42 protein-coding genes are annotated in these 44,361 nt (G+C 37.5%); 16 read left to right on the top strand and 26 right to left on the bottom strand.

The features are described from left to right. Positions 1 to 161: helix-turn-helix domain-containing protein (locus tag I2F23_RS08655; RefSeq protein ID WP_213014676.1), on the bottom strand; the 161-nt coding region annotated here is incomplete at its 3' end. Positions 162 to 346: 185 nt separating this feature from the next. Between I2F23_RS08655 and I2F23_RS08650 the strand changes: the two genes are divergently transcribed. Next, positions 347 to 871, top strand: coding sequence for a DUF6714 family protein (locus tag I2F23_RS08650; RefSeq protein ID WP_195772195.1), 525 nt, complete (start codon positions 347 to 349; stop codon positions 869 to 871). A gap of 49 nt (positions 872 to 920) precedes the next feature. Next, a complete protein-coding gene (locus I2F23_RS08645; protein ID WP_195772194.1) occupies positions 921 to 1,529 on the top strand; it encodes a hypothetical protein in 609 nt (202 codons plus the stop codon). Between the two features lie 458 nt (positions 1,530 to 1,987). On the opposite strand, the gene I2F23_RS08640 is transcribed toward I2F23_RS08645, so the two are convergent. Continuing rightward, positions 1,988 to 2,677 carry an exonuclease domain-containing protein gene (locus tag I2F23_RS08640; RefSeq protein ID WP_195772200.1) on the bottom strand — a complete coding sequence of 230 codons (690 nt, stop codon included), beginning with the start codon at positions 2,675 to 2,677 and terminating at the stop codon, positions 1,988 to 1,990. A gap of 281 nt (positions 2,678 to 2,958) precedes the next feature. Here I2F23_RS08640 and glyA point away from each other — a divergent pair, with 281 nt between their 5' ends. Next, positions 2,959 to 4,212 carry a serine hydroxymethyltransferase gene (gene glyA, locus I2F23_RS08635; RefSeq protein WP_195772193.1) on the top strand — a complete coding sequence of 418 codons (1,254 nt, stop codon included), beginning with the start codon at positions 2,959 to 2,961 and terminating at the stop codon, positions 4,210 to 4,212. A gap of 53 nt (positions 4,213 to 4,265) precedes the next feature. Here the strand turns inward: glyA and I2F23_RS08630 are convergent, their stop codons facing one another. Continuing rightward, positions 4,266 to 4,625 carry a hypothetical protein gene (locus I2F23_RS08630; RefSeq protein ID WP_195772192.1) on the bottom strand — a complete coding sequence of 120 codons (360 nt, stop codon included), beginning with the start codon at positions 4,623 to 4,625 and terminating at the stop codon, positions 4,266 to 4,268. Positions 4,626 to 4,884: 259 nt separating this feature from the next. Between I2F23_RS08630 and mnmG the strand changes: the two genes are divergently transcribed. Further along, entirely contained in the window at positions 4,885 to 6,765 is a 1,881-nt protein-coding gene (gene mnmG, locus I2F23_RS08625) for a tRNA uridine-5-carboxymethylaminomethyl(34) synthesis enzyme MnmG (protein ID WP_195772191.1), read from the top strand. A gap of 34 nt (positions 6,766 to 6,799) precedes the next feature. Here mnmG and I2F23_RS08620 read toward each other — a convergent pair whose 3' ends face one another. From I2F23_RS08620 to ppsA, 12 genes are all read right to left on the bottom strand, one after another. Next, entirely contained in the window at positions 6,800 to 7,795 is a 996-nt protein-coding gene (locus tag I2F23_RS08620; protein WP_211140221.1) for a helix-turn-helix transcriptional regulator, read from the bottom strand. 125 nt (positions 7,796 to 7,920) lie between these two features. Continuing rightward, positions 7,921 to 9,369, bottom strand: coding sequence for a replicative DNA helicase (gene dnaB, locus I2F23_RS08615; protein WP_195772190.1), 1,449 nt, complete (start codon positions 9,367 to 9,369; stop codon positions 7,921 to 7,923). A 143-nt stretch (positions 9,370 to 9,512) separates the two neighbouring features. Beyond that, positions 9,513 to 9,959, bottom strand: coding sequence for a 50S ribosomal protein L9 (gene rplI, locus I2F23_RS08610; RefSeq protein WP_195772189.1), 447 nt, complete (start codon positions 9,957 to 9,959; stop codon positions 9,513 to 9,515). An 8-nt stretch (positions 9,960 to 9,967) separates the two neighbouring features. Further along, entirely contained in the window at positions 9,968 to 10,195 is a 228-nt protein-coding gene (gene rpsR, locus I2F23_RS08605; RefSeq protein WP_023271761.1) for a 30S ribosomal protein S18, read from the bottom strand. Positions 10,196 to 10,206: 11 nt separating this feature from the next. Further along, positions 10,207 to 10,596, bottom strand: coding sequence for a 30S ribosomal protein S6 (gene rpsF / locus I2F23_RS08600; RefSeq protein ID WP_195772188.1), 390 nt, complete (start codon positions 10,594 to 10,596; stop codon positions 10,207 to 10,209). A 176-nt stretch (positions 10,597 to 10,772) separates the two neighbouring features. After that, positions 10,773 to 11,660, bottom strand: coding sequence for a heme o synthase (gene cyoE, locus I2F23_RS08595; protein ID WP_195772187.1), 888 nt, complete (start codon positions 11,658 to 11,660; stop codon positions 10,773 to 10,775). Positions 11,661 to 11,670: 10 nt separating this feature from the next. Beyond that, the gene (cyoD, locus tag I2F23_RS08590) at positions 11,671 to 11,997 is read right to left on the bottom strand and encodes a cytochrome o ubiquinol oxidase subunit IV (protein WP_195772186.1); all 327 of its coding nucleotides are present in this window, start codon (positions 11,995 to 11,997) and stop codon (positions 11,671 to 11,673) included. Further along, entirely contained in the window at positions 11,994 to 12,617 is a 624-nt protein-coding gene (gene cyoC, locus I2F23_RS08585; protein WP_195772185.1) for a cytochrome o ubiquinol oxidase subunit III, read from the bottom strand. The genes cyoD and cyoC overlap by 4 nt, the downstream gene beginning before the upstream one ends. A gap of 4 nt (positions 12,618 to 12,621) precedes the next feature. Then, positions 12,622 to 14,613 carry a cytochrome o ubiquinol oxidase subunit I gene (gene cyoB, locus I2F23_RS08580; RefSeq protein ID WP_195772184.1) on the bottom strand — a complete coding sequence of 664 codons (1,992 nt, stop codon included), beginning with the start codon at positions 14,611 to 14,613 and terminating at the stop codon, positions 12,622 to 12,624. 3 nt (positions 14,614 to 14,616) lie between these two features. Further along, positions 14,617 to 15,663, bottom strand: a complete 1,047-nt coding sequence (gene cyoA / locus I2F23_RS08575) for a ubiquinol oxidase subunit II (RefSeq protein WP_195772183.1) — start codon at positions 15,661 to 15,663, stop codon at positions 14,617 to 14,619. A gap of 294 nt (positions 15,664 to 15,957) precedes the next feature. Then, the gene (locus I2F23_RS08570; RefSeq protein ID WP_195772182.1) at positions 15,958 to 16,677 is read right to left on the bottom strand and encodes an RDD family protein; all 720 of its coding nucleotides are present in this window, start codon (positions 16,675 to 16,677) and stop codon (positions 15,958 to 15,960) included. A gap of 70 nt (positions 16,678 to 16,747) precedes the next feature. Then, the gene (ppsA, locus tag I2F23_RS08565; protein ID WP_195772181.1) at positions 16,748 to 19,120 is read right to left on the bottom strand and encodes a phosphoenolpyruvate synthase; all 2,373 of its coding nucleotides are present in this window, start codon (positions 19,118 to 19,120) and stop codon (positions 16,748 to 16,750) included. 157 nt (positions 19,121 to 19,277) lie between these two features. On the opposite strand from ppsA, the gene ppsR reads away from it, so the two are divergent. Then, positions 19,278 to 20,114 (top strand): posphoenolpyruvate synthetase regulatory kinase/phosphorylase PpsR, encoded by an 837-nt coding sequence (gene ppsR / locus I2F23_RS08560; protein ID WP_195772180.1) that lies wholly within the window; start codon positions 19,278 to 19,280, stop codon positions 20,112 to 20,114. On the opposite strand, the gene folE2 is transcribed toward ppsR, so the two are convergent. After that, positions 20,111 to 20,986: a GTP cyclohydrolase FolE2 gene (folE2, locus tag I2F23_RS08555; RefSeq protein ID WP_195772179.1), complete on the bottom strand. Its 876-nt coding sequence runs from the start codon at positions 20,984 to 20,986 to the stop codon at positions 20,111 to 20,113. The two genes, ppsR and folE2, sit on opposite strands and share 4 nt — an antisense overlap. Before the next feature lie 61 nt (positions 20,987 to 21,047). Continuing rightward, positions 21,048 to 21,797, bottom strand: coding sequence for a D-Ala-D-Ala carboxypeptidase family metallohydrolase (locus I2F23_RS08550; RefSeq protein ID WP_195772178.1), 750 nt, complete (start codon positions 21,795 to 21,797; stop codon positions 21,048 to 21,050). Positions 21,798 to 22,059: 262 nt separating this feature from the next. Here I2F23_RS08550 and I2F23_RS08545 point away from each other — a divergent pair, with 262 nt between their 5' ends. The 5 genes from I2F23_RS08545 (at position 22,060) to I2F23_RS08525 (ending at position 28,081) form a co-directional block, all read left to right on the top strand. Then, positions 22,060 to 23,265, top strand: a complete 1,206-nt coding sequence (locus I2F23_RS08545; protein WP_195772177.1) for an MFS transporter — start codon at positions 22,060 to 22,062, stop codon at positions 23,263 to 23,265. A 157-nt stretch (positions 23,266 to 23,422) separates the two neighbouring features. Continuing rightward, positions 23,423 to 24,511: a peptide chain release factor 1 gene (prfA, locus tag I2F23_RS08540; protein ID WP_195772176.1), complete on the top strand. Its 1,089-nt coding sequence runs from the start codon at positions 23,423 to 23,425 to the stop codon at positions 24,509 to 24,511. A gap of 3 nt (positions 24,512 to 24,514) precedes the next feature. Next, the gene (gene prmC / locus I2F23_RS08535) at positions 24,515 to 25,333 is read left to right on the top strand and encodes a peptide chain release factor N(5)-glutamine methyltransferase (RefSeq protein WP_195772175.1); all 819 of its coding nucleotides are present in this window, start codon (positions 24,515 to 24,517) and stop codon (positions 25,331 to 25,333) included. A gap of 360 nt (positions 25,334 to 25,693) precedes the next feature. After that, a complete protein-coding gene (locus I2F23_RS08530) occupies positions 25,694 to 27,016 on the top strand; it encodes an NCS2 family permease (protein ID WP_195772174.1) in 1,323 nt (440 codons plus the stop codon). A gap of 66 nt (positions 27,017 to 27,082) precedes the next feature. Beyond that, complete coding sequence (locus I2F23_RS08525; RefSeq protein ID WP_195772173.1) at positions 27,083 to 28,081, top strand: adenosine deaminase; 999 nt, start codon at positions 27,083 to 27,085, stop codon at positions 28,079 to 28,081. 40 nt (positions 28,082 to 28,121) lie between these two features. On the opposite strand, the gene I2F23_RS08520 is transcribed toward I2F23_RS08525, so the two are convergent. After that, on the bottom strand, positions 28,122 to 28,682 hold the full coding sequence (locus I2F23_RS08520; protein WP_195772172.1) for a cytochrome b: 561 nt from the start codon (positions 28,680 to 28,682) through the stop codon (positions 28,122 to 28,124). A gap of 214 nt (positions 28,683 to 28,896) precedes the next feature. On the opposite strand from I2F23_RS08520, the gene I2F23_RS08515 reads away from it, so the two are divergent. Both I2F23_RS08515 and rnhB read left to right on the top strand, forming a co-directional pair. Then, positions 28,897 to 29,292, top strand: a complete 396-nt coding sequence (locus tag I2F23_RS08515; RefSeq protein WP_195772171.1) for a hypothetical protein — start codon at positions 28,897 to 28,899, stop codon at positions 29,290 to 29,292. Further along, positions 29,292 to 29,861 (top strand): ribonuclease HII, encoded by a 570-nt coding sequence (rnhB, locus tag I2F23_RS08510; RefSeq protein WP_195772198.1) that lies wholly within the window; start codon positions 29,292 to 29,294, stop codon positions 29,859 to 29,861. The genes I2F23_RS08515 and rnhB overlap by 1 nt, the downstream gene beginning before the upstream one ends. Before the next feature lie 59 nt (positions 29,862 to 29,920). Here rnhB and csrA read toward each other — a convergent pair whose 3' ends face one another. From csrA to alaS, 3 genes are all read right to left on the bottom strand, one after another. Further along, on the bottom strand, positions 29,921 to 30,172 hold the full coding sequence (csrA, locus tag I2F23_RS08505) for a carbon storage regulator CsrA (protein WP_195772170.1): 252 nt from the start codon (positions 30,170 to 30,172) through the stop codon (positions 29,921 to 29,923). A gap of 238 nt (positions 30,173 to 30,410) precedes the next feature. Then, the gene (locus I2F23_RS08500) at positions 30,411 to 31,691 is read right to left on the bottom strand and encodes an aspartate kinase (protein ID WP_195772169.1); all 1,281 of its coding nucleotides are present in this window, start codon (positions 31,689 to 31,691) and stop codon (positions 30,411 to 30,413) included. Between the two features lie 63 nt (positions 31,692 to 31,754). After that, entirely contained in the window at positions 31,755 to 34,385 is a 2,631-nt protein-coding gene (gene alaS / locus I2F23_RS08495; protein WP_195772197.1) for an alanine--tRNA ligase, read from the bottom strand. Positions 34,386 to 34,636: 251 nt separating this feature from the next. On the opposite strand from alaS, the gene I2F23_RS08490 reads away from it, so the two are divergent. Continuing rightward, positions 34,637 to 35,665, top strand: coding sequence for a type I glyceraldehyde-3-phosphate dehydrogenase (locus I2F23_RS08490; RefSeq protein ID WP_195772168.1), 1,029 nt, complete (start codon positions 34,637 to 34,639; stop codon positions 35,663 to 35,665). 32 nt (positions 35,666 to 35,697) lie between these two features. Here I2F23_RS08490 and I2F23_RS08485 read toward each other — a convergent pair whose 3' ends face one another. Then, the gene (locus I2F23_RS08485) at positions 35,698 to 36,000 is read right to left on the bottom strand and encodes an AzlD family protein (RefSeq protein WP_195772167.1); all 303 of its coding nucleotides are present in this window, start codon (positions 35,998 to 36,000) and stop codon (positions 35,698 to 35,700) included. Then, on the bottom strand, positions 35,997 to 36,740 hold the full coding sequence (locus I2F23_RS08480) for an AzlC family ABC transporter permease (protein ID WP_195772166.1): 744 nt from the start codon (positions 36,738 to 36,740) through the stop codon (positions 35,997 to 35,999). The genes I2F23_RS08485 and I2F23_RS08480 overlap by 4 nt, the downstream gene beginning before the upstream one ends. Before the next feature lie 152 nt (positions 36,741 to 36,892). Here I2F23_RS08480 and I2F23_RS08475 point away from each other — a divergent pair, with 152 nt between their 5' ends. From I2F23_RS08475 to I2F23_RS08465, 3 genes are all read left to right on the top strand, one after another. After that, positions 36,893 to 37,345: an Lrp/AsnC family transcriptional regulator gene (locus I2F23_RS08475; RefSeq protein ID WP_195772165.1), complete on the top strand. Its 453-nt coding sequence runs from the start codon at positions 36,893 to 36,895 to the stop codon at positions 37,343 to 37,345. Between the two features lie 128 nt (positions 37,346 to 37,473). Beyond that, on the top strand, positions 37,474 to 38,655 hold the full coding sequence (locus I2F23_RS08470; protein ID WP_195772164.1) for an ATP phosphoribosyltransferase regulatory subunit: 1,182 nt from the start codon (positions 37,474 to 37,476) through the stop codon (positions 38,653 to 38,655). 37 nt (positions 38,656 to 38,692) lie between these two features. Further along, on the top strand, positions 38,693 to 40,012 hold the full coding sequence (locus I2F23_RS08465) for an adenylosuccinate synthase (protein ID WP_195772163.1): 1,320 nt from the start codon (positions 38,693 to 38,695) through the stop codon (positions 40,010 to 40,012). 58 nt (positions 40,013 to 40,070) lie between these two features. On the opposite strand, the gene I2F23_RS08460 is transcribed toward I2F23_RS08465, so the two are convergent. From I2F23_RS08460 to I2F23_RS08450, 3 genes are all read right to left on the bottom strand, one after another. Continuing rightward, the gene (locus tag I2F23_RS08460; protein ID WP_195772196.1) at positions 40,071 to 40,784 is read right to left on the bottom strand and encodes an MgtC/SapB family protein; all 714 of its coding nucleotides are present in this window, start codon (positions 40,782 to 40,784) and stop codon (positions 40,071 to 40,073) included. 6 nt (positions 40,785 to 40,790) lie between these two features. Continuing rightward, entirely contained in the window at positions 40,791 to 43,547 is a 2,757-nt protein-coding gene (gene mgtA, locus I2F23_RS08455; RefSeq protein WP_195772162.1) for a magnesium-translocating P-type ATPase, read from the bottom strand. A gap of 90 nt (positions 43,548 to 43,637) precedes the next feature. Then, positions 43,638 to 44,297 (bottom strand): hypothetical protein, encoded by a 660-nt coding sequence (locus tag I2F23_RS08450; protein ID WP_195772161.1) that lies wholly within the window; start codon positions 44,295 to 44,297, stop codon positions 43,638 to 43,640. Between the last annotated feature and the right edge of the window lie 64 nt (positions 44,298 to 44,361).

Here is a 44,361-nt window from a genome sequence, read left to right as displayed (position 1 = left end):
TTAAAAGGTTTGCGTGGGCGAGTTCTTTTAACCTCAATTCGTTTTTTCCAGCTCAAAATTGTATTTTTATCAATTTCAAATTGTGTCGATACCGCTCGTATGGAATATCCTTCCTCAAGCTTCGCTATCACTTTTCGTCTAAAATGTTCTGAATAACTCATTTTTAAATTGTCTTATATTTTTGATTGTTTGACTATAAAACGGCTACAGAGGTAAAAGCTATTAAAATAACTGATAGCGTTGTAAAGGCTACTAAGGTTAGTCTTTTTTAATGTAAGAAAACTCTTATTGATCGCCACCAGCTGCAAATTATATAGAACGACTTAAAGAGGATAGAGCAAATAATATGGATTTTAAATTAAAATGTATTCAAGACATATTCCCTTTAAAAGAGTTGGGTAATCATCGTTCATTGCTGGAATGTGATTTTTATGATACTCACTATATATATTTTGATGATATAGATGATGAGTATTTGTCTGCAATAAACCTTTCTGCTGAAGATTTAATTTTAGCATATAATATGGATTACCCTGATTTTTATAAAAAATTTGGTATTGCAGCCAGTATTTCACGTAGTAGACCAAGTGAAAATATAAAAACATGGATAGATGTAAGTTATAAGTATTTATATTATTTTGGTGAATCATGTAGCTATTTAGATTCAGAAGGTTTTAAGTTTTTTCTTCCTTCTGCAATCTATTATGTTTTACTCGAACCAGAAAAAAATAATAGTTTTATAGACTACTTTGTTTACAGACTAGAGTTTCGATGGGATATTGACAGTCATATTTTTAATAGTGACCAAAAAAGATTAATTAGATTATTTATAAGTGAATATATTAAGAGAGATTTCTTGTGGATTGTTTAACCCTACATTTAGTATTGATCTAGTTAACTAGGGTTTATGGATTTTAATAATGAACAAAGAAGACTTACTGGTACAGATCAGTCAAGAGTTTAAAAATGTTACTTTAGGTGATGCTTATACGCTTGTCGAAGAGGATTATTATGATACAGCTCATTGCCATTTTGATGAAGCATGTCCTTTATATTTCATGTCCCAAGAAGAGTGGGATAAAGAAGAAATTGAAGGAATGACAAGACATAGTTGGTGGCTACCTGAAGAAATTGAAGAAGCGATTAAAGCTATTAAAGAAAAAAGGAAAATATCTAATAGATTCCCCAATCCATTAGACATACCCTACAAGTACTTAGAAGCATATGGAATGGGTTTTTTCTTTTTAAAACCTCAGGCGTATTTATTTTATACACCATCTATGATGATTCATATACTATGTAACTCTGAAGGTGTATACCACGGACTTGGTTTTGGTCGGTGGTTAGGTGTGTTGCAATTTGGAAAAGAAGATGAGCTTAATTCTTTATTGAGTCATTTTAGTAAAAAACAGTTCAATCTATTAATTAACTTCTTAGAGCATTTAATAAACTTAGATACTATTGATGAGTTTGATAAAGAGGATACTCAAATAGTTCTGAATAAAATTCAGCCATTCAAATCTAAATAATCCTTTTTAAGAACCAAAACCTTACTTGTGTCATGGATTTGACCGAGTAGGGCTTCTCTTTGTAGTAAAGACCACCTTCGGGTGGTTTTTTATGAGTAAAAATTATGAGAGATAATTTATATTCAAGTCTGACTTAGATGGTAACTCAAATATCCAAATCTGTAACACGCAGTCTAATCTGTTTATGAGCAACATGTTACAGTCGAATTATTAATGGGCTGTGTGAAAAGGTGCAATTTTAGCGATTAAAGCACTCTTTGATGATTATAGGGGGCAGAATCTACCCGTACTGTTGAGTCAAAACACAGATACGAGTTATACACCAAATGGTAAATGTTAACTCTATTTGAACAGCAGTTTTAAAATCAAATCAGAGAATGCATCGACACGTGCTTTTTATAAGCCAACCATTCAAATGATGAAGGCTTTGACGCTCCATAATAATATTTACTTGATCATTAAACATGCGTATTTTTTAAGGCTTGTTTTAAGTAAGGGTCAAGTTCAGATTGCTTAAGTAACCATTGTACGTAATCCTGCGGTAAGTCTTTAATAGCTGTACCTTTATGTTTACCAAAGTTTAGTATTTTAGGTATACGTGCTTCTTCAGAGGCAAAGTAGAGTTCTTCAATATTTTTTACACCAGTATGAGCAATAATATGCATCAAAATATTTGCTGTTAAAATAATATCGGCATCTGCTCTATGTGCACCTTTTAATAATTCTCTTGCTTTTTGACTACCATGACTAATTTGATAAATTAATGCAGAGATATTATGCGCTTCAGCATGTGGCCAAACTGCACGAGCAAGTGCAAGTGTACAAATTGGTTTAATTTGACTGACATCTACACCACAATGCGCGATAGTTTTTATATCGTAGTCTATGTTGTGACCAATAATATAGACTGTTTCTTTAGGGAGTTGGAAGTCTGTATAAAAAGGCTGTCCCTCTAAATCAGCTTCTAAAATATGATGCACTGCCATAGAAGCATAAGAAATGGCTTCACCGACTTGATAGCATTGATCAAAAATTTGATCCTTATGTAAAGTAAGCTTACCCTCATTTAATTCAATAGGTGCATAAGCAATTTCAATAGGTAAGCCGTTTAGGGTGTGGGTTTCGGTATCTAAAATAATACTTTGCATATCATTGAATATTCTAAGTGTATCGGTCGTAAATGCTAACATTTTATAGAAACGTTAAACAGTAACATTTCTATGGGAGATCGAAAATCTTTTGAAAAATAATTACTTTGTTAAAATCAAGCAGGACTTAAAAAAGTGAGTTCTAAATATAAAATATTGTAGATTTTAATAATTTTATTGCATGTTGATGAAAGTTCATGCCAAAAACCACAAAACTTCGTGTTAGAATGTGTTTCGATTTTAGCACGGCTTAAAAGCCCTAATTTATAGGACCCTCGCTAATGTTTGACAACATCTCTATTTCTGCATTTGACCCAGAATTAGCAAAAGCAATTTCTTCTGAAGATGCTCGTCAAGAAGCTCATATTGAACTTATTGCATCTGAAAACTACTGTTCTCCAGCTGTCATGGAAGCACAAGGCAGTAAATTAACAAATAAATATGCGGAAGGTTATCCAGGAAAGCGTTACTACGGTGGCTGTGAGTACGTAGATGTCATTGAACAACTAGCGATTGATCGTGCAAAAGAACTTTTTGGCGCAGACTATGCAAATGTTCAGCCTCATGCTGGTTCACAAGCAAACTCTGCTGTTTACTTAGCACTTTTAAATCCAGGCGATACAGTATTGGGTATGAGTCTGGCTCATGGTGGTCACTTGACACATGGTGCTAAGGTAAGCTTTTCGGGTAAAACATATAATGCTGTACAATATGGTTTAAACCCAGAAACAGGTGAAATTGATTACGAAGAAGTAGAACGTCTTGCGCTAGAACACAAGCCTCGTATGATTGTTGCTGGTTTTTCTGCATATAGCCGTATTGTCGATTGGCAACGTTTCCGTGATATCGCTGATAAAGTAGGTGCTTACTTATTTGTCGATATGGCACATGTTGCAGGTCTAGTTGCTGCTGGTGTTTATCCTAACCCAGTACAAATTGCAGATGTGACAACAACAACGACTCATAAAACACTTCGTGGTCCACGTTCTGGTCTAATTCTTGCAAAAGCAAATGAAGAAATTGAGAAGAAGCTTCAATCTGCTGTATTCCCAGGTAATCAAGGCGGACCGCTTGTTCATGCAATTGCAGGGAAGGCTGTTTGTTTTAAAGAAGCAATGACACCTGAATATAAAGCGTATCAGCAACAAGTTGTAAAAAATGCCCAAGTAATGGGTAATGTGCTTGTTGAACGTGGTTATGATGTTGTATCTGGTGGTACAGACAATCATTTATTATTGGTATCTTTGATTAAACAAGATTTAACAGGAAAAGAAGCAGATGCTTGGTTAGGCGCAGCTCATATTACTGTAAATAAAAACTCTGTTCCAAATGATCCTCGTTCTCCATTTGTCACTTCAGGTATTCGTATTGGAACACCTGCAGTAACGACACGTGGTTTTGGTGAGTCAGAAGTTCGTGAACTTGCACATTGGATTGCTGATATCTTAGATAGCAAAGGTGATGAAAGTGTTATTGCCGCGGTAAAAGATAAAGTCTCAGAAGTTTGTGCAAAATTCCCTGTATATACAAAATAAAATCTTTGTAATATAAAAAAACGGTCTGCTAAGACCGTTTTTTTATGTCATTTTTATGGATGTTGTGGTGTTGGTGGTGTAAAAGCAAGTGCGCATTTACCTACAAATGTTTTACCTGCAATATTTACACTCTTAGATGAAGGTTCACTGCTACATACACTAGATAACTCAGGTTCATTACCCTTTAAGGCTTTAGTTGGTTTTGTTGGAATAAACTGTGTTTGGCAAGTACCATTCCAAAGCGCACCATTTGCGGCGAATGATACTGGAGCTCCTGCTGTTTTACCCTTACATACTTGAGAAAATTTATGAGGGTTATAATTATTATCTTGATGCTCATGTGCTTGAGCAATAGTTGCCATACCTAATCCTAAACTTGCACATAGCATTGTAGTTAAAAATTTATTTTTCATTACTATTCTTCCTTATATGATGTGTTTTAGTTGAATTATCTAAGGTGTGTCATAAGTATAAAAAATAATCAGATGTGTATCATGCTTTTTAGGTAAATTCACGATGCTAGTTTGTGAAGATTTGCTATGGAATGAAACTTTATATCTATTTATGTCAAATGGATAAAATATAGAACAGCAAAAGCAACCTGAGATGTGCATATTTTAAATAATATTTCTGATATAATATTGGGTCTTTTTTATTTCTGACGTAAATATTATGCATTATCCTAAAGTTTACGATGTTATCGTTATTGGTGGTGGTCACGCTGGTACGGAAGCTGCGTTAGCTGCTGCGCGTATGGGACGACAGACGTTGCTACTAACTCATAATATTGAGACTTTAGGGCAGATGAGCTGTAATCCTGCTATTGGTGGAATTGGTAAATCACATTTAGTTCGTGAAATTGATGCTTTAGGCGGCTCAATGGGTTTGGCTGCAGATAAGGCTGGTATTCAATTTAGAATATTAAACTCTAGAAAGGGTGCTGCTGTTCGTGCAACACGTGCACAGGCAGATCGTATTTTATACAAAGCTGCAATTAGAGATACGTTAGAGAATCAGCCAAATTTAGATATTTTTCAGCAAGCAGCTGATGATATTCTTGTAGAAGGCGATACTGTTAAAGGTGTTATTACCCAAATGGGTATTCGTTTTGATACTAAAACGGTCATTTTGACTACAGGTACATTCTTAGGCGGTGTCATCCATATCGGGTTACAAAAATCTAGCGGTGGTCGTGCGGGCGATCCTCCATCAATTGCACTGGCTGATCGCTTAAGAGAGTTACAACTTCCAGTGGGTCGACTCAAAACAGGCACACCGCCACGTATAGATGCGCGTTCAGTCGACTTCTCTGTGATGACAGCTCAGCCTGGGGATTTTCCATCTCCAACCATGTCTTTCATGGGAAATGCTTCAATGCATCCCGAGCAAGTGAATTGCTATATTACGCATACGAATGAACAAACACACGATATTATTCGCAGTGGTTTAGACCGCTCACCAATGTATACAGGTGTAATTGAAGGAGTGGGCCCACGTTATTGTCCATCTATTGAAGATAAGATTCATCGCTTCTCAGATAAAGATTCCCATCAGGTATTTATAGAGCCTGAAGGTTTAACAACACATGAACTTTATCCAAACGGTATTTCGACCTCTTTACCATTCGATGTACAATTTAAGTTAGTTCGTTCCATTCGTGGAATGGAAAATGCGCATATTCTTCGCCCAGGTTACGCAATTGAATATGATTACTTTAATCCACAAGCACTTAAGTTTACTTTAGAAACTAAAGCAATTCATAATTTGTATTTTGCGGGTCAAATTAATGGAACCACAGGATATGAAGAAGCAGGTGCACAAGGATTATTGGCAGGACTAAATGCTGCACGCCGTGCGTGGGAACAAGATGAATGGACTCCAAAACGTGATGAAGCATATATGGGTGTCTTGGTTGATGATTTAATTACACTGGGTACAAAAGAGCCTTATCGTATGTTTACTTCACGTGCAGAATATCGTTTGATGTTGCGTGAAGATAATGCAGACCAACGTTTAACTGCAATTGGTCGTGAACTAGGATTAGTTGACGATGAAAGATGGGCAGCTTACTGTACGAAAATGGAAGCTGTTGAAACAGAAACAGCACGCTTACAGCATCTATGGGCGGCACCTAATAATCCGATGGGCAAAAAATTTGTTGAAATGACGGGTGCGGACTTAAGTAAAGAGTGTAGTGCAATTGATTTGTTAAAGCGTCCACAGGTGAATTTTAAGCATATTGCTGAACTTACAGGTTCAGAAGTAACTGAACAAGTAGGCGAGCAAATTGAAATTGCTGTGAAATATGCAGGCTACATTAATCGTCAGCAAGATGATGTTGCCCAATTAAAACGCCTTGAAGAAACAAAAATCCCTCTTGATTTTGACTACGATATTGTTTCTGGTCTTTCAAGAGAAATTACACAAAAACTTAAAGCAGTGCGTCCAGAAACATTAGCACAGGCAAATCGTATTCCTGGGGTGACGCCTGCGGCGGTTCAGCTAATTATGATTACAGTTCGAAAAAAGAATATGTCCCGTAAAATTGCTTAGTAAAAAGAAACCTGCCTTATAAGCAGGTTTCTTTTTATTCTGTTTCATAAACTTGCTGTGCGAGTACATAAGGTTCAATGTGTAATATTTTTTTCCCAAAGCTTCTTAGCCACCAAACAAGCTGAGAGGTAAAAGGCACAGTTGCTGAAACTTCAACAACATTTTCGTCAATATTTTGAATATCCTGATCTAGGCTTAATTTACTTTCATAAAATGTTTGCGCTGTATTTTCAGTCATCTTAAGCTTAATTTGAATATTTTGAGTGGGTTGGTCATAATCCACTCTAAAACCTAGTGCACCAGATTCTATATAATCATCAATATTAAAATTAGCTGGATGAAGAGCACGGCTATCTAATACAGTCGCCGATTTAAAACGATGTAATGCAAATGTTCTTACATCTGATTTATCATGACGCGTACAAATAAGATAGATAATGGAGCCCTTTTGTACCAATGCTAAAGGATTAAGCGTATACGTTTTATTTTCACCTTGGTTTGTTCTTGCTTTATAAACGCACTCTAACTGCTTATCTTGAAGTAAGCCTTCGTAAATTACTTGTTGTGCCACTTTGTTAACGACAGGTGGAATAAGTGGTTGTGATGCAGGTACAATGCGTACCCTATTAATCCACTGACGTACATTATTTTGTGTAGAAAGGCTATGACGAGCTAAATCGAACCAAGGATTCATTTCCTCAATCAGGCTTTGAGGTAAAAGATGTCTTAAATGTTCTTCTACCATCATGAAAGTCACCGCCTGTGAGCTTGTCATATGGGGTAGGCTTTGAATAGGTGCATTTGCTTGCCAACGCCAACCTTGAGGTGTTTCGCCATTATTCTCAATAGGGAAGCGTTGTGCAATCTGATTTAAGTCACGTTGAATTGTACGTAGACTAATAGAAATACCTTCTCTTTCAAGCGTTTCTTGCAGTTGTCTTGTTCCTGTCCAAGTTCCAGTAGTTAGACGGGACAAAATCTGCCATTGACGATATAGGCTATTCGAGGTTTCTTTTTCTTGTATAGACATAAATAGAAATAAATCAATAAAAGGCAAAGTGAATTGAGCGAATATTACGCTAAAACTTGTGGATGATGCTAGCCTTTTATAGGGTATGGTACCAATTCTATACCATACCTTGTATTGGATTAATCCTATTCTTCATCATCGAATTGGTTGTAATATTCAGGAGATAAATTACTAAATCTTGTATATTGTCCTTCAAAGGCAAGTCTTACAGTACCAATAGGTCCATTACGTTGTTTACCGATAATAATTTCTGCTGTCCCAGCCTCTTTGGATTCTTTATTGTAGACCTCGTCTCGGTAAATAAACATAATTAAATCTGCATCTTGCTCAATTGCTCCAGATTCACGTAAATCTGACATAACAGGTCTTTTATTTGGCCTATTTTCTAAGCTACGGTTTAACTGAGAAAGTGCAACAACAGGACAATTCATTTCTTTTGCCAGTGCTTTTAAACTTCTAGAAATTTCTGAGATTTCACCAACTCGGTTATCTCCCATACCAGGGACTTTCATTAGTTGAAGATAATCGACCATAATACAACCTAGTTTTCCTCCATGCTGTTTTGCAATACGTCTTGCACGCGCTCGAAGTTCTGTAGGTGGTAGAGCAGATGAGTCATCAATATATAAAGATTTTTCTTGTAACTGTAGGATTGTGCCAGTAACTTTTGACCATTCATCGCTGTCGAGTTTACCTGAACGTAAATGTCCTTGATGGACTTTTCCGTAAGAGGAAATTAAACGCATTGCAATTGAATCTGCGGGCATTTCCATAGAGAAAACTAAAGCAGGTAAATCTGAATTAAATAGTACACTCTCAATTAGATTCATTGCGAAAGTTGTTTTCCCCATAGAGGGACGTGCGGCAACGATAATAAGGTCGCCAGCTTGCATGCCCGATGTTTTGTTATCAAGTTCCAAGAAACCTGTAGATAAGCCAGTGATGCTTCCTTCCATTTGAGACAGTTCACTCAACTTATTAAATACATCAGATACCACTGAAGTAATGGGCTGTGGCCCAGCACTTTTTTTATTACTATTATGTTGTTCAGCGATAGAAAAAATATTAGTTTCTGCAAGATCTAAGATATCGGAAACACTGCGTCCTTTTGTATCATATGCATTGAGTAATATTTCATTACTTGCTTTAATCATGCTACGTAAAGTTGCAAACTCTTTAATTTTATGTGCATATGTTTCAAGATTATAGAAGCTAGAAGGCGAGTCTGCCATTAGCTGCATTAAATAATCTTCACCACCAATCGCATCGAGTAAATTTTGTTTCGTGAGCCAGTCATGTACCAGTACAGCATCGTATGGGGAGTTCTCTTTGGCAAGTTTATCAATTGCACGAAAAATATATTTATGACGTGTTGCATAAAAATCATTTTCAGTAAGTGTATCACCAACTTGTTCAAATGACTCTGCGACCGTCATTAATGCGGCAAGTACAGCTTGTTCAATGGATAAGTTATGCGGTGGTGTGCGAAACTCTTTAAGCTGATTTTGCTCAGAAGTGTTTTTACTATCCTGATCTAATGATTTTGGTGCAACTTGGGCATTCGCCTGAGACATAAATAACCTTAGCGTTCAGTTTGATAAAGCAGAGACTTTAATATGGATTTAAGCGAGTTATTCTAACGGTAAACAAAGAAAAATTATAGGACTATAAAAACAAAAAGAGCATGCAAACGCATGCTCTTTTTTATGCAGAGAAATTACTCAGAAACAATAGTTACGAGAACTTCTGCAACAACATCATGGTGCAATTGAATTGCGATGTTGAATTCACCAGTGTGGCGAAGTGCGCCATTTGGTAAACGAACTTCTGCACGGTCAACATTTAGACCTGCATTTGTTAAAGCATCAGCAATATCGCGAGTACCGATAGAACCGAATAGTTTACCTTCGTCACCAGCTTTTGCTGTAATAACGATGTTCACTTCGTTTAATTGGTCAGCACGTGCTTGAGCAGCAGCTAAAACTTCTGCTTCTTCTTTTTCAAGTTCAGCACGACGAGCTTCAAAAGCAGCAGTATTTGCTTCAGTTGCAGCAACTGCTTTACCTTGAGGAATCAAAAAGTTACGACCATAACCAGCTTTAACAGCTACTTTGTCGCCTAGTTTACCAAGGTTTTTAATGCGTTGTAATAAGATAACGTCCACAGCTCACCTCACTTATGGTTGTCAGTGTACGGAATCAAAGCCAAGAAACGAGCTTGTTTAACAGCAAGCGCTAATTGACGTTGATAACGTGCTTTTGTACCAGTGATACGGCTAGGAACGATCTTGCCGTTTTCAGTGATATACTGTTTTAAAGTATCGATATCTTTATAGTCGATGTATGCAACATTCTCAGCTGTAAAGCGGCAGAACTTGCGACGACGGTAAAAACGTGCCATTGATGTTCTCCTTAAGCTTCAGCAGATTCTTGAGTTGCTTGTTGTGCTTCTTCACGTTGAGCTTTACGCGCACGTTTTTCTTCAGCACTTTTAGCAAGTAAAGATTCTTCAGTAATTGCGTTATCACGACGGATAACTAAATTACGAATGATTGCATCATTGTAGCGGAATAATTCGTTTAATTCGTCAAGCGTAGATTGACCACATTCAACATTCATTAAAATGTAGTGCGCTTTATGAATTTTGTTAATTGGGTAAGCCAATTGGCGACGGCCCCAATCTTCTAAACGGTGAATTTGACCTTCAGCTTCTTTGATGTGAGAGATATAGCGTTCAACCATACCTACCACTTGATCGCTTTGGTCTGGGTGTACCAGAATTACGATTTCGTAGTGACGCATTGTCAGCTCCTTACGGTTTATACAGCTTTTAATATGTTTATTCACATTAAAAGCAAGGAGTCATATTGTGATTACAATATGTCGCAAAAGCGAGTTGAGAATTCTATAGAAATTTAAATAGAATTTCAAGGCAAATTTGCTTTAAGAGAGCGTGTTTTAAATTCACCCTATCTTAATTAAAATAGGGGAAGAAATGGTGCTGGAGACTGATAGCTAAAGCTAAAACTAATACTTAATGCTGTAATTAGAATGACAGAATATAAGAAATACCGTTTTGCCCAGTTTTTTTCACCTTCTGGATCCGTTATTTTAAAACCAATCACAGATAGATAAAGCCAGTAAGCACAGAGCGCATTAAATGTAATTAAAAAGAAAATATTTGTATAGTGGAAGCAATACAAACCATTTAATACAGCTGTAAAGAGAATCACATAAATAAGCGATTCTACTTTCGTTCTTAAGATCGAGCGTGCAACAGGCAAAATAGGAATACCTGCGCGTTTATAGTCATCGAAACGATAAATTGCAATACCCCAAGAGTGTGGCATTTGCCATAAGCCATATGCCAAAAAAACAAGGAGGGCAGCAATATCAAACTGATGGGAGACGGCTGTATAACCAATTACTGGTGGGCAAGCACCTGAAATACTACCGATAACAGTCTGATGTATAGATGTTCGTTTAGACCATAAACTATAGAAGAATACGTAAACAACGAAACCAAGTATTGCAAAACTAAATGCATATACGTTTGTGAAATACCAAAGTATTGCAAGTCCGATACTACCTAATATAAACGCAAAACATAAAGCGGTATTCGGTTGAATAACTTTAGTAACCAACGCGCGATTTTGCGTACGTTGCATTCTAGGATCAATATCTTGGTCAATGTAGTTATTTACAACACAGCCAGAAGCAACAACTAGCGTTGTTCCTATGAGTGTGAGTAGAAGTAACAGGATATTCACAGAGCCTTGGGCGGCTAGAAAAAAGCCGCCCAAGGTGGTAACGAAGTTACCAAATAGAATCCCTGGTTTTGTCAGGAATAAGTATTGCTTCAGCATGACAATCAGTTTAGATCATCATGTTGTAATGTAGATAGTTCATTACCCAAACTGAACCAATAAGCAGAATAGCAATGGTTAAGATGGTATAAATAAATGCAATCACATTCCAGCGTTGTTCTTCAGATGAATTCATATGTAAGAAGAAAATCAACTGTACAAGAACCTGAACAATACCAGTAATACCTACTACTGAAAGAAGTAGTGAGCGGCTAAATCCACCTGTCATTACCATTCCAAAAGGAATAACAGTTAAAATGATAGAAAGGATAAAACCAATACTGTACTGTTTTAAGCTGCCGTGTGAACCGCTGTCTGAGTGGTGACCATGACTCATGAGATAGCTCCCATTAAGTAAACAACACTAAATACGCAAATCCAAACGATATCAAGGAAGTGCCAGAACAAACTTAAGCATGCAAGACGACGTGTATTTGGGAGAGTCAAACCATCTTTTTTAATTTGACAAATTAATACGATCATCCACACAAGGCCAGAAGTAACATGGATACCATGTGTTCCAACGAGTGTAAAGAATGCAGATAAGAATGCGCTGTGACTTGGTCCATGTCCTGCCATTACTAGGTGATGGAATTCATTAATTTCCATACCAATAAAAGCAGCACCGAATAACCAAGTAACGACTAACCAAGTAATTACACCATTTGCATTGTTCTTGTAGCGAGCAAGAACAGCAAATCCAAAAGTTACAGATGAAATCAAAAGTGCAAATGTTTCAACAAGAACATAGCTTAATGATTCACTAAATAACTCTGCTGGGCCCGGAGTACCAGCTGGAATATGCGAATGTAAAACAATGTAGGCAATGAAGAGTGTCCCGAATAATACGAGGTCACTCATTAAATATGTCCAAAAACCAAAGACAGTGATGTCAGTATCATCATGGTGGTGATGATCATCGTGTCCATGACCTTGTTGATGAAGTACTTCAGCCATTGTTTTAGTCCTTCTTCAAGTGTTTTTCTAAAATGGCATAACGTTCACTTTCAATACGCTCAACTTCTGCAGCAGGAACGTAGTAGTCAACTTTTTTGGTGTAAGAACTTCGAATTAAAGTAATGATTGTTGCAGCAAAGCTTACAAATACCAACCACCAAATATGCCAGATGAGTGCAAACCCTAACACTGTAATTAGTATTGCCATAACAAAACCAGCCGCACGATTCGTTGGCATATGAATATCTTCATATTTTTCTGGTTTGATATAAGCAACGCCATTTTCTTTATCTAACCAGAAGCGATCGATATGCTCGCCATCTGGAATGTAGGCAAAGTTATAAAATGGAGCAGGAGATGATGTAGCCCATTCAAATGTGCGGCCATCCCATGCGTCGCCAGTATAGTCAATGTTATTGTTACGTTGTAAGAAACCAACTACAACTTGCATAATAAAGCAAAGAATACCGATAGCAACGAGGATTGCACCAACCATAGCAATTGCTAGATATGGCGTCCATTCTGGGTTGTCATATGTATTTAAGCGACGTGTCATACCCATGAAACCAAGGATATAAAGTGGCATAAATGCAAAATAGAAACCGATGAACCAGAACCAGAATGATGCTTTGCCCCATGCTTCATTTAGCTTCCAGCCAAACATTTTTGGCCACCAGAAGGTAATTGCAGCAAAGAGACCGAATACAACACCACCAATAATTACGTTATGGAAGTGAGCAATAAGGAATAACGAGTTATGTACAAGGAAGTCAGCAGGTGGAACCGCCATAAGTACACCTGTTAAACCACCAATACCGAAAGTCACTAGGAAGCCTAATGTCCAAAGCATTGGAGATGTAAAGGTAATACGACCTTTATACATGGTAAATAACCAAGAGAAAATTTTAACCCCAGTAGGAATTGCAATAATCATGGTCATAATACCGAAGAATGCATTTACATTCGCTCCTGCACCCATAGTGAAGAAGTGGTGTAACCAAACGATTAATGAAAGTACTGCAATTGCAACAGTGGCATATACCATAGTTTTATAGCCAAACAGTGCTTTACGTGAGAAAGTAGGAACAATCTCAGAGTAAACACCAAATGCTGGTAATACTAGGATATATACTTCTGGGTGACCCCATGTCCAAATTAGGTTTACGTAGAGCATTGGACTGCCGCCAAGGTCGTTCGTAAAGAAATGGAAGTCAAAGTAACGGTCTAAAGTCAGCATTGCTACAGTAGCAGTTAACACAGGGAATGTTGCTACGATTAATACACATGTACATAAAGCAGTCCATGTAAAAATCGGCATATCCATGAGTTTCATGCCAGGCGCACGCATTTTAATAATTGTTACAAGGAAGTTAACCCCTGTAAGCAGTGTACCTAAACCTGATATCTGTAATGCCCAGATCCAATAGTCAACACCCACGCCAGGAGAGTATTGAATGCCAGAAAGAGGAGGGTATGCTAACCAACCTGTTGCAGCAAACTCACCGAGTACAAGTGAGACCATGATCAAGCCAGCAGAGCCTGCAAATGCCCAGAAGCTAAATTGGTTCAGGAGTGGAAATGCAACGTCACGTGCGCCGATTTGAAGTGGCACGATAACGTTCATTAAACCAACAACAAGACCCATAGCCACAAAGAAGATCATGATTACACCGTGTGCAGTGAAGATCTGATCATAGTGGTCTGGATGTAAGTAACCAGGGTTACCATTGCTTGCAAGGAATAATTGAAGTCGCATCATAAATGCATCTGCAAAGCCACGAAGTAGCATGATTACAGAAACAAGAATATACATGATACCAATTTTTTTATGGTCTACAGATGTAGCCCATTCTTTCCAAAGATATCCCCACTTTTTGAAATAAGTAATACCTGAAAGAACTGCAATAGCACCAAGCGCCATAATAATTGCAGTAACAATTACAATTGGCTCTTTAGGGATGGCGCCCCATCCAATCTTACCTAATAGCATGTCCATATCTTATTCTCCTGCCGAAGCCATATGTTGCATGTTAGCGTGAGAAGAATCAGCTTTTTCTGCACCATGATAATTGCTCATGTACTTGTCGATGACTTTTCTGAACAATTGCGGTTCAACTGAAGAATAGTATGTTACTGGATGTGGCTTTGTAGGGTATGGACCCATACGTTCAGCTTCTTCAGCAATTGCTTTTTCTTTAGGTGTTTTTGCATCAGCAAGCATGCCTTCGATTTGGTGTGTAGAACGTTCACCATCACGTAAGCCTTGTAATGTTGCAAAATCTAAAGTGCTCTTTTGAATCGCAGTAGAATTATCCTCAGTGCCTTTTCCAGCTTTCACATTGCTTACCCATTTGTCAAAATCTGACTGAGTTACGCTATGCGCTTTAAAATGCATTTGAGAGAAGCCATAACCACTATAGTTAGCGGAGAAACCACGGAAGATACCAGTTTCGTCTGCAAGAACGTGTAGGTGGGTTTGCATACCTGCCATTGCATAGATCTGACCTGCTAACTGTGGAATGAAGAACGAGTTCATTGTAAAGTCAGAGGTAATGTGGAAATGCACCGGAGTTTGTTCAGGGAAACGGATTTCATTAACTGTTGCAATTTGTTGCTCTGGATATACAAACACCCATTTGTATGGTTCCGCAATCACTTGAATATCGAGTGTCTTTTTATCAGACTCTGCATTCAATGGACGGTATGGGTCATATTGGTGAGAACCCCACCAAGCAATCCACGCTAAAATAGCAATAATAATGATAGGAATACCCCAAACAACAATTTCAATTGTCGTTGAGTGAGCCCATGTAGGCTTATAGTCTGCATCTTTATTTGACGCGCGATATTTCCAACCAAACCAAAGTGCCATGATGATAGATGGAATCACCACCAATAGCATAAGGTAGATCGCAGTCATCATGAGGCCGCTAAGACCTTCTGCAACTGGACCTTTTGAGTTTAGCAGTACTAAATCACCACCACACCCCGTAAGGAGCGTAGAAATCGCAGATAAAGACAATACAGCTAATATCGTTTGTCTCATTTTACAACCTCGGTGAAGAGTCCCATTTATGTTTTGTGAGAATGGGATAGCGATTATAGTGACGGATGCCCTAATAGTTGTACTAAAAGTCTGTGACACCGCTACTTTATAAGGCATTATGCCCTATATTCGGGAGGTGCGCCACATTTACGAGACTTAAAAAAAGGCAATTTAAACCCAACATAAAAAGTTGGATTTAAATTAAAAATGTTAAAAAAGTGATATAAAATAAAGTGTTATTGTATATTTTTGTGTTTTAAATACTTCTTTTTGTTGGCTCTTTTTTATACGTTTTTATGATTTTTTTATGACTTTTGTTTTTGCTAAACGATCATGTAATGTCTGTCTGTTACGACCAAAGCCAAGTGCATAGTCTAAAATTGTTATTACAGGCATTGCGAACATATTTAATAGGATAAAAACTATACTTCTAATCAGAAATATTCGGGTTAGATTGACACGGCCCTCTGTCTCTAAATCTACAATTTTAATTTTAGTCAGCAATTTACCGATACTTTGTCCTTTTCTGTTCATGAGAATTGCTTGAATGACTAGCATGACAACAATATAAACCATCATTGCTTGCCAAGCTTGTGCAGGAATAATATGAAAAATTTGCTGTTGTAGTTCTGGATTAAATGTCGATCCTTGAAATTTCTCAAGCTGACTGGCTGATTCTTTATCTAAGAAAAAAGAAGGTAACATAAAAGCAGGAAACCATAAAAGTAAATCTATGATTTTGGCTAAAGCACGCGCTTGAATGCTTGCTAGTGTTGTAGAGGGTTTTGATTCCTGAAAAGGTTTTTGTGTAGGTATAGAAGATGGACTTGTATATCCTTCAGGTTCATACTTTAATTTACCCTGAGTGAGCTCACCGAGTGGATGCCATTCATTTAAACCAGTGTGCCAAACCAGATCTGTCAGTAATACTTGCTGATTTGCAAGCATTTGATTCACTTGTTCTAACGTATAAGGCCCAGCCTGTTGGTTGTTACGTGCTAAATAAATTTGCATAAAATGATCATCTCAAAATAAAAAGACCCTATAAAGGGTCTTTTTAACATGTTTTTAAGCTAACTAAAAGTTATTTAGTTTTCTCATCTGATAAGAAGAACCATGTATCTAGTACAGAGTCTGGATTTAATGATACAGACTCAATGCCTTGCTCCATTAACCAACGTGCTAGATCTGGGTGGTCTGATGGGCCTTGACCACAAATACCAACATATTTTCCAGCTTTACGACATGCTTGAATAGCCATTGAAAGTAGTGTTTTTACCGCTTCATCACGTTCATCAAAGAGTTGAGATACGATACCTGAGTCACGATCTAGGCCAAGTGTTAATTGTGTTAAATCGTTTGAGCCAATTGAGAAACCATCAAAGTGTTGTAGGAACTGGTCAGCCAATAATGCATTTGTTGGTAGTTCACACATCATAATGACTTTGAGGCCATTCTCACCACGTTTTAAACCATTTTCTGCAAGTAACTCAATGACACGTTCAGCTTCTTTGACTGTACGTACAAATGGAATCATGATTTGAACATTGGTTAATCCCATTTCATCACGAACTTTTTTCAGTGCGCGACATTCTAGTTCAAAGCAATCACGGAAATTATCTGAAACGTAGCGACTTGCACCACGGAAACCTAACATAGGGTTTTCTTCTTCAGGTTCGTATAATTTACCACCAATAAGGTTAGCATATTCATTTGACTTAAAGTCAGACATACGAACGATTACAGGCTTATCACCAAAAGCAGAGGCAAGGGTAGCAACACCTTCTACGATTTTTTCAACATAAAATTCTACAGGAGAATTATAACCTGCTGTACGTGTTGCAACTGCTGCACGTGTTTCACGTGGTAAGCTGTCAATATTAAGTAAAGCTTTAGGATGCACACCGATCATGCGGTTAATAATGAACTCAAGACGTGCAAGACCAATTCCTTCATTTGGAATTTGTGCAAAGTCAAAAGCACGGTCTGGGTTGCCTACATTCATCATAATTTTGAATGGTAGCTTTGGCATAGACTCAATTGAATTACGTTGGATTTCAAAATCCAACTGACCTTCATAGATAAAGCCTGTATCACCTTCAGCACATGACACGGTTACCGCTTGACCATCTTTGAGTAGTTCAGTTGCATTACCACAGCCAACAATTGCAGGTACGCCAAGTTCACGTGCAATAATTGCAGCATGGCAAGTACGACCACCACGGTTAGTAACAATCGCAGCAGCACGTTTCATTACAGGTTCCCAGTCAGGATCTGTCATGTCTGAAACGAGTACATCACCTGGCTGTACTTTATCCATTTCATCAATAGATGTCACGATACGCACTTTACCTGAACCAATACGTTGACCAATAGAGCGACCTTCTGCAATCACATTACCTTTTTGTTTAAGAAGGTAGCGTTCCATAGTATTTGCATTTTGACGGCTTTTTACTGTCTCTGGACGTGCTTGTACAATATAGAGACGACCATCATCTCCATCTTTTGCCCATTCAATGTCCATTGGTGAGCCGTAATGTGACTCAATGATCATTGCTTGTTTTGCAAGCTCATGTAGTTCTTGGTCTGTTAAGGAAAATTGTTGACGCTCTTGTTTTTCAACTTCGACAATAGATACAGATTTTCCTGCAGAAGCATCTGAACTATAAATCATTTTTTGGTGTTTAGAACCAAGATTACGACGAACGACTGCATGTTTTTCATTTTTTAATAATGGCTTAGATAAATAGAATTCATCTGGGTTTACAGCACCTTGTACAACCATTTCTCCAAGTCCGTATGATGATGTAATAAATACAACATCTCTGAAACCTGATTCTGTATCTAGTGTAAACATAACACCTGCAGCACCAGTTTCTGAACGTACCATACGTTGGATACCTGCTGATAATGCAACAAGTTTATGGTCGAAACCTTGGTGTACACGGTAAGCAATTGCACGATCGTTAAATAAAGAAGCAAATACTTCTTTAATAGCAATTAAAATATTATCTATACCACGAATATTTAAGAAGGTTTCTTGTTGTCCTGCAAATGATGCATCTGGTAAATCTTCAGCAGTTGCAGAAGAGCGTACAGCAACAGCAATATCTGGGTTACCACTAGAAAGTGCAGCGAATGCTTCACGAACATCTTTTTCAAGAGCTTCAGTTAAAGGTGTATCAATGATCCATTGACGAATTTTTGCACCTGTTTCTGCTAAGGCAACGACATTATCAACATCTAGTTGCTCAAGCTCTGCTTGAATTTTTGCATTTAGGCCACTTTGTTCAAGAAATTCACGATATGCTGCAGCAGTTGTGGCAAAACCACCTGGTACAGATACACCTGCATTAGAAAGGTGGCTGATCATTTCCCCTAAAGATGAGTTTTTCCCACCTACGAGTTCAACATCATGCTTTCCTAATTTTTCTAGACCAATTACGCGCGATTCCAAAGTAGTCTCTCCACTGCTGCAGTATGTGATTTGTTATCTGCTCATGTTAATAACATAAAAGAGCTTAGCTTTTTGATGTGAAGCAAGCCATTGTTATGTAAGATGGCTTACTATAAAGAATATAACGGCTTAAGACAAATATTTGAGGAGTTTTTTGATGCCTGAAAGTAAACAAATTGAAAGAAGTGTGTTTTTTATTTCCGATGGCACAGCAATTACAGCAGAAACTCTAGGACATTCACTTTTAGCACAGTTCCCTAATGTCGATTTTGATGTACGTATTATTCCTTATATTTCTTCTGAAGAAGCCGCTTTAAGAGTTGTTGAAGAAATTAATGCTTGTGCACAGGAAAAAGGCAAATTGCCGTTAGTTTTTGATACTTTGGTTGACCCAAACGTTAGAAATATTATTAATACTGCAAATGCGGTTAACTTAGATGTATTTGAAGGTTTAATTAGTAAGCTTGAGCAAGAACTAGAAACCTCGCCAACCACTTTAATTGGTCAGACGCACGCTGTGACGGATACAGAGTATTATAAAGCACGTATAGATGCAGTTCATTTTGCATTAGATAATGATGACGGTGCAAGAACAAGACATTATGACAAAGCTGATATTATTCTGATCGGTGTTTCTCGTTCAGGAAAAACACCGACATCGGTTTATCTATCTTTACAGTTTGGTATTCGTGTTGCAAATTATCCACTTACAGAAGAAGACCTAGACGATAACCGTTTGCCTAAAGTATTAAGAGAGCATAAGCATAAACTGTTTGGTTTAATGATTGATGCAGATCGTTTGGTTGCAATTCGAACAGAGCGTAGAGCAGGAAGTCGTTATGCAAGCTATAACCAATGTCAAATGGAGCTACGCGCCGTAGAAGGGATTTATATTTCTGAGGGAATTCCTTATTTGAATGTTTCAGAAATGTCTATTGAAGAAATCTCAACGCGTATTTTACAAATTACAGGTTTAAAACGCCGTATTAGTTAAGCTTCTTTGAGCGTTATTTCGTCCAAATAGGCGACAGCATTGTGAGAGTGTAGGCTCTCTTGGTGCGTAACTTTGATATTCCATCCTTCATAGTTTTTAGATGCTAACGCATGGCCAATACGTCGTGCGGCATCTTCTACAAACATAAGATTCTCTCCATTTCTTTGGGCAAAAGCCTGTTCATCTGCACGTTTTACAGCCGTTTGAGTTGCTGTTTGTAGAGTTTTTTCAATGAGATCAATGATGGTCATAAAATCTAGATGATTGTTTAATGTAATAGATGCAATACTTCTTTGACTGTGAGGGGTAGCAATAGAGCCATTTTTTTCTAGCCATAATGCAACATCTTGAGGATTTAAGTGCGAGTTTTTTGAAAAATCATTGCAAAATTGTTCTTTGAGTAATTGGCGTGATAAAGATGCAGAACATGGACATGTTGATGAATAATCGATATCTATAGAGGCAGTCATAGAAAAAACATTTGCTTTAAAGAGAGCTGTTAGCTGAATTTTGTAGTATTTCCATCCTGATAAACCCTCTGTTTTTATAGAGATCCGTTGAAGAGGAAGATTAAACTGCATACTTAGGCGAACCTCATTTGTATTGCAGTCTTGATGTGTAGTTTGAATGTCTTGCAATGTTTTTTGTAGGCTGGCTTGATCTAAATGTCGAAGTTTTTGTAACTCCAAATAGAGCCGAGACATATGAATGCCTTTAATCTTGGCCTTTGGTAAATTAATATGAATATCTATAAGACATTCAATAGGTATATCTAAATAAGTTAAAGGTAATGCAATATTTTCCATACCTACCCAAGTCAATGGGTAAGTATGTAGTGCAAGATGGTTTTTAGAAATATCTGGAAGAGACATAAGGCGATATAAATGCTATTGATATGTTATAATATAACACAATTGGTTATGTCGTCATATCTTAAGGAATAATCTCTCCGCATAATGAACTACGCCATGAATGGCTATAACCCCATGTGCGATATCCAATAGTATCAATATGAATTTGACCAGATTCATATACACCTAAGCCCATATTAAAATCTTTACCATATTGTTGCCAAAAGCGACATAATTTCTTTTTGCTTTCTAGAATTGCAAACTCATCTTCTGGTGTGGGTTGTGGTGGCCCAATTCTAAAATCAATAGCAGCATTGCGAACATGGCTAGAAGCTTTTGCACCTCCTGCGCATTTATTTAAAAATGGAGATCTATAGCTAGAGGTCACTTCTATGTTTGAAATAATACCTTGTTGACGTAAATATCTAAGTAATTGCAAAGTAGGTACAGCGTTTTGCCAAACTTCAGGAGGTGGAACCTCATACTCTGTATAGTTGCATTGTTGCCAATCTCTTGCTGAACGAAGCATTTGATAATCTGGAACAATGAAATCTGCTTGATTCCTACTTAAAAATGCTTTGTATGAATTTAAAAGTTGTTGATTATCTGCTTGGTTTAGCCACATGAGATAAGTTTCTGGTGTAGGCTGTCGAATTGACTTTTCTATAGTAAGCGTTGGTATTTTTTCAATTGGCTGAGGAATGAGTGGTACAGATTGTACAGGTGCTTTTTGTACTGTTTTAACAGGAATAGTGGTCTGCTGAGATACACAACCGCCAAGAATGAAAAAACCCAAAAAAAGACTATACGTGTTTAGGTGTTTAATTTTCATTGGACAATCTAAAGTGAAATATTATCAATCATAGATTCGTTATACTATAACGCAAGCAAGTTTGCAGTGTATTTGTGTGTTATTTTTACAAGAAAAGGTATAGAAAAATTAACCAACATAAAAGTACGATAAATATGCACTTTTGATGTCATGTAAATGATATAGTATAATCTCATAAAATAACAAATGATGTTATAATTCATCGCTTTAAAATAAATATATTCATTGCCAACCCAACCCACTTGAATAGGTTGATTACCCTATGCCAGCTTTTAAAATGTTGAATAGAAATTTTTTGTCTAAAACGCCTGTACAGCGTCGGGCAACTCGGCTCAGTTTTTTTAATTTGGGTTTTGCAATGGCCTCATGGGCGCCACTTATTCCTTTTGTAAAACATCGTTTAGGACTTGATCATGAAAGTCTTGGGCTACTGATTTTGTGTATTGGAATTGGTTCTATGTTGGCAATGCCACTCGCTGGTATGATGATCCAACGTGTAGGCTGTCGTTTTATTATTTCACTTGCATCTATTATTTTTGTGCTTTCTTTACCATTAATTGGTGGATTAAATAATATATTTGCAATGGCTGCTGTGCTTACAGTATTTGGTATGGCTTCTGGGGCGACCGGTGTTGCTATTAATTTACAGGCAGTTTTAGTTGAAAAGAAAAGTATTAAACCATTGATGTCAAACTTTCATGGAATGTGTAGTTTAGGTGGACTCGTTTCAGCCTTAACGATGACAGGATTACTGTCTATTCATCTAAGTGCATTACATAGTGCTTATGTATTAAGTGTTTTAGTTGCACTTATTGCTTTATTTTCTGCACCGGCAGGATTGACCCATGTTGCAGACAATAGTGACAAAGACAATGATGAGGTCCCTAAGAAAAAGAAAAAAATTGGTATTCCTCATCCTATAATTTTAGTATTAGGAATGATGTGTTTCATTACGTTTTTAACAGAAGGAGCTGCACTTGATTGGAGTGGTGTTTATTTAACTACCAACTATCAAGTACCACTATCTATTGCAGGCTTAGCATATGGTTTTTTTGCCATTACTATGACAATCGGACGTTTCTCTGGTCATCATATGATGAGATGGTTTGGAGAAAAGAATTTAATTCTATTTAGTTCTATCTGTGCCACTTTAGGAATGACTATTGTGGTTATTGCTCCAGTTTGGCATTTGGTTTTATTGGGATATGCTTTGGTCGGATTAGGTTCTTCAAATGTTGTGCCTGTACTTTTTTCAAGAGTGGGGCGTCAGAACTATATGCCTAAAGCGCAAGCATTGTCTTATGTTTCAAGTATTGCTTATTCAGGTGTGCTTTGCGGGCCAGCACTCATTGGGTTTGTTGGACAGCATGTGGGTCTTACTTTTGTCTTTTCAGGCATTGCGATTTGCTTATTAAGCATCGCAATTTGTAATAAATTTACCATGGTGGAAGAAGCAAAAGCGCATTAAAGCACCATTATTTTTAAATTGAAATGTGGTTGTGAGCCGCTTTCACTGCGTATTTTGATAATTCTATGATTTTTGATGAAGAATCGTTAAACTATGCGCAATGAAATAATGTTTGTGTATGGCTCTCCATCACACTTTGATTTGAGATTGATAGATAATGAAAGACTCGTTACGTCTACGATTAGAACAACTTTCTGATAGACACGAAGAATTAACTGCACTGTTAGCAGATGCTGAAGTCATTTCTGACAATAAGCGTTTTCGTCAATTGTCACGTGAGCATAGTGATTTAACCGAGTTAACTGAGGTTTGGCACAGTTATTGTCAGGCTGAGGCAGATATCAAAACTGCTGAAGAAATGTTATCTGATCCTGACTTTAAAGAAATGGCTCAAGAGGAAATTAAAGAGAATCAAGCAACGATTGCAGAATTGGAAGATCGTCTAAATATTCTCATGATTCCTAAAGATCCAAATGATGCAAATGCTGCCTATTTAGAAATTCGTGCGGGAACAGGTGGTGATGAAGCCGCGATTTTCTCTGGTGATTTATTTCGCATGTATACTAAGTATGCAGAAACCAAAGGCTGGAGAGTTGAAGTTCTTTCAGAAAATGAGGGAGAGCATGGCGGTTATAAAGAGGTCATTTGTCGTGTAAATGGTGATGGAGTTTATGGTCGTTTGAAGTTTGAAAGTGGTGCACACCGTGTTCAACGTGTTCCAGCAACAGAGTCACAAGGCCGTGTACATACTTCTGCATGTACTGTAGCAATTTTACCTGAAGTGGATGTGGATACTACTGTTGAAATTAATCCTTCAGATTTAAGAATTGATACTTATCGTGCATCTGGGGCAGGTGGGCAGCATATTAACAAGACAGACTCAGCTGTGCGTATTACACATATTCCGAGTGGGGTTGTTGTTGAGTGTCAAGAAGAGCGTTCACAACATAAAAATAAAGCAAAAGCTTTGGCTTTATTGGCTTCACGTTTAGAAAATGCGAAACGCCAAGCACAAGAAAATGCAACATCAGAAATGCGCCGTGATTTAGTTGGTTCTGGAGATCGCTCGGAGCGTATTCGTACTTATAATTACCCTCAAGGTCGTATGACGGATCACCGTATCAATTTGACACTCTATAAACTTGAAGCAATTGTAGAGGGCGATTTGAACGAGTTATTAGACAGTTTGCATAGAGAGTATCAGGCAGATCAATTGGCCTTACTTGCACAGCAAAATGGTGGCTAAGTCATGAAGATTGCACAAGCACTTCTACTTTACGGAGAAGCAGATAGTTATGAGCGCCAAGAAGCAAGTTGGTTGCTTGAGCATATCTTAAAGTTGAATGCCTTTGAATTAAAAATCCACTCAGATGACTGTTTAACTGATTCGCAAATCGTCTTATATAAGCAATCATTAAAACGGTTAGCTCAAGGAGAACCTTTAGCTTATATTATAGGTTCTCAACCTTTTTGGACTCTTGATCTAAAAGTCACTCAAGATACTTTGGTTCCAAGACCCGATACTGAAGTTGTTATTGAAACTATATTAAGCTTAAATTTACCTAAGACTGCTTCAATAATAGACATGGGAACTGGATCAGGGGCAATTGCACTATCTTTAGCGTACGAACGACCTGATTGGTTTGTACTGGCAACAGATATATATGCACCCACACTTGAAGTTGCACAAGAAAATTCACAAAAACATGCGCTTAAAAATGTCATATTTTTGTGCAGTGAATGGTATACATCCATTCCTAAACAAAGGTTTGATCTAATTGTTTCAAATCCTCCTTATATTGCTGAAGATGATGAGCATTTAGTGGGTTTAGAAACAGAACCCTATCGCGCACTTGCAAGTAGCGAAAATGGTTTGGCAGATTTGTTTGAAATTATTGCGGGTGCATCATTATGGCTTTATAACGGAGGATGGCTTGTGCTTGAACATGGATATGATCAAGCAAAAGAAGTACAAAGTTATTTTAAAGATGCCAAATTTTCTAATGTTTCCACTGTTAAAGATTACGGTGGTAATGATCGAGTAACGCTTGGGCAGTATTTGGTTTAGAACATGATTTATTAATGATCTTTTAATCAAACCAAATTATATTTAAGTTGTTATTTTTAAATTGAATTTAAAAAACATGAAGAAGAAATTACATGCTTCACAAGTTTTATTTTCTAGACTTATGATATACTTACACAAGTAATACATTTGCCGTTGAATGATCATTAGGCATTTTATCGGAAGAATGAGCTGCATTTTGCAGCTTTTTTTAATGAGACAGTGCGCCTATAAAAATTCATTCTGCCTAAATGGCGTTTACACTTCAGATGGCATCAATTTTGCTATGCAATAAGCAAGTTCGTTTCGTAACTGAATGACAATTCACAGTGTGAAACAAGTAAAATTTAACAGAGGCTTTTTATGGCGACTCCTCAACCTTCCGCCGGTTTACTTGAGCGTTTTTTTAAACTTACCGAGAATAACACATCTGTAAAAACAGAAGCTGTTGCAGGTATCACAACATTCTTAACCATGTGTTATATCATTATTGTGAATCCTCTTATTCTTTCTGCAACAGGTATGGATCATGGAGCCGTATTTGTTGCAACATGTATTGCCGCAGCAACGGGTTGTCTCGTTATGGGCTTACTTGCAAATTATCCAATTGCACTTGCACCAGGCATGGGGCTTAATGCTTATTTTGCTTACTCTGTATGTCTAGGGATGCATATTCCATGGCAAACTGCGCTTGCTGCAGTGTTTATGTCGGGAATCGTATTTATTACAATTAGTTTAGTTCGTGTACGTGAAATTATCGTCAATGCGATTCCTATGTCATTAAAATTTGCAATTGGTGGCGGCATAGGGCTCTTTTTAGCGCTTGTTGCACTGAAAAATGCAGGTATTATTGTTGCTAATCAGGCAACCACTGTAGGTTTAGGAGATGTAAAAGATCCTAAAGCATTACTTGCAATGCTAGGACTCTTTCTTATAGTTGCAATGCACCATTTTCGTGTTCGCGGTGCAATTATTATTAGTATTTTGGTCGTCACGGCAATTTCTACCTTTATGGGCTTAAATCAATTTAAGGGAATTGTAGGTGCGATCCCATCTATTACACCAACATTACTACAAATGGATTTTTCAGGGCTATTTAGTGGCACATTAATTGGCGTTATTTTTGTATTTTTCTTGGTAGATTTATTTGACTCTACAGGGACTCTTGTGGGGGTTGCCCATCGCGCAGGAATTATTAAAGATGATGGTAAAATTCCACGTCTGAAGAAAGTACTTATGGCAGATTCTACAGCGATTGTAGCAGGCGCTGCATTAGGTACATCTTCTACAACACCTTATATTGAATCTGCATCTGGTGTAGCAGCAGGCGGACGTACAGGTTTAACAGCCGTAGTCGTTGCCCTATTATTTTTAGGGTGTCTATTTTTATCTCCACTTGCGCAATCTGTACCTAGCTTTGCAACAGCGCCTGCACTTTTATTTGTGGGTGTTTTGATGATTCAAGGGATTACAAAGATTGAGTGGAATGACGTAACAGAGGCTGTACCTGCCTTTTTAACAATAGTATTTATGCCTTTTGCATATTCAATTGCAGATGGTATTGCAGTCGGTTTTATTAGCTATGCAGTGATTAAACTCTTGACAGGAAAAGCAGCATCTGTACATTGGATGGCATGGATTATTGCTGGCTTGTGGGTATTGAAGTTCGCTTTATTTGGTGGCTAATACTTAGTTGAAGTACGCAATAGGGTGTAATTGTGATTACACCCTTTTTTATTATGAGGGTTTTTAATGAATCAACAAAACTTAATTCAAGCATTACCAAAAGCAGAGTTACATGTACACATTGAGGGAACATTTGAACCTGAATTAATGTTTGAAATTGCTCAGAGAAATGCGGTAAACATTCCTTATAAAACTGTTGATGAAGTTAAACAAGCATATAATTTTCATAATTTACAATCATTTCTAGATATTTATTATGCTGGTGCACAAGCTCTGATTTATGAAAAAGATTTTTATGATTTGACGTGGGCTTATCTTCAGAAATGTAAAGAAGACCATGTAGTACATACAGAAATATTTTTTGACCCTCAAACGCATACCGTGCGTGGTATTTCATTTGAAACTATTTTCAATGGTATTTTTAAAGCATGCCAAGATGCAAAGGAGCAGTTAAATATTTCCTCTGAGCTTATCATGTGTTTTTTAAGACATCTTAGCGAAGAGGATGCTTTTGTTGTCTTAGAACAGGCATTGCCATTTAAAGATCATATTATTGGTGTTGGACTAGACTCGAGTGAGTTAGGACACCCACCTGTAAAATTCGAACGAGTATTTCGTAAAGCAAAAGATGAGGGTTTTTTAATCGTTGCTCATGCGGGAGAAGAGGGGCCTGCAGAGTATATCTGGCAAGCTCTTGATCTACTAAAAGTTAATCGTATTGATCATGGTGTTCGATCTGAAGAAGATCCTCAACTATTAAAGCGTCTTATTGAGGAAAGAATGCCTTTAACAGTTTGTCCTTTAAGTAACTTAAAGCTGTGTGTTATTCAGAATATGAAAGAGCATAATATTAAGAGATTATTGGATTTAGGTCTATGTGTAATGGTGAATTCAGACGATCCAGCTTATTTTGGTGGTTATCTAAATGAAAATTTTTACGCTATTGATGATGCTTTAGATCTTGGTGAAACAAGAATTAAGCAACTCGCAATTAATTCATTCGAAGCGTCATTTTTACCAGAAGCACAGAAGCAAAAATGGATTGAGAAGATTCAATCGCTTTAATATAAAATAGAAAAAAGGCACTCTCAATGAGTGCCTTTCTTTAGTCTTTGGTTTGTTGAGAGGTCATACTTCTAAGGACATTATCCCGATCTACGAAATGATGTTTTAAAGCAGCAAGAATATGTACAACAATCAGCAATCCTGCGAACCACGAAAGATAGACATGGATCGGTTTTACAATTGCAGTAATTTGTGGGTTAGGCTCAATGAGCGTTGGTAAGTTAAATAAGTAAAGTACTGGCGCTGGATGACCTGCAGACCAACTAAATAAACACCCTGTAATAGGAAGTGCTAATAGAATAAGATATAGAATCCAGTGAATGACGTGTGCCATTTTTTTCATTGGTGCAGACATATTTTCTGGAAGAGCAGGAGTTGGGTGCGTATATCGCCAAAATATGCGTATTACAATTAAAAAAAGGATTGGTGTCGCGATGTTTTTATGCAATGTAATTACATTACCTTTGAATGCCCCGTCTGTATCATAGTTTAAAAAATTGCCACTATAGAAACCAATAAACCATGCAGTAATAAAAATTGCGGCCATAAGCCAATGTAAAATTTGTGCCGTACGTGTGTAATATTGCGGTCTGGCAGACATTTGAAATTCTCTAATAAGGAACAGAAATAATGGTCTGTATACAATATAAATGGTGCAATTTAATCACAACATACAAATATACAACGGTGTGTTGCAGAATTTGCAACGATAAAGTTCTCTAGTTTGGCTTAAATATGCTCGAACTACATTGATAAGTGTATTTTATTTTTGTAGATTTCTTCAAAATAGATGATCTGATAATAGGGTAAAACTGATGAATAAAAAATTACTGTGCTTGGTGCCAATGGCTCTTATGTTGAGTGCATGTGTTACGGGTACTGGAGGCTCATCTAGCGGATCAGATACATCGACTGCACAAGGCATGACACAGCAAATTGGTATGACAGCACTTAAAATAGCCATTGACGCAAAATGTGTAAATGAAATGAACAAAATGCAAGCGTGGCAAGTTGCAAGTAAGGTTATGAGTACCTCACAGCAACAAACTGTCCAAAACAATACATGTGGATGTGTAAGCGATCAGGCTCCACAAAGTGTAACGGTTATGGATCTTGCTAATGCGGCCTTAGATCAAAGCGCACGAGCAACACTGGCACATCAAGTCATTGAAAAAACAATCACATCTTGTATGGCAAAAGCCTTAAAATGATGATTATTGCTGGTGTAGATGAAGCGGGTAGAGGTCCATTGGTAGGTTCAGTAGTTGCAGCTGCGGTTATATTAGATCCCAAAAATCCAATTGTGGGCTTGAACGATTCCAAGAAATTAAGTGAAAAGAAACGCGAAAAATTATTTGTTGAAATTCAAGAAAAAGCACTTGCATGGTCAATTGCAGAAGCAACGCATGATGAAATTGATGAAATAAATATTTTACAAGCTACCTTCTTGGCAATGCGTAGAGCAGTTGATGGGCTAACTCATGCTCCTCAACAAGTTTGGGTGGATGGTAATCAGATGATTAAGGGGCTAGATATAGAATGTCACCCAATTGTAGGGGGAGATCTTTTATATCCTGAAATTAGTGCTGCAAGTATTCTTGCAAAAGTGACACGCGATCGGCAGATGGTGGAGTTAGATGAGCAATATCCAGAATATGGGTTTGCTAAACATAAAGGATATCCGACAAAAGCACATTTACTTGCAATTGCGGAACATGGCATTATTGAAGCCCATAGAAAAAGCTATAGCCCAATAAAGAAACTACAAGTTCAACAATAAATAAAACATTAAAAGCGGCTTTCTAAAGTCGCTTTTAATGTTTAGTTAACCGTTGAATATTAGCGATTAAATTTGTCTTGATTATATTCATCGAAGTAGGATGGTTGATAATCTTGATCAATGTGTTGAAGATGTTCATGCATCGCGCGCTCATGTTGAATTCTCTGATAGATTTCCTCACGATGAACAGACACTTCTTTTGGTGCGTTTACACCAATACGTACCTGGTTTCCCTTTACACCAAGCACTGTCACACTGACTTGATCCCCAATCATTAAAGTTTCTCCGACACGTCGAGTCAGAATCAGCATGTTTATCTCCTTGCTAAGCGCTAAACCTGCAGCTATTTCGCCTACGAATATAGGAAAAGAAAACTACAACCTCTAGGACTTATTTTGTCATTCGAATTTATAATGAAATATTATAATTTATGGCAAAATATTTCCAAATATATTTATCTAATATAACAGAGCCACTCTATATAAAATAGAGTGGCTCTAGAAAATTATAACAATTCTTATTACAACGAGATCACTAATTGTTTAGAAATTATGCACGAGCACTACTTTCGCCGTGCTCACGATCTAAACCGAAAGCAGTATGTAAACAACGTACAGCAAGCTCTAAATAGTTTTCTTCTATAAGTACAGACACTTTAATTTCTGAGGTAGAAATCATAAGTATATTGATACGTTCGTCAGCTAAAGCTGTAAACATTTTGCTTGCAACACCTGCATGTGAACGCATGCCAACACCAACAATTGAAACTTTAACAATGTTATCTCGACCAGAAACTTCACGTGCTTTAATATTTTGAGCAATTGTTTCTAAAATATTTTTTGCTTTTGCATAGTCAACGCGGTTTACAGTAAAAGTAAAGTCAGTTGTTCCATCTTCTTCGATGTTTTGAACAATCATATCTACTTCAATATTTGCATTGCTAATAGGTGATAAAATTTTTGAAGCAATTCCAGGTTCATCAGGAACACCTAAAATTGTTAATTTTGCTTCATCACGGTTAAATGCAATACCAGAGATAATAGGTTGTTCCATGTTGTCTTCTGCCTCAGTTGTAATTAATGTACCTACGTTTTGTTTGAATTCATCATCGAAAGCACCATCATTTTCATTATCGAAACTTGATAATACACGTAATGGTACCTGATATTTTCCGGCAAATTCAACAGAGCGAATTTGTAATACTTTTGACCCCAATGATGCCATTTCAAGCATTTCTTCAAATGAAATACGATCAATTTTTTTCGCTTTAGGTGCAACACGAGGATCTGTGGTGTATACACCATCGACATCGGTATAAATTTGACACTCGTCTGCCTTTAAAGCTGCAGCTAGTGCAACACCTGTTGTATCTGAGCCACCACGACCAAGTGTTGTTGTATTGCCATCAGCATCAATGCCTTGGAATCCTGCAACTACAATTACACGCCCTTTATCTAGATCAGCAGATGCTGACTGAGTATCAATAGATTCAATACGTGCTTTTGTGAAGGCATTATCTGTTTTTATACCAACTTGACGGCCTGTATACGATTTAGCTTCAACACCAATAGAGTTAAGTGCCATAGCTAACATGGAAATTGTCACCTGTTCACCGGTAGAGACCATCTGATCTATTTCACGCGGATCAGGTGTTTCGGTAATGGCTTTCGCGAGAGAGAGTAGGCGGTTCGTTTCACCACTCATTGCTGATACGACTACCACCACTTTGTGGCCATGATCGTGCCAACGTTTCACACGACGAGCAACATTTAAAATGCGCTCGGGAGTACCCATTGAAGTACCACCATATTTTTGAACGATTAATGCCATAATGATTCCATATAAGCCATGACCCTGATAGGCATTCAGGGTCAGTTACACAAAAGTAAAGTCTTAACGTTGGTCAAACCATGCAGGTAAGTCTGCAATGACCTGATTAAACTTCTCGTTCAGTGGCGCGCCACCTTGTGCTAAGTCAGGTTTACCACCACCTTTACCACCAAGTTCAGATGCTAAATGTTTGATAATATCGCCTGCTTTTAAGTTAGTCGTGTATTGCTTTGCAACAGATGCGAGTAAGCTTACTTTATCATCTTGTGTACCTGCTAAAACAATAACAGCATTGTCTAACTTAGATTTTACACTGTCATGTAAATGACGAAGTGATTTTGCATCTACATTTTCAAGTGAAGCAATTAAGGTTTGGCGACCTTGAATCTCTTTCACATGTTGTAGAAGTTCTACAGCTTGCAAATTTGCAAGTTTTTGATTGAGTTGTTCAATTTGTTTTTGCAAGCTTGTGGCATGCTCTACAGTTGCTTGAACTTTCTCAATAGTTTGGTCTTTTTGTGCTTTAAGCAGTCCATTAATGTGGTGAATGGTGGTATCTGCTTTTTGCATATTCACAATTGCTTTATTGCCTGTGACTGCTTCAATACGTCGAACACCTGCTGCAACGCCACCTTCAGATGTAATTTTGAATAAACCAATTTGCCCTGTATAGCCAACATGAATACCGCCACATAGCTCAATAGAGAAAGGTTTTTCATCATGTACTGTACCCATAGTAAGTACACGTACAGTTTCACCATACTTTTCGCCAAAAAGCATCATCGCACCTTTCGTTTTAGCTGTTTCAATATCTAAAACTTCAGTAACTACAGGTGTATTGGCAATAATTTCTTGGTTAACAAGGCGTTCAATTTCTTGAAGTTGCTCAAATGTGACAGGTTGATCATTTGAAAAATCAAAACGTAAAATATCGGATGCAACCAATGAGCCTTTTTGCTCTACATGTGTACCTAGAATTTTACGTAATGCTGCATGAAGCAGATGTGTCGCAGAATGATTACGAGAAATGGCTTGACGTAATTTTGTTTCGACATTGGCATTGACTTGCTGATTTACACGTAGATGACCTACAGTAATCACACCTTGATGTATAAAAGCAGTTCCAGATTTTTGTGTGTCTAGGATTTCGAAAATACCTGTATCATTTTTGAAGATACCTGTATCGCCAACTTGACCACCACTTTCTGCATAAAATGGTGTGTTATCTAACACAATAAGTGCTTCATCACCTTCTTGGACTTCATCAACTTGTTGGCCATCTTTATAGATCGCAAGAATTTTCCCTTGACCTTGAGTCGCTTGATAGCCTTCAAATTGAGTAGGTGTATCAACTTTTACAATATTGTTATAGTCTACTTTAAACTTACCAGCATCACGTGCACGTTGACGTTGTGCTGCCATTTCAGTTTCAAAGCCAGATTCATCAATGGTTAAATCACGCTCACGTGCAATATCGGCAGTTAAATCTGCTGGGAAGCCGTATGTGTCGTAAAGTTTAAATACAACTTCACCTGGAATAAGGTTACCTTGAAGTTGTGCAAGTTCACCTTCAAGTACTTTAAGTCCTTGTTCTAGTGTTTTTGCAAATTGCTCTTCTTCTTTAATGAGAGCATTTTCAATGCGGTCACGATTTTCAACTAACTGAGGGTAAGCATCTCCCATGACATCAATAAGTGGTTGAAGCATCTTGTAGAAGAATGTACCCGTTGCACCAAGTTTATGACCGTGGCGAATTGCACGACGTATGATACGACGTAATACATACCCACGACCTTCGTTACCAGGCAATACACCATCTGCAATTAAGAAACTACAAGAACGGGCATGGTCTGCAATGACGCGTAATGAAGGTTGTCCTTCATCTTTAATACCAACAATTTCTGCGGCAGTTTTTAGAAGATGTTGGAAAATATCAATTTCATAGTTTGAATTTACGTGTTGAAGTACTGCAGCCACACGTTCTAAGCCCATGCCAGTATCGACTGATGGCGCAGGAAGGGAGTGTAGTTCACCGTCGGCAGTACGGTTAAACTGCATGAATACAATATTCCAAATTTCAATAAAGCGGTCGCCATCTTCTTCAGGTGTGCCAGGTAAACCACCCCAAATGTGATCGCCATGATCATAGAAAATTTCTGAACATGGTCCACAAGGGCCTGTATCACCCATTGTCCAAAAATTATCAGATGCATATTTTGCACCTTTGTTGTCACCGATACGAATAATTCGGCTGCTTTCTATACCGACTTCTTGGTTCCAAATATCAAATGCTTCATCATCTGTATGATATATAGTGACGTAGAGACGATCTTTTTCTAGTTTTAAAACTGACGTTAAAAATTCCCATGCAAATTGAATTGCATCACGTTTAAAGTAGTCACCAAATGAGAAGTTACCCAGCATTTCAAAGAATGTATGGTGACGTGCGGTATAACCAACATTGTCAAGGTCATTGTGTTTCCCGCCTGCACGTACACATTTTTGTGCAGAGGTAGCGCGTGTATAGCCTCGATCTTCCAGTCCCAATAAACAGTCTTTAAACTGATTCATTCCTGCATTATTGAACAGCAATGTTGGGTCATTGGCGGGAACGAGAGAGCTCGATGCGACACGTGTATGACCTTTTGTTTCAAAGAAATGCAAAAAGGCTTCACGAATTTCAGCAGACGTCATACGTGTACTCACAACAAGTCACTCCATTTAGTTCTATAGTAGAGCCATATCGTTTAAGCAGTTTGCTTGGTGCGATATCGCTGTTAAATTTTTCAAAGGCATAAAAGTATAACTAAAAATACCTATATGACCAATGCTTTTGCAATGAAAGGGTTATAAATATGACAATAAGTAAAATAACTTGATTCATTATAAGAAAAGTTGCTTTAACATAACCCTGTTTTTAAATGATTGAATGATAAGGGTAGGTCATGCAACGAATCGCAATTAATGGGTTTGGACGAATTGGACGTAATGTTGTGAGAGCATGGTTTGAAAATCCAAAGCATTTTACATTTGATATTATTGCGATTAATGATATTGCAGATGTTGAAACATTGGCACATTTGTTTAAATACGATACTACGCATGGGACATTTAAGGGTTGTGTTCGTATTATTCGTGAGCAAGACGCCACATATTTAAACGTAGAATACTTAGATCAATCGTTGTGCATCCGATGCCTAAACATTAAAGAACCTGAAGCTTTACTTTGGAATAGCCTAAGTATTGATGTCGTGTTGGAATGTACTGGCTTATTTCGTTCTCGTGAAGGTGCTCAAAAACATCTCAATGCTGGTGCAAAACGCGTAATTATTGGTGCAGCACCGTTTGATCATGTTGATGCTGCAATTGTATACGGAGTAAATCATCACGATGTGAAAGTTTCTGACCAAGTAATTTCAAGTGTATCTTGTACGACACAAGCTTTAGTTCCACTTGTAAAAATTTTAGACGATGAGTTTGGTATTGAAAGTGCATTGATGACTGAAATACATGCTGTGACAACAGATCAAGCTGTACTCGATCATGCTCACCGTGATTTACGCCGTGCGCGCGCGTCTGGACATAATATTATTCCAACCACTTCAAGTGCGCTCGGTGCACTAAAACAAGTTTTACCTAAAATGGAAAATCGTATAGAAGGGTATTCCATTCGAGTACCAACTTTAAATGTTGCTGCAATTGATTTAACATTTATTGCGCAGTCTGAAATTACTGTAGATGCTTTAAATGAAGCTTTTAAGCATGCAGCATGTGAAAAATATACTGAAATTATGTCTTATACAGAAGATTATTTAGTATCGAGCGATTTTAATCACTTACCTTATTCGCTGGTAGTCGATTTAACACAAACCATGGTGGTTGGGCGTCAGGCCAAAGTTTATGCGTGGTATGACAATGAATGGGGTTATGCAAATCGGTTACTCGATTTATGTGATTCTTTTAATGCGCATTGAAATATGGGGCAGAATAATGCCCCGTAATCTATTTATGAAACTAGGATGAGCCTGAGCAATGCGGTTGAGACCATACTAATAACAACAGTTGGTAAAAGTGAAAAGCGTGTTGCTGCGAAAACAGTAATAATAATAGCAAGCATATCTGAAATATGGCTACTTACGAAATAAGGTGCAATGACAGAAATAAGCACACATCCAGGCACAATGTCTAATACCTTTTTTTGTCTTGGCGTTAATGTACGATTTTTTAAGACTACATAACCAAGAACGCGTGTTAAATAAGTGGTTGCAGCAATCAGGAGAATTGCTATAAGTGTTGTACTATGAATCACTTTTCATCTCCTGTCATAATAATGGCAGCCACAATTCCAGAAATCGCACCTACAGGAACATACCACCCCTGAGGTAAATACATGTAGGCGAAAATAGCACCCACTAAACTAACAAGCCATGGTATGGCATTTCGCACACCTGTCCACATGCCTCGAAGTAGTACCAAGAACACTGCTGGAAATGCCATATCAAATCCCCAGCGAGTAATATCTCCTAATACAGAACCAATGACACCACCAAAAGTAGTGAAGACCACCCACATGATGTATAAAGAAAAACATAAACCAGCATAAAAAGAAAAGTTGAAGGCATCTTCAATACGGCCTCGATGATGCCGCTTGGCATCAGCAATGCTTAAAGCCCAGCTCTCGTCACACATAAAAAATAATGCCGGTAAAACTTTTTTATTTGGAAGGTGCTTTAAATACGGAACCAAGCTTGCACCCATTAAAAGATGCCGGCTATTAACTAAAAAAGTAATAAAAATAAGCATCATAATTTGAGGTGGATTTGTCCACATTTCTAAAATGGCAAACTCTGAACCGCCTGCGAAGTTCAGTCCTGTAAGTAGTGGAATTTCAAGCGTACTGAAACCTTTTTGCGCCGCTTGCGTTCCTAAAACCAGTGCAAAAGGAATAATCCCCAATAAAATAGGGATAGACATTTTTATTCCTCGTTTAAAGGAAACAAAGTCAGAAGTTTCGTAAATGGTTTGACTTGTATTTCTGAATATGAACATGGTGTTTTAGGATGCATGAAAATTTTATTTGAAAATCTATTTTATGTTTTAATTAAAGATATTTGTCGCTTAAATTAGCTTTTAAAAACGCTAAAATGGTATATTATTTTAATAATAATTTAAATTTTAGCATTTTATGCTTAGGGATCAATGTGGATAAAACAGATATCAGAATTTTACGGGTATTACAAGAGGAAGGGAAATTACAAAATAATGAGCTTGCGATAAGAGTTGGCTTGTCAGCATCACCTTGTTTGCGCCGTGTTAAACAGTTAGAAGACGATGGAATAATACAGCGGTATGTTGCATTAATTGAACCTCTAAAAGTAAATTTAGGTTTGACGGTATTTGCAAGAATTTGGTTAAAGGGGCAAGATGAAAAAACTGTAGATCAGTTTGTGGATGCAGTGAAGAATTTACCTGAAGTGGTGGAGTGTCAACTTATGTCTGGAGATTGTGACTTTTTTTTGAGAATCGTTGTGGCAGATTTAGATGCTTATCGTAAGTTTCAAATTCAACATTTAAATAAAATCTCAGGAATTCAGAATGTAAAAACTGAGATTCCATTGCAAAAAATTAAACATACAACGGCATTACCACTTTAGTTCAGGTTAAAATTGTAAAATTCTCAGGTGCATGCTGAAAAGTATCATGTTACACTTGAAAAAATCGGGTGCGTCCCGGTTTTTTTATGTGGATTCGTTCCGCCCTGCACAGAATTTAGGTTTGAAGCATGTCAATTTCAGAGACTTGGTTGCTACCAGATGGGGTAGCAGATGTATTACCAGAACAAGCACAAGTTATTGAGTCACTTCGTCGACATTCATTAGATTTCCTCGCAAGTCGTGGTTATCAGTTGGTCTATACACCATTTATTGAATATATCGAATCTCTTTCTTCTTTATCTGAAGCAAATCAGGACTTAGATCTTGTTAGCTTTAAAGTAATTGACCAGCTTTCCGGGCGTTTATTGGGTGTACGTGCAGATATGACGCCTCAAGTTGCACGCATCGATGCGCACGTACGACCTATTGAGGGAATTGCACGTTACTGTTATTCAGGAACAATTCTACATACAAAGCCTCAAAATTTTAGCGAATCGCGTACACCACTCCAGCTGGGTGCGGAACTTTACGGACATCAAAGCATCGAAGCAGATGTGGAAATGATAGACGTTATGTTAGGGCTATTAGAGACGACATGTGGTTTAGAAAAAGCGCATTTAGATCTAGGTCATGTTGGATTATTTAAAAGTTTAGTAGAATATGCCAAACTTGATAAAAATAATGAACATTTATTGCATGATTTATATCAGCGTAAAGCATTACCTGAATTAGAGGAAGTAACAAAGACACTTCCTTACGGACAAGATTTTTATAACTTAGGAAGATATTCAGGTAACCTGTCTTTATTAGAACAACATCTAAGTAATGATTTACTTAAAGATACGCATTTCCAAGCTGCATTTGATGGTTTAAAAACAACTGTTAAAGAAATTCAAAAGCGTTGGCCAAACTTATCTATTGGTTTAGATGTCGTAGAGTTACGCAGTTATCATTACCATACGGGTTTAATGTATGCTGTATATGCACCAAATCATGCAGCACCACTTGCACAGGGTGGCCGTTATGATGGTATTGGTGAGCATTTTGGTCGAGCACGCCCTGCAACAGGTTTTAGCTGTGACTTATATGCGCTATGTGAAGGCCAGTTTAGTGAAATTGAAACAATTGTTGCACCTAAAGGCATGCAACCAGATTTAGTAAGCGCAATTGCACAGGCACGTCAGCAAGGTTTGAGTGTCGTACAATTGTTAGGTAATGATGATCTAAGTTCTATACCATCTGCAACGCATCAATTTGTATTGCAAGATGGGGTATGGGGCATTGAAAAAATTGAGTCTATTGCAAAATAGATTTGTGATTTTAACAGCATGATGTAATGAGGCTATTATGGGCAAGAATGTTGTGGTACTTGGTACCCAATGGGGCGACGAAGGTAAAGGTAAAATCGTCGACCTGCTCACTGATCAGGCGGCTGCGGTTGTACGTTATCAAGGCGGTCACAACGCAGGACATACTCTTGTGGTAGGTGGTAAAAAAACTGTATTACACCTCATTCCATCAGGGATTTTACGTGAAAACGTTTTATGCCTTATTGGGAATGGTGTTGTACTTTCACCTGCAGCTTTAATTGAAGAAATGGCAATTTTAGAAAAAGAAGGTGTTCCTGTAAAAGAGCGTCTACGTGTTTCTCCGAATTGTCCATTAATTTTACCAAATCATATTGCATTAGACCAAGCACGTGAACATAAACGTGGTAATGCAAAGATTGGTACAACAGGTCGTGGTATTGGTCCTGCTTATGAGGATAAAGTTGCACGTCGTTCTGTTCGTGTAGCCGATGTCGTTCGTGGCGGTGAAGCACTTGAGCAGTTGCTTAAAGAAATGCTTGATCTACATAACTTCCAGTTAACTCAGTACTATGGTGTAGATGCTGTTCAATTTGAAGATGTATTGGCGCTTTGCAAAGAGTGGAAAGAAGTACTTGAGCCACTTGTGATTGATGTGACTGAAACATTGCACCAATTCCGTAAAGCTGGTAAGCCAATTATGTTTGAAGGTGCGCAAGGTTCATTACTCGATATTGACCATGGTACATATCCTTATGTAACAAGCTCAAATACAACAGCGGGTGGAGTAAGTTCTGGTTCTGGTATGGGGCCTTTACACTTAGACTATGTATTGGGTATTACCAAAGCATATACGACTCGTGTTGGAAGTGGGCCATTCCCAACAGAGCTTGTGTATGACGCTGCAAATGATACAGGTGATGCTGTTGGTAAACACCTTGGCGTTGTAGGGCATGAGTTTGGTGCTTCAACAGGTCGACAACGTCGTTGTGGTTGGTTTGATGCAGAAATTTTACGCCGTTCAGTAGATGTAAACTCATTAACAGGTATTTGTCTTACTAAGCTTGATGTTTTAGATGGTCTAAAAGAAATTAAGATTTGTGTAGGTTACGAAGCTGTTGATGGTGGTTGTATTGGTTCATCTGATGCGATCGCATTTGAACAATTAAAACCAATTTATGAAACTTTGCCAGGTTGGGAAGGTTCAACAGTTGGTTTAACCAGCGTAGATCAACTTCCAGAAAATGCTTTGGCTTATGTAAAACGCATTGAAGCACTTGTGGGTTGTCCTGTTGATATTATTTCAACGGGGCCAGACCGTGACGAAACAATTATTTTACGTCATCCATTCTCTGCATAATAAAATATGTCATAAAAAACCGTAGCTGAAGCTACGGTTTTTTATATTTAAAATGAAATTAATTAATGGTATTTTTATCCCAATAGGCATACCTAACTTGAGGCATCGCATTGAGTACTTCAAGTATTTTGAACATATCTTGTTGTTCAATAGATGTTGAAATTAAGGTAGTTTCAATTTCTACATCTTGTTCACCAAAAGGTTCAATTTCAATGTCTTTTGCAGGGTAGTTGTACTGCTTAAGCGCAATGTTAATTTGCTCTATCACTTGTTTGCTACGCAAACGGTCACAAACAACATAAATAACATTTAGTAGTTCAGTTTCTACATCTAATGGACGACGATCCATAAAGTGTACGATAGGTCTAAGCAGTGTGTTTGCTGCAAGAATAAATAGAGTTACAATAATTGATTCTAAAATCAGATCTGATCCTGCTGCTGCACCAATTGCAGCAGAACACCAGAGGGTGGCAGCGGTATTTAAACCTTGAATATTGCCACCCTCACGCATAATGACACCTGCGCCTAAAAAACCAATTCCTGAAACAACATATGAAATTACTCTGACAGCACCCGAGCCATGATCCAATAACATGGCTGTATCAACGAAGGCAGCAGAACCGAGGCAAACAAGTACATTGGTTCTTAATCCTGCTGTTCGTTGTCGGTATTGTCTTTCAAACCCAATAAGCCCACCTAACACAAAAGCAGTAGTTAGGCTAATGAGTGTACTCACTAAATTTTCTGTGTGAAGGTAGCTTGAGTTTTGCATCATAAATTACTGCCATCCATAACGTTTAACATAGAACTTTTTAAGGAGTTGGGTAAGTACCATGTATGCCAATAAAATGATTGGTAGGTAAATGAAATAGCTAAGCGGTAAAGGTTGTAAAGAGAAGTAACTTGCAAGTGGTCCCATTGGTAAGAAGATACCAATCATAATAATAACTGCTGTCATCACCAGTAGTGGTAAGGCTGCACAACTTTGAATAAATGGAATTTTTTGTGTACGAATCATATGCACAATAAGGGTTTGCGTGAGTAATCCTTCAATAAACCAACCAGACTGAAATAGTGTTTGTTGTTCTGGTGTATTTGCTTGAAAAATAAACCACATAAGTAGGAATGTTGTTACATCAAAAATTGAGCTAATTGGACCAAAGAAAATCATAAAGCGCCCTAGTCCGTTAGCCTCCCAGCGTTGCGGTTTTTTAAGTGCTTCTTCATCGACATTATCGAAAGGAACTGCAATTTGTGATACATCATAGAGTAGGTTTTGTACCAGTAAGTGAATTGGAAGCATTGGAAGAAATGGGATAAATGCACTGGCAATAAGAACAGAAAATACATTTCCGAAATTAGAACTTGCTGTAATCTTAATATATTTCAAAATGTTGGCAAAGGTACGACGACCCTCAATAACACCTTCTTCAAGTACCATTAAGCTCTTTTCAAGCAAGATTAAATCTGCAGATTCTTTTGCTATATCAACTGCAGTATCAACAGAAATACCAATATCGGCAGTACGCAGTGCAGCAGCATCATTAATACCATCTCCAAGAAAACCAACCACATGATCATTCTCTTTAAGCTGTGTCACGATGCGTTCTTTATGCATAGGATTAAGCTTTGCAAAGATTTGATATTTTTCTACAGCTTCTTTGAATTCTACAGGTGACATATCATCAATGTCTTCACCAAGTACAATATGTTCGTGAGGTAAACCAATTTCTTGACAAACTTTCTGAGTGACAAACTCATTGTCGCCAGTGAGTACTTTTACTGTTACCCCGTAATCGTGAAGTGCTTTAATTGCTTTTACTGAACTATCTTTTGGAGGATCTAAGAACGTAAGAAAACCTGCAAGTGTTAGACCTTGCTCATCTTTGATGCCATAAGTCTTGTTTTCTTCAATTTCACTGTCTCGATAACCAATAGCAATGACACGTAGACCATCTTTATTATAGTTTTGACTATTCGTCAGAATAGTTTTTGATAGCTCGGAAGTAAGAGGCACAATTTCATGATTAATCTCAACGTGACTACAAATGTTGAGCATTTCTTCGACTGCACCTTTGGTAATAATACGTGCTTGTTTCTTTGGTGTTTTTACGACGACGGACATACGGCGTCTGTTAAAGTCGAATGGAATTTCATCAAGCTTATTATAGCTGAGTTTTTCCATCTTTATTTCAGATGAGGCGTGCTCTAAAATTGCTAAGTCTAATAAGTTTTTTAATCCTGTTTGATGGTAGCTGTTGATATAACCAAGCAATAATACTGGTTCAGAAATTTGCCCCATCACGTCGGTATGTTTAGATAGAATAATTTTATCTTGCGTTAGCGTACCTGTTTTGTCTGTGCATAAAACATCCATGGCACCAAAATTCTGAATAGCATCTAAACGCTTTACAATAACTTTTTTACGAGACAGAAATACTGCACCTTTTGCAAGTGTGGATGTCACAATCATAGGTAACATCTCTGGTGTTAAGCCAACTGCAATTGAAAGTGCAAATAAGCATGCTTCTGTCCAATCTCCCTTGGTAAAACCATTTAAGAGAAGAACAATCGGTGCCATTACCATTGTAAAGCGAATAAGTAACCAACTAACGTTATTTACACCCTTTTGAAAAGAGGTAACTACTTGATCATTATCCGTAACACGTTTTGCAAGCGCACCAAAATAAGTTTGGTTTCCTGTAGTGAGTACAATTGCTGTTGCAGTTCCTGAAACAATACTGGTACCCATAAATACAATATTGTCTAAAGCCATCGTATCGTTTGCATTTTCGCTTTCATGTATAGCGAACTTTTCAACAGGCATAGACTCACCAGTCATTGCTGCTTGAGATACAAAAAGATCTTTTGTTTCAATAAGACGGCAATCGGCTGGAATAAGGTCACCTGCTGAAAGTTTAATAATATCGCCAGGGACAAGATATTTTGTTGGTATATCGACTAGATTTTTATTTTCTTTAGTATTGTAAATAGCATCGTCATTTTTTATAAATTTTGAGCCTGAGTTTCTTCTAAATACAGATGCTTCATTACTCACCATAGATTTAAGGGCATCTGCAGCTTTATTGGATTTTGCTTCTTGCCAAAATCTTAGAATAGTTGAAATGACAACCATTGTAGAAATAACAATTGTACCTTTCATATCATCTGTAGATGCACAGATAATAGCCAAAAGTGTGAGCAAAATATTAAATGGATTTTTATAACAGTACCAAAGGTGTTGCCACCATGCTAAAGGCTTCTCCGATTGTAGTTCATTCAGCCCATAGTGTTTTTGGCGTATTTCAGCTTCTTGCTCATCAAGTCCTTCAATATGTGATTTTTTCTCTAAAACTAGTTCATCAACAGAACACTTTGAAGCATGTTTCAGTGTCGTTGTGAGTTGTTCACCAACCTGCTGTGCATAGCTTGTTTGTTGTAACTCATCAAATGAAGCAGATTTTGAAAAGTAACGTGTAAGATGATATTTTTTCAAAAACCGTGAAAATAGCTGTTCCCAGAGATTACGAATCATATGGGGTCTCCTTATTTTAGACAGCAGCTGTCTGTAAGGCTTAATTTTTTATTTAAGCCCTAAGATAATGTGAAAAGTGTGACGTTTGAATTAAATTGCGAAACTTAAACCGATGCCGAACCAATGAGATACTGATGATCGAATGCTTTGACCATAAGATAAGTACAAACTGGTTTTATCTGGAACAACATCTATGCTCCAAACGGCTTGAATTTTTTCCTGTTCAGGGGGTTGTTTATAATATTCCAAACCAATTTTTTGTCTTTCAGTAATTGGTTTCGTTGCAGCGATTGACCAAGAGAGATCGCCTTGGTGATGATTTTCTTGATACCAACCAATATTTACATCGAGCTGAAGATCGCTATAAACGTGATAAAAAGAAAGAGGAAGATTGACAGTCCAAAGGGATGTCAAATTATATTGAGAGGGTTGGTACATTCCACTCATTGCAATACCGAAAGTATCTGACAAATAAAGTGGATGTTTTAGCTGGGCAGCATAAAGCGTATCTTTCCCGTCATAAGTAATGGGTAAAGATAGTTCAACATTTTTGAGTGTACATGCTGGATTTAAAATAAATTGAGTATCAGAGGTATTGAATAGCTGGTTCATTTCGAACTGGCATGACTTTTCTGATGTGATTTGTGCATCATCTGTATTGTACAAAGGCGTTGCTTGCGCAAAGCGTGTAGCAACTGCAATACCTATAATGCATACATATAGCGATATTGTAAAAATGTAATGAAACATTGCCTAGTCCCCATGACTGAGGCGGAATGTGACCTAAGTGGTTGTGCTTAATTAATTTAAATAT

This window comes from Acinetobacter pollinis (assembly GCF_015627175.1).
GTDB lineage: Bacteria > Pseudomonadota > Gammaproteobacteria > Pseudomonadales > Moraxellaceae > Acinetobacter > Acinetobacter pollinis.
The sequence above is the reverse complement of the archived record's forward strand: the minus strand, read 5'-3'. Positions and strand labels throughout refer to the sequence as shown.

What these genes read in the sequence shown, in the direction of transcription:
- csrA (WP_195772170.1), bottom strand. Translation starts at nt 30,172, where the DNA reads ATGCTGATTCTGACTCGACGTGTCGGAGAAACTTTAATGATTGGGGAT.
- cyoC (WP_195772185.1), bottom strand. Translation starts at nt 12,617, where the DNA reads ATGGCTGAAGTACTTCATCAACAAGGTCATGGACACGATGATCATCAC.
- rnhB (WP_195772198.1), top strand. Translation starts at nt 29,292, where the DNA reads ATGATTATTGCTGGTGTAGATGAAGCGGGTAGAGGTCCATTGGTAGGT.
- I2F23_RS08525 (WP_195772173.1), top strand. Translation starts at nt 27,083, where the DNA reads ATGAATCAACAAAACTTAATTCAAGCATTACCAAAAGCAGAGTTACAT.
- I2F23_RS08545 (WP_195772177.1), top strand. Translation starts at nt 22,060, where the DNA reads ATGCCAGCTTTTAAAATGTTGAATAGAAATTTTTTGTCTAAAACGCCT.
- cyoB (WP_195772184.1), bottom strand. Translation starts at nt 14,613, where the DNA reads ATGGACATGCTATTAGGTAAGATTGGATGGGGCGCCATCCCTAAAGAG.
- glyA (WP_195772193.1), top strand. Translation starts at nt 2,959, where the DNA reads ATGTTTGACAACATCTCTATTTCTGCATTTGACCCAGAATTAGCAAAA.
- I2F23_RS08520 (WP_195772172.1), bottom strand. Translation starts at nt 28,682, where the DNA reads ATGTCTGCCAGACCGCAATATTACACACGTACGGCACAAATTTTACAT.
- I2F23_RS08460 (WP_195772196.1), bottom strand. Translation starts at nt 40,784, where the DNA reads ATGCAAAACTCAAGCTACCTTCACACAGAAAATTTAGTGAGTACACTC.
- dnaB (WP_195772190.1), bottom strand. Translation starts at nt 9,369, where the DNA reads ATGTCTCAGGCGAATGCCCAAGTTGCACCAAAATCATTAGATCAGGAT.
- rpsF (WP_195772188.1), bottom strand. Translation starts at nt 10,596, where the DNA reads ATGCGTCACTACGAAATCGTAATTCTGGTACACCCAGACCAAAGCGAT.
- cyoD (WP_195772186.1), bottom strand. Translation starts at nt 11,997, where the DNA reads ATGAGTCATGGTCACCACTCAGACAGCGGTTCACACGGCAGCTTAAAA.
- mnmG (WP_195772191.1), top strand. Translation starts at nt 4,885, where the DNA reads ATGCATTATCCTAAAGTTTACGATGTTATCGTTATTGGTGGTGGTCAC.
- prfA (WP_195772176.1), top strand. Translation starts at nt 23,423, where the DNA reads ATGAAAGACTCGTTACGTCTACGATTAGAACAACTTTCTGATAGACAC.
- I2F23_RS08650 (WP_195772195.1), top strand. Translation starts at nt 347, where the DNA reads ATGGATTTTAAATTAAAATGTATTCAAGACATATTCCCTTTAAAAGAG.
- I2F23_RS08620 (WP_211140221.1), bottom strand. Translation starts at nt 7,795, where the DNA reads ATGTCTATACAAGAAAAAGAAACCTCGAATAGCCTATATCGTCAATGG.
- I2F23_RS08480 (WP_195772166.1), bottom strand. Translation starts at nt 36,740, where the DNA reads ATGTTCATATTCAGAAATACAAGTCAAACCATTTACGAAACTTCTGAC.
- cyoE (WP_195772187.1), bottom strand. Translation starts at nt 11,660, where the DNA reads ATGCTGAAGCAATACTTATTCCTGACAAAACCAGGGATTCTATTTGGT.
- I2F23_RS08630 (WP_195772192.1), bottom strand. Translation starts at nt 4,625, where the DNA reads ATGAAAAATAAATTTTTAACTACAATGCTATGTGCAAGTTTAGGATTA.
- rpsR (WP_023271761.1), bottom strand. Translation starts at nt 10,195, where the DNA reads ATGGCACGTTTTTACCGTCGTCGCAAGTTCTGCCGCTTTACAGCTGAG.
- I2F23_RS08530 (WP_195772174.1), top strand. Translation starts at nt 25,694, where the DNA reads ATGGCGACTCCTCAACCTTCCGCCGGTTTACTTGAGCGTTTTTTTAAA.
- folE2 (WP_195772179.1), bottom strand. Translation starts at nt 20,986, where the DNA reads ATGTCTCTTCCAGATATTTCTAAAAACCATCTTGCACTACATACTTAC.
- prmC (WP_195772175.1), top strand. Translation starts at nt 24,515, where the DNA reads ATGAAGATTGCACAAGCACTTCTACTTTACGGAGAAGCAGATAGTTAT.
- I2F23_RS08470 (WP_195772164.1), top strand. Translation starts at nt 37,474, where the DNA reads ATGTCAATTTCAGAGACTTGGTTGCTACCAGATGGGGTAGCAGATGTA.
- I2F23_RS08550 (WP_195772178.1), bottom strand. Translation starts at nt 21,797, where the DNA reads ATGAAAATTAAACACCTAAACACGTATAGTCTTTTTTTGGGTTTTTTC.
- I2F23_RS08640 (WP_195772200.1), bottom strand. Translation starts at nt 2,677, where the DNA reads ATGCAAAGTATTATTTTAGATACCGAAACCCACACCCTAAACGGCTTA.
- I2F23_RS08570 (WP_195772182.1), bottom strand. Translation starts at nt 16,677, where the DNA reads ATGCAAATTTATTTAGCACGTAACAACCAACAGGCTGGGCCTTATACG.
- I2F23_RS08490 (WP_195772168.1), top strand. Translation starts at nt 34,637, where the DNA reads ATGCAACGAATCGCAATTAATGGGTTTGGACGAATTGGACGTAATGTT.
- I2F23_RS08500 (WP_195772169.1), bottom strand. Translation starts at nt 31,691, where the DNA reads ATGGCATTAATCGTTCAAAAATATGGTGGTACTTCAATGGGTACTCCC.
- I2F23_RS08450 (WP_195772161.1), bottom strand. Translation starts at nt 44,297, where the DNA reads ATGTTTCATTACATTTTTACAATATCGCTATATGTATGCATTATAGGT.
- mgtA (WP_195772162.1), bottom strand. Translation starts at nt 43,547, where the DNA reads ATGATTCGTAATCTCTGGGAACAGCTATTTTCACGGTTTTTGAAAAAA.
- I2F23_RS08465 (WP_195772163.1), top strand. Translation starts at nt 38,693, where the DNA reads ATGGGCAAGAATGTTGTGGTACTTGGTACCCAATGGGGCGACGAAGGT.
- I2F23_RS08515 (WP_195772171.1), top strand. Translation starts at nt 28,897, where the DNA reads ATGAATAAAAAATTACTGTGCTTGGTGCCAATGGCTCTTATGTTGAGT.
- cyoA (WP_195772183.1), bottom strand. Translation starts at nt 15,663, where the DNA reads ATGAGACAAACGATATTAGCTGTATTGTCTTTATCTGCGATTTCTACG.
- alaS (WP_195772197.1), bottom strand. Translation starts at nt 34,385, where the DNA reads ATGACGTCTGCTGAAATTCGTGAAGCCTTTTTGCATTTCTTTGAAACA.
- ppsR (WP_195772180.1), top strand. Translation starts at nt 19,278, where the DNA reads ATGCCTGAAAGTAAACAAATTGAAAGAAGTGTGTTTTTTATTTCCGAT.
- I2F23_RS08645 (WP_195772194.1), top strand. Translation starts at nt 921, where the DNA reads ATGAACAAAGAAGACTTACTGGTACAGATCAGTCAAGAGTTTAAAAAT.